Raw genomic sequence first — 46,661 nt, forward strand, 5'->3', positions numbered from 1 at the left:
GGGTTAATGGATTGAAGCTTTATTTTATGGAAGGGGACATCAATATGCTGCAGGAACCGATTCGACAACAACTGCTCGCTATAGTGGGAAGCGATTTTTATAAAGATGATCCGCAGTCGCTTGTGACTCATTCTTATGATGGGACACCAATGCTGCAAGCGCTGCCAGACGGCGTTATCTATCCCGCGAGCACGGAGCAGGTGAGTGCGATTATGAAAGTGCTGAATACGCATCGCATTCCCGTCATCGGCCGAGGCTCAGGCACGAACTTATGCGGTGGTACTGTTCCTGTAGAGGGTGGAGTAGTGATGGTCATGCACCGGATGAATCGCATTTTGGAGGTCGATCTTGAAAATTTGGTTGCAATCGTCCAGCCTGGCCTCATTACAAAATCTTTTATCACCCATGTGGAGTCGCTCGGCTTATTTTACCCGCCCGATCCGAGCAGCATGGCGATTTCAACCATTGGCGGCAACATTGCCGAATGCTCCGGAGGGCTGCGCGGACTCAAGTACGGCACGACCAAGGATTATGTCCTCGGTCTGGAGGCGGTGCTGGCCAGCGGCGAAATTATTCGTACCGGCGGCAAGCTGATGAAGGATGTAGCAGGCTATGATTTGACCAAGCTGCTCGTCGGCTCGGAAGGGACGCTTGCGATTATTACCGAAGCGACACTTAAGCTAGTGCCGCCGCCAAAGTACAAGAAGACGATGCTGGCGATGTATAAGGACTTGTATGGCGCGGCGCGAACCGTGTCCAAAATCATTGAAAACCGCATTATTCCTTCAACGCTCGAATTTCTCGATAATGCGACGGTGCGGGTGGTCGACGACTTTGCCAAGCTTGGCTTGCCGCTCGATATGGAGGCGATTCTGCTCATCGAGCAGGACGGAGAAACCGAAATGGTAGAACGGGACATTGCCCGGATTGAGGAAATTTGCCGAAGCGAGCAGGCGCACAGCGTCAGCGTCGCTGAAAGTCCAGAAGAAGCGCTCAAGCTGCTGACGGCAAGACGCAGTGCTTTTACCGCACTCGCACGCTTGCGGCCAACGACGATTCTTGAGGATGCGACGGTGCCTCGCTCCAAAATTGCCGAAATGGTGCTGGAAATTAATCGAATTGCCCAGAAACATCAAGTGACGATCTGTACCTTCGGCCATGCGGGCGACGGCAATCTGCATCCTACAGCAACGACTGATGCACGGGATAAGGAAGAAATTCACCGCGTTGAGGCGGCGTTTGAGGAAATTTTTGAGGCGGCCATTCGGCTCGGTGGGACGATTACAGGCGAGCATGGCGTTGGCCTTGTGAAATCCCCATATCTCGAATGGAAGGTCGGCTCGGCAGGCATCGAAGTGATGAAGGCCGTTAAACAGGCGTTCGATCCGCACCATTTGCTCAATCCCGGAAAAGTATTTGCCAAACAGTCGCGCAAGAGGGTGGTGCTACAGCATGGTTAAAACGGAAGAAAGGCTAACTGTTGGAATTACATCATCATCAGCAGCAACAGCCGCAAACGTAAATACGCATGGAACGGAACCAGCGTGCAGTTCGCCGCACTCCCCGCAGCTTCAGCTTGCTGGAAAGCTCAAGCTGCGGCTCGATGAGGATCAATTGACGAATTGCATGCGCTGCGGCTTCTGTCTGCCTGCATGCCCAACGTTTCGTGAAACGGGTATTGAGGCGGAATCGCCACGCGGCCGCATCGCATTGATGAAAGCGGTTTCTGATGGTTTGATGATGCCCGACCAGTCCTTTGAGGAGCAGATGAGCCATTGTCTCGGCTGCCGTGCCTGCGAGCCGGCTTGTCCGGCAGATGTGAAATATGGCCAGCTCATTGAGCAGACGAGGGAGGCGATTGAAGAGCATACGGAAAGCCACCGGTGGTGGGTGAAGCCGCTGCGGCAGGTGGTGTTCAAGCAGCTTTTCCCTCACCAGAAGCGGGTGCGGCTGCTCGGCGGAGCTATGCAGCTGTATCAGCAATCCGGGCTTCGGAAGCTGGCGCGAAGCGCTGGCGTTATGAAGCTGCTGCCAGCTCATTTGAGCGAGATGGAGCAGGTGCTACCGAATGCCTCAAGCAAAGGCATTGTCCAGAAAATCGGCAGCCATCATCCGGCCAAAGGGATGAAAATAGCTACAGTGGGCATGTTTCGCGGCTGCCTCATGGATATGCTGTTCACGGAAACGAACATCAAGACGGTGGAGCTGCTGACGGAAGCTGGCTTTGAGGTCGTCATACCTGATACACAGGCTTGCTGTGGTGCGCTTCACGCACATAGCGGGGAGACGGAGGATGCCCGGTCACTTGCGAGGAGGAACATTGCTGCTTTTCAGGCAGTTGGTGTAGATTACATCGTATCCAATGCGGGCGGCTGCGGCGCCATCTTATCGGAATACGATCATTTGCTGCATGAGGATGAGCAATGGAAGGAAGGCGCAGTGTGGTTGGCGAAGCGTGTGGTGGATATTAGTGATTTGCTGATCCGTTCCGGCAAGCTTGCTACTGCCCAGACAAAGGAACAGCCGATTCGGATTACGTATCAGGATTCCTGCCATTTGCGCAATGTGATGCGCTCTGCTGATGCTCCCCGGAAGCTGCTGAGGGAGGTAAGTGGGGCTGAGTTTGTAGAAATGTTTGAGGCTGACCGCTGCTGCGGCTCGGCGGGCACTTACAATATTGTTCAGCCGGAAATGGCGGGCGGGCTGCTGGAGCGCAAAATGGAGCATGCCAATGCGACAAAGGCGCATTATTTGCTCACGAGCAACCCAGGCTGCCTGCTCCAAATGAAGCTTGGAGCAGCCAAGCATGGTGACGGTCAAATGCAGGTGCAGCATATTGTTGATTTTCTGCATGAGCGTTTGGTTCATAACAGCTCCGAGAAGGCCAAGGAGCAAGCATAGGAGAAAGCATACAGACAAACAGAAGAGGCCAGAAGATGAAAACATGTAAAGCGATAAAATTTCAGGAGGCTGAAGTTTAATGGCATTAACCATTGAAGATTGCAAAACGGAGTATATGACGAATCCGCTTGGTATTGAAGCGGCTAAGCCGCGCTTGTTCTGGAAGCTCCGCTCAGAGGAGCGTTCTGTTCGCCAAACGGCGTATCAGGTGCTGGTCGCTTCTTCAATAGAACGGTTGGCCGCAGATGATGGCGATCGCTGGGATAGTGGGAAAACAGAATCGAGCGAGTCGATCCAAGTGGAATATGGCGGCAGCCCGCTAGAGGCGGCAGCCGAATGTTTTTGGAAGGTGCGCGTCTGGGACAATTATGGACGCGTATCGGAATGGAGCGAGCCTGCCTTCTGGACGATAGGACTGCTTCATAGGGCAGCATACCGGGGGAAATGGATTGGCCGCAAGCATGATGAGGGGGCAGCAGGCAGACAGCCTTCGCCCCACTTGCGCAAGCCATTCACCTTGAGTGGCAAGGTGCGCCGCGCCATGGCCTATGCGACAGCGCTCGGCTTGTTCGAGCTGTACGTTAACGGGCAGCGTGTAGGGGATTATTTTGCCCCAGGCTTTACGGACTACAATGTCCGCTCACAGGTGCAGGCTTATGATATTACGCCGCTGCTGCATGAAGGCGACAACGCCTTTGGCGCCATTATTGGAGAAGGCTGGTATGCGGGAACGGTTGGATTTCTTGGCGACAAGGTGTACGGAGAGCGTCCGTTTTTTATGATGCAGGCTTACGTGGAATATGAGGATGGCACGAAGCAAAGTATCGCAACCGATCATACGTGGAAGGTGAGCAAGGGGCCTATTTTATATTCCGATTTTATTATGGGTGAAGCTTATGACGCGCGGCTTGAAATGGCGGGCTGGTCGGAAGCAGGCTTTGATGACAGCCTATGGGAGGAGCCAGATGTGCGGCCTGGCTATAACGGCATGCTGGTGGCGTCTAACGAACCGCCGATTAAGGTAATGAAGACGATTAGGCCGGTCCGAATGGAGCGGACACCGGGCGGCAGCTATATTTTTGATATGGGACAAAATATGGTCGGCTGGACGGAGCTTCGCGTTAGCGGAGAACGCGGCACGACGGTCACGATCAGCCATGCGGAAATGCTGAGTCCTGATGGCTCGCTGTATTTGGAAAATTTGCGCGTTGCTGTTCAGCAGGAGCATTATACGCTTAAAGGCGAAGGGCTGGAGCGCTATGAGCCGCATTTTACATTCCATGGCTTTCGTTATGTGGAGCTGATTGGTTATCCCGGCGAGCCTGATTTGGATACAATTATGGGCAAGGTAGTGTATTCCGACACGCCGGAGACTGGGCATTTGGAAACGTCGAATGCGATGATAAATCAGTTGTTTTCCAACATTACTTGGGGGCAGCGCGGCAACTTCTTGTCGGTACCAACCGATTGCCCTCAGCGGGATGAGCGTCTCGGCTGGACGGGGGATGCGCAGATTTTTGCGCGTACAGCCTCGTACAATATGGATGTGGCAAGGTTTTTCAATAAATTTATGTGGGATATGATTGATTGCCAGCAGCCTTCGGGCGCTTTCACCGATGTGGCGCCGGATGCAGGCTGGATTCGCTATAAAAACTGGAGCACGCGCCTGAACTGGTATGCGCCAGATAATGCAGGCTGGGGCGATGCTGGCGTCATTATCCCTTGGACGCTGTATTTAATGTATGGCGATGTGCGGATTTTGGAAACGCATTACGAGGCGATGAGCAGATGGGTCGATTACTTGCACGCAACGACCGAAGAGCTAGTAAGGCCGAATTATGCCAACTATGGCGACTGGCTGTCCATTGATGCCGATACGCCAAACGAGGTGCTGGCAACCGCTTATTTTGCCTACAGCACGAAGGTGCTTGGATTAATTGCCGGCGTGCTGGGCAAGGAGGAGGATGTTCGTCGGCTGGAGCAGCTGTTTCAGGGCATTGCCGCAGCATTCCGCCTTGCTTTTGTAACGGAGGAGGGCCGCATACATGGGGAGACGCAAACGGTATATGTGCTTGCGCTGCAATTTGGTCTGCTGACAGACGAGCTGCGGTTAAAGGCAGTCGACCATCTCACAGCGGATATTGCCAGCCGCGGCAACCGCTTGACGACAGGCTTCCTTGGCGTTGGTTATTTGCTGCCCGCGCTATCTGATAACGGCCGACTCGACGTAGCTTATCAGCTGCTGACGCAGGAGGCTTTTCCATCGTGGATGTATTCCATCAAGCATGGAGCGACGACCATTTGGGAGCGCTGGGATGGCTGGACGGAGGAAAATGGCTTCCAGACGCCGCAGATGAATTCATTCAATCATTATTCGCTAGGCTCCGTTGGCGAGTGGATGTTCCGCTATATGGCAGGCATTGAAGCAGACAAGGGAGCACCTGCCTTCCGTCATGCCATTATCCGTCCTCAGCCGGGCGGCGGCCTTGCTTATGTGAAATCCCATTTCTCTTCGTTATATGGGAAAATCGAAGTAGACTGGCAAATCGATAAGTCCGGCGAGTTCCAGTTAAACGTGAGCATTCCCGCTAATACGACGGCAACGCTATACATTCCTGGGACGGTCAAGGCAATCGATGGAGCAGCCATTCATACGCTTGAGGATGCAATAACTTCTACAGAGCTGCTTCCAGCTAGTCCATCTGACAGCGAGGATATTAAGGTGATTGAAGCCTTTGGCAGCCAAACGGTGCTGGAAATCGGCTCCGGCTCCTACCGCTTTGCCAGTCAAGTTAAAGACTAGTCAAGCCAAGCCTGCTGTGCGAGCAAGATTTCGGAAGAGAAGCCCCGTTTTTACGATTTATTTTTCAGTTTCATAATGAAAGGAAGCAAGTTCATTCGCCTAGAGCCGTCTCTTATCTTAGAAGCGGCTCTGGGCTTTTTAAGCGTTAGTTTTTAGAACTCCCTCTATAAAGTGGGGGATGACGAGTATGCTTTCAAAAACACCTATTACCTGGCAGATGGGAAACATCGCACATTGACAGCTGCTTTGAAGAAAAGAACGAAGCAGATTAACGTCGAAGAGGCGTTTCAGCTAGTATGGGTGACTAAGCTGGGTAGCCGAATACATCACAATATAAAAAAACAACCAATCGTGCAGATAGAAGCTTTGATTATAAAAAAATTGGAATGCTATACGGATGGTTCTCATCAAAATAAAAAGAACCGGAATTAATTTGGTTTAAAGATGGAAAAAGACTTGGTGACTAAAATGATTTTAAATGATAGTTCAATTAATAAATGAAGAAACAAAGCGGCAGACCAAATTCTGGTCGGCCGCTTCAATCATTGAACTATCGTTCCTCGAGGGAGCGTAATCACCTTAAGTGACAAGATCATCTTACCGTCTGATAAACGAGACCTATGGCTCCAGAATCAAAGGTCTTGTTTTCGATTAGCTTAAGATTGATCTTCTCCTTGAGACCTTGGAATAACGGTAATCCCTTACCGATCAGGACGGGAGAAACCGTGATTTTATACTCATCAATTAAATCAAGCTGCATAAGGTGGTGTGCGAACCTAGGACTGCCGAGGATGACGATATCCTTACCTGGCTGCTGTTTGAGGTTATTAATCTCTTCCTCGACATCTTCTTTCACTAGTTTGGAATTATTCCATTCGACTTTCTCCAGTGTCGTGGAAAAAACGAGTTTTGTTGTCTTTTCGATCCACTCGGCATGATTCCGTTCATGCTGCGAAGCTGATGGGTCCGAAAGCACAGATGGCCAGTAACTGTGCATCATCTGATAAGTCCCACGTCCCCAAATGACAGTGTCGGCAGTGCTCAGAATTTCTCTCGCGTGTTTCTCCAAATCAGCATCGTAGGAAACCCAGCCAATGTCCATTTCACCATTCGGTCCTTCTACAAAACTGTCAAGCGAAGCGTGCAGAAATAGAACCAGTTTTCTCATTTCAGTTCTCCTTTGTCCATGAGGGGTATCTACATGATACTTTAACTACATTTTAGCATAATTCAACTTGGGTTGTTTCTTCTGGATTTATTGGTGTAACCCTCATAGTGTCCCTTTACATGGTCTGGATTATGAAAGCAAAATGTCGTTCGCGGCGGTAGCTTCATTGAGCAAGAAGCCACCAACTTTTAAGTGGTTGGAAGTTCACGATAAACGCTTTTTGTTATAGGTTCGCATCGCCCGATTCGTTATAATGAAAATAAAACAGGTTTGGCCTGAGGGGGAATTATTATCCGGCTGCGCAATGAGCTGTTGCTGAGCTACTTTATTATTATTTTGGTGTGCATTACACTGGTCGGTTCGGTCTCCTTCTATATTTCCTACAAAACGATGGCAACTCAAGCGGAGGCTGCCAGCCTGCTGCTTGTCCAGCAAATTGAAAAAAATATGGACAATGATTTTCATAGCAAGCGCAATCTGCTGCTGGCCTCCTACAATGAGCAGAGCTATATTGACGGCGTTAATCGTTACCCCGAGCTTAGCGATCGCGAACGGTTCCTGTTTCGGCAGAAAATCGGCGATTTGTATTTGAAAAGCTTCAATGTAACGCCAATTCGTGATTTTTTGCGTTTTCAAATTTATTATAGCAACGGCGAGCTGCTTAGCTCCTCTGACGAAAGCGGACAGCATAACCCGGCGAAGGTGCGGGGCTCCGAATGGTTCCGCCAAACGGTAGCGAAGGATGGCGAGGTGTTTTACAGCGGCTTCATCCCAGCGGCAGACCGGACAGTGGATGGGGAAACGGCCTATTTTTCTTCCATTATGATCCGCGATTTTTCCAATCCCGAGCAGTTTATTTTAGTGCGTGCCGAATACCGCGCCGAGCTGTTCAACAGCATTGGCCGCAACGACGGGCTTTCGGCAAACAGCAGCATTGTTATTCTTGACGAAGGCAACAGGCTTGTTTATGCGCCTGGTGATGCGCAGCGTTATGCAGGCGGGAAGGAGCTGACAAGCCGTATAAACGGCAGTCAAGGCAAGTTTTGGCTCAATCTGGATGGAGAGGATCGACTAGTGTCGTATACGAATTCCGCTTATTCGAACTGGAAGGCTGTGCTAATCGTGCCGAAGCATGATATTTTTGGCGCATTAGATATTATTAAGACGACGGTTATTGTGACCGCTTTCATTGCTTTTGCGATTACGCTGATTATTTCGGTCCTGTTCGGGCAGCGGATTACGAAGCCGATTCTAGACTTGTACAAGACGGTTAACCGCATTAAACGCGGCGATTTTTCGGTGCGCGTTGAGGTGCGGCGCAATGATGAAATCGGCAGAATCGGCATGAACTTCAATGCGATGCAGGATGAGCTGCAAAATTTGATTGAGACGCGGTATGTGAATCAGATTAAGCTGCAGGAGGCGCAGCTCGCCATGCTTTATTCGCAGATCAATCCGCATTTTCTGTACAATACGCTCGACAGCATCCGGGCGATGTCCGACTATTATCAAGTTCAGGAAATTAGTGAAATGGCGCAGTCGCTCGCTGATATTTTTCGCTACAATACGAAAAACAAGGATGAAATCGTCACGCTGCAGGAGGAGCTTGTGCAAATAGAAGCTTATATGAACATTCAGCGTATTCGCTTCGAAGACAAAATTTCCTTTGAGCAGCAAATTGATGACGACCTCTACAGCTTTCCTATGCTTAAAATGACGCTTCAACCGCTCGTTGAAAATGCGGTATTCCATGGCATTGAGCGCAAGCGCGGCAAAGGAACGATCGCTGTAATCGTCAGCAGAGAGGGCGGCAGCATAACGCTTACCGTCAAAGACGACGGCGTGGGCATATCCGACAAGCATTTGGCCGATATCAGAAGCAGCTTGAAGCCTCCGCTTCAACAGGGCGAAGGGTTGAGCTCGGACACGCGCAGCGGCATCGGGGTGCAAAATGTGTATTCGCGTTATCGGATTCGTTATGGCGACCGCTTCGAGTTTCATATTAACAGCCGCAAAGGTGCTGGGACCGAAATTAAGCTCCTTATTCCTGAATATTTGGAAACGTATTCATAAAAGTCGGAATATTCAACATTAGAAGTCAAAATCATAGACAGAATTAAGGAAGCGCTTTCAATACAATAAAGAGGCAGATCATTATGAATGAGAGGGTGTCTTATCATGAGAAAGATGAAAGCGGTTCACCTCACAATGGCGCTAATGCTGGGAGCATTTTCACTAACGGCTTGCGGCAGCAACAATGGCAGCACGCAAGGGACGAATGCCCCGGAGGGAACAGCAGCAGCTGAAGCGTCCGCACAGCCGTCAACAAAGCCCGTTACGCTGACCTTTCTAATTCCGAATACGGAGGATGTCACGCCTTACAATCTTATTTTCAAAGAATTTGAAGCGAAGACGGGCAATAAAGTCGAGGTACAGGCGCTGCCAGGCGGCGACTATGACAATATGCTGAAAACTCGCTTCTCAACAGGTGATTTCCCTGACGTATTCCTCATGCAGCCGGGCACGAAGCAATATGTAAAGCTCAGAGCGGATGAGACGCTGTACGAATGGTCCGGCGAGGCTGGCGTTTGGGACAATGTTATCGATACAATTGTGGATTTCCAGAAGGACGCGGCTGGCAAAGCTTATGGCGTGCCTTTTGGCAAAACGGGCATGATGGGCGTCTTTTACAATAAGGATGTATTTGAAAAAGCCGGCGTTGCCGCTCCAACAAATTATGCGAATTTAATTGAAATTGCTAAAAAGCTGAAGGGCGACGGCGTAACGCCGTTTTACGAGGGGGTAAAAGATGGTTGGCCGACGCAAGTCTTTTATTTGACCGGCTGGGTTAGCCAGGTAGATCAGGAGATCGGCGACGAAGGCGTGCAGAAGCTGAACGTCAATCAGTTGAAGCTGTCGGACATCGCGGCGCTGAAGGATCTTTTTGTAAAATCGAAGGAAATCAAGGATCTCGGCTTGTTCCAAAAAAATACGCTGTCCGGCACATTCGACGAGCTGCAAAACGAGCTGGGCGAAGGCAAGGTAGCAATGGCCTTTATGCTGGACGGCATTTTGCCACAGCTTGAGAAGAAATTTGGCAAAGATTTTGTAACGAATAAAATCGGCTTCTTCCCATTCCCAACTGCAACAGACACAGGCACGGCTATGATTACGCCTCCGAACCAGCTGATGGTGCCATCGAAGGCGAAAAATCTGGATGCTGCCAAAGAATTGGTTAAATTTATGATTTCGAAAGAAAGCGTCAATACCTTCTACCAAAGCCAGCCGGGCATTCCGGTGTTCAAGGATGCGACCAGCGAGCTGTATCCGATGCAGCAGACGGTTAAAGACTATATTGATGAAGGCAAATCGAAGGTCAATGTGCAAAATCGCCTGACGGCATCGTTCCTGGACTTGGGCAAAATTCTGCAAAACTTCCATATCACAGGCGACGTGGACACCGCGATCAAAGAAATGGATGCGAACTATGTGAAGGACGGCAACTCTAAGCGTCTTGAAGGCTTTGAATAAATGAACGGGGCAAAAATAAAACACAGAGACGGCAGCAGAGCAAGCCGAAGCTGTTAATTACCGGACGGGATAGGTACTGCGGGCGATGCGATCAAGGTGATCGAGACGATTAAGGTCATCGAGGCTTCGCCCCTCGCCATCCCAGCCAAACAAGGCAGGAGCAGGAGGGCAGGCCCTATGGAGAGAAGCAAATATCCGCTATATTTTTCATTTCCGGCAGTTTTCGTATTTTTATTGTTTTTCATTACGCCAACCATTATCGGAATCTATTACAGCTTTACCGACTGGAATATTAACGCCGATGCGATTAAATTTATTGGACTTGAAAATTACAAGGAGCTGTTTAACGAGCCTCGACTGAAGCAGGCTTTTATAAACACCCTTATTTTCGCCGCCGCCGTTACGCTGCTGCAAAATGCAGTCGGCCTTGCCTTGGCGCTATTGTTGAATGAAAAGCTGAAGCTGCGCAATCTGCTTCGGATGATCTTTTTTATGCCGTATGTCATTGCTCCGCTTGTTATCGGTTACATCTTCCGGGCGATCTATCATCCGGAGCATGGCATCGTCAATCAGTTTTTCGGGATACTTGGCATCGATTTTATGGTCCAGGATTGGCTGAATGATCCGCGCTTTGCGCTGTTCACCGTCATTATGACCGACATTTGGCGGGTGGCTGGCTTTTCGATGGTCGTGTATTTGGCTGGCTTGCAGTTCATCCCGAAGGATTTGACGGAGAGCGCATCTATTGATGGGGCGAACTATTGGACGCGGTTCAAGCATGTTGTTTTTCCGCTGCTCGCACCGGCGTTCACGGTTAACGTGCTGCTGGCGATGATTGGCTCGATGAAGGTGTTCGAAATCGTAATGGTGCTGACCGAAGGCGGCCCAGGCTACACGACGGAAGTATTTTATACGTACATCCGCAATACATTCAGCTCCGGTGAAATGGGCTATGCGACGGCGATTAACATGCTGCTGTTCGTACTGGTAACGCTTGTGGGCATTCCGGTATTGCTGGCAATGAAGAAGAGGGAGGTGGAAATGTGAGAAGCCGAAAATATTCTCCTCTGCTGCTGGAGCTGCTCGCGATCTGCCTGGCTATGCTCATTCTCATTCCGTTTTTTATGATATTCATTAACTCCTTTAAGGATATCCGGGAGTCGGCGCTGTTCGGGCTGTCGCTGCCAAGCAATTGGGTGTTCAGCAATTATAAAGAGGTATTTAATCAGGATAATCTGCTGCGTGGTTTCAAAAATAGCTTCCTGCTGTCGGCGCTCGTCGTCGTCAGCGTCAATTTTTTCGCTTCGATGGCTGCATTCGTCATCCAGCGGCGCGGCGGGAAGTTTTTGCAAGGCGTCTATCTTGCCTTCATTATGGGGCTGATTGTCCCCGTGTCGATCATTCCGACGATTCGGCTGATGGATTTGCTGCATATTAAAGGAAGCTACTTAAGCATCATTATGTATTATACGGCGGTGCTGCTGCCGTTTGCGGTGTTTCTGCTCGTTGGATTTATTAAATCGGTGCCGCGCGAGCTGGATGAGGCTGCGATTTTGGAAGGCTGCGGCTACTTCCGGCTATATTTTAAAATCATTTTGCCGCTCATCAGCACGGTGCTGGTGACCGTCTCCATCGTCGTCATTGTATCGGTATGGAATGACTTTTTCGGCCCGTTTTATTTGGTCACAGACAGCACCAAATGGACGATTGTGCTTCAAGTATTTAACTTTGTTACGCTGTACAGCACGAATTGGGGCGTTGTATTTGCCTTTATGATTGTTGTCATTACACCGGTGCTAATCATTTATTTGTTCCTGCAGCGCTACATTATTGACGGCTTGACCGCGGGCTCTGTGAAAGGCTAAGCGAATAAAAAGAAGGCAGCAGGAAGGGGGCGTGGGCCATGCGCAAGGTCATGGTTGTAGACGATGAACGCTGGATACGGCGAGGACTTATTCAAATGATTCCATGGGAGGAGCTAGGGCTTGAGCTTGCATGTGAAGCGGTTGATGGCGAAGAAGGCTACGAGCTTGCGCTGCTGCATAAACCCGATCTGCTCTTTCTCGATATGCGTATGCCGGGCTTCGACGGCAAGGAACTGCTCGGCCTGCTGGCGGAATCTTTGCCAGACGTTGTGACGATTGTCGTCAGCGGCTACTCGGATTTTGAATATACGAAGGAAGCCATCCGCCATAAGGCGTTTGATTATTTGCTCAAGCCGCTTAAGCGGGAGGAACTGATTACGGTGCTCGGCAAGGCGCTCGCGCTGCTGGAGGAACGCGACCTACGGCAAGAGCAGCAGCAGCGGGACAGCCGGAGAAAATGGCTGCTCGATGTTTTGCAGCGAGGCATGCGCTCTACACAGGATCAGACCCAAGCTTCTGCTCAGTCGTCAGCGATATCAGAGATAAAGACAGCGTCATTGACGCAGAGCTTAACTGAGCTTCCGGGCGGAGACTCAGACCAAAAAGCGCTGCTGCTGCTCGCACATCCGGACTATTATACGGAGCAGGCCAGCATTCAAGAGGCAGTTGGGAAAATAGAGCGGAGGCTGCAGCAGTGCCAGTCCTTTTATTTTGAAGGCTGCTGGACGTTTATCGCAGTCGCCTCCCCGCTTAACCTCGGCGAAATAGCCATCTGCTTGTTTGGCAGCCGCTTCGAGCATATGGAAATACAGCGGCTTGCCACTTTGCTTCAAGGCACGCTGCACGAGGAGACGGGCACAAGCTACAGCATTACCGCTGGGAGCAAGCCTTGTCTTGCTAATCAGCTTCCAGCTGTATACAGCAAGCTTCAGCGGCGTCTGGACGAGAGGCAGCTCGGAGAAATAGCGATCATGGAATTCGTGGAGTGTGAGTTGGAGCCGGTGGAGAAGCCGGGTAAGCCGAGTAAGCAACAACCGCATTTGCCTACAGGTGCTGGAAATGGCGATTTTTACCCGGCGGAGCTGGAACAAGCGTTTCTCGTGCAGCTTCAGCTTGGCAATGTGGAGCAGTTGCACGCGGAATTCAATCGTTTTTTCACGGCGCTTGCGGCTCCTTCACAGACGGTGGATGGATTACGGCGCAGCGCCACCATGCTGGTGCATGCGCTGGAGCGGCAGCTTCAAGCGGCGCACACAAGTCTAGAGCAGCTGAGCGGGAAAAGCGCACTCGCCTATATGGAGCTGATCCGGCTGCGCAAAGATCATGTTTCGGTTAAGCGGCTGTTTGAGGAGCAAATATTGCCGGCCCTTGCTGCCCAGCGCGGCAATAGCCAAGGACGGCATGGCGAGCAGCTAATCCGCGAAATCCAAAAGCTGATTGAGCTGCATTATGACCAGCCGCTTAGCCTGCCGCAAATCGCAGAAAGCCGCTTTTTGAATGCCGATTATGTGGGCCGTTTATTTAAGAAAACGACGGGCAGCAATTTTGTCGATTATTTAACCGAATACCGGATTGCCAAGGCGACCGAGCTAATGCGTTATCCGCAGTATAAAAACTATGAAATAGCCGAGCTTGTCGGCTATGAGGACTACCGTTACTTCAGCCAAATTTTCAAAAAGAAAACCGGGCAAACGATTGGCGAATACCGCGGCGCAGTCGGAAAAACGCCGCAATAAACGTTAGGGAGAGACTTGCGATGCAAACGAGACAAATACCAGCTACGCTGACGCTTGCGGATAGAGCAGGACATGCAATGAATGCGATTGTGGGAATGGCAGACCGCGACTATAACGATATCCCTTTTTTTGCTGCAAACCTGATGAAGGAACCAGCCAATTTGACACATGGGGACTGGGATTATGGCTCGTCTCATGGCCGGATGGTGGACGGGATGATTTTGGCCCGCCATATGTCGGGGGAAACGTTCGGCAAGGAGACGGAGGAGAAATACCGGGCGAATCTGCTCTCTTTTTTCAAGGAAGATGGCCTTAGCTATCGCCAGACGAACCCGAATCACAACTGGGAGCCGAATGCCAATCTGATCGACCAGCGTGCGGTCATTTTATCGCTGACGAGCTGGTATATGGAGACGGGTGATCCGAAGGTGAAGGAGGCGGCGGATAACCATGTTGCGGCCCTTAAACGGATTGCAATCAAGGAGCGCGATGTGTGGTATTATCCGGCGTCAGAATATAAGGAAGGCGGCTGGCCTTCGTCCAATGCCATACTGCTGCGGCTTGCGCCAGATCCCGCTGCCTTCTGTGGACGGCTCGTTATGCCGCTGCTGAAATACCATGAGCTGACCGGCAATGCGGATGCGTTCGAGCTGTGCCAGTTTTTCACGGCCCTCATCGTGCAGCGAAGCGGCGTGTTCAACGCCGATGGCAGCTTTAACGATGCGCTCGCTTACCGCAGCGGACATTTTCATACGAGGCTTGGAACACTCGACGCATTGGCGCGGTTTGGCGTATTCACAGGGGATGCGGCGCTGCTCAGCTTTGTGGAAAAAAGCTACGCTTGGGCAGTAACCCAGTGTACCGCCTTCGGCTGGACGCCCGGCGACATGAAGGAGCAGGCCTATGAGCATGAAACCTGCTCGCTCGTCGATCTCATCGCTACGGGCATTACGCTTGCACAAAGCGGCTATACCCGTTACTGGGGCGTGACCGAGCGTTATATTCGCAACCACCTTGCCGAGTCGCAGCTGCTCGATATGGACTGGGTTAAGGAAACGGAAGACCGATCCGGCAACGTTCCTGGACTAATTACGCATGAAAATATTGCCAAGCGTACGCGAGGGGCTTTTGCTGGCTACTCGGCACCGAATGATTTCTGCTGCAACGTCAACCACGGGCGGGGACATACGAATGATTTGCAAATTTGCTGCCTCGGCTCGGGCACGCGCGGGCTGTTCATGGGCTGGAGCAACACGGTTACCGAGAAAAAAGGTACCGTTAGCGTTAATTACCTGCTCAACCGCAGCTCGGCTTGGCTCGATGTCGACAGCTATTTGCCGCATGAAGGCAAGCTGGTGCTGCATATCCACCGCGATATTCCGCGGCTTCAGGTCCGTATACCCGAGTGGGCGGGCTTTGCGAAAGTGGCCTTTACCCGTGAGCTGAACGGCAGCACAGAGCAAGGCAAAGGCAGCGAGCCGAGCCGCTGGGTGAATGAATGCTTCCTGCTGCTTGGCGCAGCATCCGCTGGTGAAACGATTACGATTACGTTCCCGCTCTCGCGTCGCCAGACGGTTGAAACCGCAATCGGGCAAACGTTCATAACCCAGTGGCAGGGCGATGATGTCATTGGCATTTCGCCGGAAGGGGAGCATCATCCATTCTACAGCGGCAGACAGGTATATGAGAAAGCACCCATGCGCGAAGGCAGCATAAGGCGGGTTGAGAACGAGCTGATCTGGTAGTTCTGTAGAGCAGATTAAAGAACAGCTTAATGAACAGGTTCAATAATCGATCCAAATGGAGGCTGGGAATATGACAACGGTAGTTGCGGTTTATACCGGACAAGGGCTTGCTGATCCGCTGAAGGCTGTGTTTCAGGAGGTACTGCCAGGCGTGCGGCTGGTCAACATTATTGATGACAGCCTGATCGGCGATGTCGTCAAGGCGGGGCATATTCCGGCGGGAGTGAGCAAGCGGCTGAAGCAATATTTTCAGCATGGGGAGGAGCTGGGGGCGGATATCATTCTGAATACCTGCTCCTCTGTCGGGGAAGTGGCTGATGCTGCGCGGGGACAGCTTGGCATTCCACTCGTGAAAATTGACGAGGCGATGACTGCCAAGGCAGTAGCCGAATACGACGCGATTGCAGTGCTGGCCACACTGCCTTCAACGCTTGAGCCGACGATGCGGTTTTTGGCGAAGCAGGCGGAAGCCATTGGCAAAGAGGTCACCGTTTTGAACGGGCTCGCAGTCGGAGCCTTCGACGCTTTGATAGGAGGGAATCCAGCGGAGCATGACCGCATTTTGCTGGAAACGGCGCTTGCGGTCAGCGATAAAGCGGATGTTATCGTACTGGCCCAAGGATCAATGGCTCGGATGGAGGGAGCCGTACGAGAGGCGACAGGCAAGCCGGTGTTATCGAGTCCGCGGCTTGCTGCCGAGCAAATTAAGGAGATGCTGGCAGAGCGAGGCCTGCTGTAGCGGCAATGATTTTAGCAAGAGCAGCTGCAGCATGGGATAAAGGCAGATTTTGCGGGAGGGAAATAGCATGGAACAAGAAAGAGTAACGGCCGTCTATCTGATAGAGACACCCTATACGCTGGAACGTGCTGCCGAGGTCATTGCTGGCGAGCAGTCGACGGGCACCTTTACAGCGGTGCCAGGCGAGACGGACCAGCTGAAAGAGCGGCACGGGGCACGGATTGAACAAATTGTCGAGCTTCCGTCTGTGTCTTCTCCGACGCTGCCTGGCTCCAAAACGCCGTCGGGTCATGATGGTTTTTATAGACGCGGAGAGGTAACGGTATCCTTTCCGCTGCACAATTTTGGTCCGTCCATTCCGAATTTAATGTCTGCCATTGCGGGCAATTTGTTCGAGCTGCAGGAATTGTCCGGGCTGCGGCTGGTTGATTTGGAGCTGCCCGAAGCCTTCGCAGCAAGGTACCCCGGTCCGAAGTTTGGCATCGCGGGTACTCGGGAGCTAACCGGCGTGTATGATCGTCCGATTATGGGGACGATTGTCAAGCCGAGCATTGGACTTCCAATGGCTGACTTGCAGCAGATGATTATGGACGTGTCGGCTGCCGGGCTTGATTTTATAAAGGATGATGAATTGAATGCAAATGGGACCTACGCCCCTCTAGCACAGCGGGTGAGTGCGGTTATGGATGCCGTCAACCGAGCGGCTGATGCCACGGGTAAAAAAATCATGTACGCCTTCAATATTACGGGGGACATCGATGAAATGGAGCGTGGGCATGAGCTCGTCGTCAAGGCAGGCGGCAACTGTGTCATGGTCAGCATAATGAGCGTCGGACTGACGGGGCTTGCCCATTTGAGCAAATATAGCGAGGTTCCGATTCATGGTCATCGCAATCAGTGGGGCATGATGACGCGCTGTCCGCTGCTGGGCTTCGCTTTTCCAGCCTATCAGAAGCTCTGCCGTTTGGCAGGAGCAGACCATCTGCATGTGAACGGTTTAGACAGCAAATTTTATGAAAGCAACAGCTCAGTCGTCAGCTCTATTCGTGCTTGTTTGAAGCCCATGTACAATGGCTATGGGACAATGCCTGTCGTATCCTCGGCACAATGGGCGGGAACTGCTCCGGCTACTTATGAAGCAACAAAAACGGTAGATGTGATGCATTTGGCAGGCGGCGGCATTTTGGCCCATCCGGGCGGGGCAGCGGCTGGCTTTGCAAGCATGAAGCAGGGCTGGGAAGCAGCCGTTCAAGGCATTCCGCTCGCTGAGTATGCAAGTCGGCATCCTGAGCTGCAGCAGGCTATAGCAAAATACGGAAAGGGCTGAGCGGTGATGGACAGAGGGGAATTAACGCATAAGCCAGACGATTGTGAAACAAGCGGTATCGGCAGGGAGCTGGCATTCAGCAAAGGCAATAGGGGGGATGCCACGAGGCAGCAAGAGCGGGCGCAATTCGCCGATCGTCTCCCGTCTGCGCAGCGCCTGCTCAGCTACTATGGCGACGATTTCACAGGCTCAACCGATGTGCTGGAAGCGTTGTTCCGAGCTGGCCTTCGGGCAGCATTGTTTCTGGAGCCGCCTAGCGAGCAGCTGCTTGCCAGCAAATTTGCAGATTTAGAGGCCATAGGAGTAGCGGGCATCGGGCGTTCGCTGACGCCAGCTGAGGCGGAGCGCGAGCTGCGTCCGGTACTGGAGCAGCTGCGGAAAATAGGGGCTGCTGTTACGCATTACAAAATATGCTCTACATTCGATTCCTCCGCTGAGGTTGGCAGCATCGGCAAGGCGGCGGAAATAGGCCGTGCGGTGTTTGGAGCTGGTTATGTTCCGGTACTGGCAGGGGTTCCTTATTTAGGCCGCTATACGTTGTTTGGCAACCATTTTGCAGCGGCGGGCGATGAGACGTACCGGCTTGATCGCCATCCGACGATGTCGCGCCATCCGATTACACCGATGGCGGAAGCGGATTTGCGCCAGCACTTGGCGCAGCAGACGGATTTAAAGACGGCGCTGATGGATATTTTGGCGCTGGAGGGAGCCCAGTCCGAAGTGGGCGAACGGCTGGCTAAGCTTGTAGAGCGCGAGCAGCCTGATCTCGTGCTGTTTGATGTGCTTGACGAAGCTAGACTGGCAGCGGCTGGACAGCTGATTTGGGCGGAAGCCCAGCAGCGCGACGGCTTATTTGCCATTGGCTCCTCTGGCGTGGAGTATGCGCTTGGAGCCTGTTGGAGGCAGCTTGGCTTGCTGCCGCAGCAGCCAGAGATTAGCGCTGCTCCAGCAGCAGAGGTTGAACGTCTGCTCGTTGTGTCGGGTAGCTGCTCGCCGGTTACGGAGCAGCAAATCAAAGCAGCGCGGGCATCGGGTTTTGCGGGCATTCGGGTACCGGCAGAGGAGCTGCTGGACGGAAAGAAAGGTGCGGCTGCCCGGCAGCGGCTGCTGAAAGAGGCTCGAGAAAAGCTTGCCGAAGGGCGCAGCCTGCTGCTTTATTCAGCGGAAGGTGTAGACGATCCAAGCATTCCGCTTTTCCGTGAAACGCTTGCTGCGCAGGGCTATGGGCCTGAGCAAAGCAGTCGCCTATTGGGCGCTTTGCTTGGAGCGCTGGCGCGGGAGCTAATCATTGATGAGCAGCTTACACGCATCGTCATCGCTGGTGGGGATACGTCCGGTTATGTGACGCGCGGCCTGGGCATTTATGCGCTGGAATGCGTGGCTGCGCTGACGCCAGGGGCGCCGCTATGCCGAGCCTTCTCGGAGGAGTCCGCGCTGGATGGGCTGGAGCTAGTGCTGAAGGGTGGACAAATCGGAGAGCGGGATTTTTTCACCCGTATGAAGCAAGGGAGGGCGGCTCATGCCAATTGAACGCGAGCAACTGCCAGATTATTGCAACTTAAACGTGCTGGAGCGCAGTACAATGCCGCCACGCAGTGAACTCATTCCATTTGACAATACCGCAGCCGCGCTGCGTGGTGACCGGAACGAATCGCCCTATTACAAGCTGCTCAGCGGGAATTGGCGTTTCCGCTACTTCGATTCGCCTATGCACTGTGCGGTCGATAGCCATTTGGAGGCTTGCGATGATACGCTGTGGGATCAGATTCCCGTGCCCTCCAATTGGCAAATGCACGGTTACGGACAGCCACATTACAGCAGCTGTCCTTATCCATTCCCGCTTGACCCTCCACATATTCCACTGCTCAACGCTACTGGCTGCTACCGTACCAGCTTTACGGTTCCTGAGCATTGGGAAAAGCGCCAAATTCGCCTCGTATTCGGCGGAGTCGATTCCTCCTTCCATGTATGGCTCAATGGCGAGCTGGTCGGATACAGTCAGGGAAGCCATCATATGGCAGAGTTTGATATTTCCCAGCTGCTTCGTCCCGGCTCTAATTTGCTTGCGGTTCGCGTCTATCAATGGTGCGATGGCAGCTATTTGGAGTCGCAGGACAAATGGCGGCTGAGCGGAATATTTCGCGATGTTTATTTAACGGCACAGGCTGCTGTCACAATTGAGGACATACGGGTGCGAACCACATTTGTACCCGACTCCGCGTACCAGGAGGCGAGCCTCAGCTTGCAGCTTACGCTTGCTCAACGCAGCATTTGGAAAAACGCGGTAGAAACCGCGAGCCAAACCATAAACGAAACGGATTACAGCTCGGGAGAAGGCTTCCATTTAAGCGTCGCCTTGCTAGATGCTGGTGGAGAGAGCGTCGCTATTCAATCGTTCAACCTTCCAACGTCACATTCGCTTAAAGAGCTCCGAACGTTAGCAGTGCAGTTTCCTATTTCAGAGCCTCAGCTATGGACAGCGGAAACGCCTTATTTGTATAAGCTTTTGTTGACGCTCCATAGCCAAGACGGAGCGATAGCGGAGGTAAAGCAGCTTTCAGTTGGCTTCAGGGATATTCAAATTGAAAAAGGGAAGCTGCTTATTAATGGGCAGCCTATCGTCATTCAAGGCGTCAACCGCAATGAGTTCCACCCGCAATTGGGTTATGTAACAACCCCCGAAGCGATGCTGGAAGATATAAGGCTGATGAAGCAGCATAATATCAACACGGTTCGGCTGTCCCATTATCCAAACGATTCACGTTGGCTTGATTTATGCGACCAATTTGGCTTATACGTTATAGACGAAGCAGATTTGGAGACGCACGGCTTTCATTTTATGGGCGATGAGTCTTATTTGAGCAAACATCCAGATTGGCGTGAAGCCTATATGCATCGTGCGCAAAAGATGTTTGGACGGGATAAAAATCATCCGTCTGTCATCGTATGGTCGCTAGGGAATGAGTCAGGCTATGGTGAAAATCATGATGCTATGGCCGAGTGGATCCGTAGCGCCGATCCGACTCGCCTGGTTCACTACGAGCGGGCTTATGAAGCCGCAGTCGTTGACATCGTGAGTTCCATGTACCCTTCAGTCGACATGCTCATAGAAGAAGGACGCAAGCCGGATGACCGCCCTTATCTCATGGTCGAGTTCGGTCATGCCATGGGCAATTCCACGGGCAATTTGCAGGAATACTGGGATGCGGTTTACGAATATCCCAGGTTGCTGGGCGGCCTTATTTGGGAGTGGTCAGATATGGGTATTTTGCGGCAAAAGGACGGCGAAGCTGCGTTTTACGCATATGGCGGCGATTTTGGCGATGCCCCGCACAGCGGACCATTTTGCATGGACGGGCTGCTGTTTCCAGATAGAAGCATTAAAGCGTCTCTGCTGGAATACAAGAAGATCATTCAGCCGGTGAAAATAAAGCCGGACCCCGCGCAGCTTGGCCGAGTTCATGTTGTGAATCGATACAGCTTTTTGTCGCTGGGACATTTAAAAGGATATTGGCAGCTGCTGCGCAGCGGCGCTGCGATTGCGCAAGGCGAGCTTGCCCGCTTGCAGACGCCGCCCGGCGGGGAAGAGACGTTAGACATTCCGCTCCCTTTGGAGCAATTAATGGAAAAAGGCGAGTATGCGCTGCATATCCGTTTTACAGAGCGCAATAGTAGCTTGTGGTGTGACGCTGGTCATGAGACAGCTTGGGCCGATTTACTGTTTGAGGAGGCGGGTTGGCACCCGCAAGAGAAGGTTACTGCTTATTCTGCTAATGATGCGTTTTCTAGTATCGTTCACCCATTTGCAGGCGATGCCTCTGGAGAGATTCCCGTTCTAAAGCCCCCTAAGCATCAAAATTTGCAGCGGGAAGACGGCAAGCTTGTATGCCGCGTAAGCGGGAACGGGTTTCAGGTAGACATCGATCAAATGACAGGCACAATCAGCAATTGGCTGCATTACGGCGATGAGCTGCTGCTCACAGGTCCACAGCTGCAGCTATGGCGTGCCCCGCTGGACAACGATGTTCATTTGGCAAAAGAATGGGTGAAAGCCGGTTATGATCGGCTTGAGTGGCAGCTGCGCCAGTTTTCGGTGACGGTTGACTATCAGGGAAGCGTCATAACTACGGCTGAAGCGATCATTGGCGCAAAAGGCGAACCAGCTGCTTTCCTCTGCAAAATGCTTCACCAAATCAACGCTGACGGTTCCATAGGCGTGGAAACGACGATTGAACCGCTTGGAAACGAGCTGCCGCCACTACCGCGATTTGGTTTGGAGCTGCGTCTCCGTGACAGCTATGACCAGTTCAGCTGGTATGGCAGAGGTCCTCATGAATGTTATGCCGACCGTAAAGAAAGCGGTAAGCTTGGTATTTACGGCGGCACGGTAGCGGAGCAGTTTGTTCCCTATGTTAAGCCGCAGGAAAATGGTAATAAGGCTGATGTCCGCTGGGCGAAGCTTGGGAATGGGGAAGGTGCTGGAATCGGTATAACAGGCAGCGAGCGGTTCAACATTAGTGTCCATCATTATTCCACGGAAAATCTGTCGCGCACCAGCCATGTCCATAAGCTGACCAGACTGCCAGAAACGATTGTCAAAATCGATGCCATACAAAGCGGCATTGGCAACCACAGCTGCGGATACGCGCCGACGCTGGACACTTATTTAGTAAAGCCACAGCCGATGAAGCTGTCTATTATGCTTTTTCCGCTGACGAGCGCTTAGTAGGATGGATACTTATCAACGAATATTGAAGTGGGGAAAAATAGCAGGAAAAGGCCGATCCGGTTGCTGGATCGGTTTTTTTCGTTATTTTCACAGCATGCCGTTTGGTTCACATTCAGTTCACAAACGAGGATTAATATCCATCTATAAACCGCTTTAGGGAGGCATTACAATGACAGTAAATGATCGATATAAAGAAGAGATAGGGAAGAAGGGCGGCGATTGGGCAATTGAAGCAAATGGACTTGTGAAGATGTTTGGCAGCAATCGCGCGGTAGATGGCGTAGATTTGAACGTACGCGCCGGAACGATTTATGGTGTGCTTGGCCCTAATGGAGCAGGCAAAACAACGACCATTAGAATGCTCGCCACGCTATTGCGCCCCGATGCCGGCTCGGCACGCATCTTCGGGTACGACGTGGCGAAGGACCCGCAAATCGTAAGGCAATTAATCGGGGTGACAGGCCAATACGCATCAGTCGACGAAGCGCTCAGCGCTACGGAAAACTTGGTTATATTTTCACGGCTGTTAGGGCTTGGGCGATCAGAGGCTAAGCACAGGACGGCGGAGCTGTTGGAGGAATTCGGACTAACGGAAGCGGCGAAGCGTCCTTTGAAGCACTTTTCCGGTGGCATGCGGCGTCGGTTGGATTTGGCTGCCAGCCTTATTGCACAGCCGCCACTTATTTTTTTAGATGAACCGACGACAGGACTTGATCCTCGTACACGTACACAAATGTGGGATACGATCCGCCGGCTAGTGAAGACCGGCTCAACGGTGCTTTTAACGACGCAATACCTGGATGAGGCTGATCAGCTGGCTGATCGAATTGCGGTTATTGATCGCGGCCAGGTCGTTGCAGAAGGGACGGTCGATGAGCTGAAAACATCCATCGGCACTTCCTCGCTGCAATTAAAAATTCAAAATCCTCAGGACATTGCGGCCACCCGCGAAATCATGGAACAAGTGCTTATGGTCGAATCTATGGTGTCTGGGGACCATGCAAAAATTACAGCGCCGCTAGCGGATATTGACAAGGTTACCGACCTGCTGGTTGCGCTTCGGGAGGCGGGCATTTATTTGGCGGAGATGAGTGTACAGAAGCCTACACTTGACGAGGTGTTTTTAACGATTACAGGCCATGGTGTGAAAGACCATGCATCATTGTCGTCCGAACCATCCAATAAGAAAGAGGAGGCAGTCGTATGAAAAGCGCGACCATCCATCCACGTAGCATCCGCCAGTTGAAAAAGCACACAAGCTTGGGACAGTCGATTCGCAACTCGCTCACGATGGCCTACAGAGGATTATTAAAAATTCGCCGCACACCGGAGCAATTATTTGACGTGACGCTTCAGCCGATCATTTTCACATTAATGTTTGCTTATATTTTTGGTGGCGCCATCTCAGGAAATGTCGTTGATTATTTGCCAGTTATTATTCCTGGTATTTTGGTGCAAACGGTAATTACGACGTCTATTGTCACGGGCGTTCAGCTGCGGGAGGACATGGATAAAGGCGTATTTGACCGCTTCAAGTCACTCCCAATAGCACGAATTGCTCCACTTGCGGGAGCTCTGCTGGCAGATACGGTGCGCTATACAATTGCGACTGCACTCACTTTTTCCATGGGTTATATTTTGGGGTATCGACCTGATGGAGGATTAGGATACGTCATTATTGCGGCCCTTATTGTCATCGTATGTGCTTGGGCGATTAGTTGGATTTTTGCTTTTTTTGGCGTCATTTCGCGTACGGCATCCAGCGTTCAAGGTATCTCGATGATTGTGTTGTTCCCGCTCACCTTCGTGTCCAATGCTTTTGTCCCGGTTGACACGATGCCAAGCTGGCTCCAGTGGTTTTCAAGCATTAATCCGGTTTCCCATTTGGTTAGTGCCGTAAGGGAGCTAGCCAATAATGGTGTAATTGGCGCAGATTTTGTATTTTCACTGGTCGGCGCAGCCGTTATTGTCGCGATTTTTGCTCCACTAACGGTAAGGGCCTATATGCGCCGGACGTAGATATTCGACCAGTCAGGTTTACGAAATTCGAGAATAGTTGATAAAATAGGATAAAGGCGGTGAACGGGATGACCCGAATATTAGTCGTTGATGATGATCCGCATATCCGAGAATTAATTGGTCATTTTTTGCGGCAGGAAGGCTTTGAAATCGTTGAGGCGATAGACGGTCTTGATGCGCTGCGGATGCTTGCCGATGTTAAGGCGGATATGGTGATTTTGGATATTATGATGCCGGGAATGGATGGGTGGGAGCTGTGCCGCAAGCTGCGGGAGCAGACCGACCTGCCGCTGCTGATGCTGACTGCCAAAGGAGAAGCGTCCCAGATCGTAAAGGGCTTTACGCTTGGAACGGACGACTATTTGGTTAAGCCATTTGATCCAACCGTGTTGGTCGCCCGTGTGAAATCTTTATTCAGGCGCTATCGCATTCAATCCTCGCAAGCGGTCAAAGTTGGCGATGTGACGCTGCGCCGAGATACGTTCGAGTGCCGCGTAGGTGAACAAGATTTGACCTTGCCGCTTAAAGAATTTGAGCTGCTGTTTAAACTAGCCAGCTATCCACGCAAGACGTTCACACGCGATCAACTGATTGAGCAGATTTGGGGCTACGATTATGAGGGCGACGAAAGAACGGTCGATGTGCATATTAAACGGCTACGGGAGCGGTTTCCGGAGGAGGAGCATGGCTTTCGCATCAGCACGATCCGGGGGCTGGGCTACCGGCTGGAGGTGCTGTCGTGAATCAGAAACCGGGCTTCCTCCATGTGGCGACGAATTTTGTGCTTGTCCTGTCGGCCCTGCTCGCCAGCTGGATCGTTTCGTTTTATATAACAAAAGCCGTTTATTCGGCAATCGCATGGACCCCCCATGACTTGCTCAGTTTGCTCATAAATGCGGTGCTCGGTTTTTGTTTCTTTGGAATTGGAATTGCCATTGTGAGCAAGTATTTTCACCGGAGGGAGCATTACTTTCTGAACGACATGCTTGAAGCGCTAAAACGTATTTCACATGGCGACTTTCGGGTCAATCTGGAGTGGGATTTCGGCAGAAACAACGAACAGCAGCGGCATCCCTATGTGCAGCTCGTTGACAGCATCAATAGCATGGCGGCAAATTTGAAGGAGATGGAAGAGCTTCGGCAGGAGTTCATCTCGAATGTATCGCATGAAATCGGCTCGCCGCTTACCTCGATCAGCGGGTTTGCCAAGGCGCTAAAGGATGACAAGCTGAATGTGGAGCAGCGGCATCGATATTTGACCATTATCGAAACGGAATGCTTCCGTTTATCGAAGCTTAGCGATAATCTGCTGAAGCTGGCCGTTCTGGATTCGGATAGACAGCCGTTCCATCCGATCACTTATCGGCTCGATAAGCAGCTCGTATCACTTATTCTCGCTTGTGAGCCGCAGTGGGAGGAGAAAAATATCGATATGAGCGTGGAAGCCGATGAGCTAGAGATCAGCGCGGACGAGGATCTGATGAGCCAGGTGTGGCTGAACCTGATTCATAATGGCATTAAATTTACTCCTGAAGGCGGGAAAATATCGATTTCCCTCACACGCACCGAAGACTATGCGCTCGTGCGCATCGCGGATACAGGTTCAGGAATTGATGAGCAGGATCATGCACGTATTTTCGAGCGCTTTTATAAAGCAGACAAATCACGTGGTAGAACGATAGGAGGCAGCGGCCTTGGGCTGTCCATCGTCCATAAAATTATGGAGCTGCATCGCGGCTCAATAGCCGTACGCAGCAAGCTGGGAGAAGGGACCGAATTTACGGTTTCTTTGCCACTGCAATTAGCTGCTGCTAAAGCTTAGAAATATTTGGGGAAAAGACCCGAATCTCATAAAAATGAGTAGAATCGGCAGCTCACTTAACCTATAATATGGATATCACGAGACTTTGTTAAAAGACAATGGAATCTCAGGACGTCTTGATCGGCAGATCATGGCGTTCCAACAATAACCGGATTGCCCCTGCAGATCAGCGGGCGATTCGGTCATTTATGTTGGGATGGTTTCGTGCATATTTTATACTACTACGAAATGGGAGAGTGAGAGATGTTTATCAATCTTTCGCAACAAATGAAAAGGATCGTCGCGGTTAGCGTAACTTCCTCCATTCTCGCCTGCGGCTTGTTGGGAGCATCGGTTGTGTTTGCTGAGAAGCCTATTATTAGCAGCACCACCCCAATGTATGGAGTTGGCTCTGCTCCAGCAGTCAAACCAATGTGGAGCTTGTCGCTTGCGAAATTTGATCAGGATGGCCGATCCATAACAGCAGCGCTTGCAGAGGAAGGGCGGCTGTTCGCACTTGTGGATGGAGGGCAGCTTGCTGCTTATGACGGCATAAGTGGAAGAAAGCTGTGGAAATATGGTTCTGGCCTGAGGCCTGTGCTCGCCTATGATCAAGGCAGCCTGTATGGTCTTACAACAGATGGCTCAGTCATTGCTGTTACCAAAAATGGCAGCAAGCAGTGGACGACAGCGATTGGTGCGAATAAAGCCGATAGCATCGTTCCGATTGGGGATACAATTTATGTGACGCAAAATTTCACTCTTTTTGCACTAGACCGGGCAACGGGTAAGCTGCGCTGGAAAGTAACGGAGAAGGATAACTTCTACTCATCAGGATCAAGTGACATAATCGTAAGCAAAGGTGTCGTGCTGCGTAATTATTTGGTTCAAGGCGCTCTTACCTCTAATCAGATTAATGCCTATGACCAGGCAACAGGCAAAAAGCTTTGGACGTCCTTTGCTCAATTTTCCCCTCTCTTGGTCAAGGACGGGCTGGTCTACTCGGTCATGGACACATTCATGAGGGGAGATGACGATTCCAGCAATAGAAGTTTGCAAATCGCCGTCCTTGACTTAGTGTCTGGGAAGAAGAAGGGCGAGCGAGTGTACAACTGGACAGTAGTGCCTGAGGTCCCTGGACAAATTCAATTCGGAGGCGCTTATGGCTCCGCATTTCTGGATGGTAATGACCTATATATTTATCAGGGAAAAGCGGTTGCCAAATACAATTTTTTCTCATATGCCCCAAACGGTAAAGCTGTTCAGCGTTGGAATGCGCCAGATCCTAAACAATATCAACCGCTCTATAGCATTTATGGCGGCAAGCTGCTCTATCAGAGCTTCCGCGATAATTCCATTCTCGCTCTAAAGACGACGAGCGGGCAAGAAGTCCCGTTCCCGTTCGGTATTCAGCCCGTGCAGACGGATATTTTCGCCAACGGCTTGTTTGTTGCCCGTGCAGATGGAACGCTGGATGCATATAATTTCGCAACCACAAAGCCCGTTTTCAGCGTGAAAACGGGCTCGCGCGAATTTGATCCGACGCTGAAGTCTGGCGATATGATCTATGTTCGCTCTGGCGGCACGCTGCTTGCTGTAAAGCTGCCTGCAAGCTTAACAAAGAGTTAGATAGATGAGATGGGTAAATAGACGCCTCGTTGAGAGTGCGTCTATTTAGGATGTGTATACAAATCGGAGCCGGCTTTCTGCTCTTGGCTTAGCGCTTATTCGAGGCCAATCTCATCTGACGATTCAAGACTTAAGGAACCGCAGCACGCGATTACGGGTACGAGCAAGGTTGCTGATACCCCTGTGGCTGAGGCATTGAGGCTTGGACGCGCACTACTTTTTTTGCAGGACTGAGTTTCCTCTATTCTGGATTTTTATCCTATTTTCGGATGAGTTCGGACAGGGGATCCGCTATTGTCCTCATTTTCCGGTCAAAATGGCGATTGTCAGTCCATTAGCGGCTCCTGAGTCCGAAGGCTGCTCCATACCCTTGATTTTGTTGAAATAGCGGTTGCTGTGTCCGCCAAGTTTAATTTCGTGTTTTGTGCAAGGTAGGGTGTGACCCTCTGCAACGAAGAGCATGGAGCTGCCTGTTCTCTGCAAAATCAGACATTTTTCTACAAAATCTCCGCTTGCAATCGGAAATCAGTCAGCAGTACGATAAAGGTATTCTCATACCCAAAATGAAACGAACAGGAGCGCTGTCCATGTACAACATTTTGCTTGTGGATGATGAACCGGGGCATTTGGCGGGACTATCCAAAATGCTGCAAAAGCTCCGTCCTCAATATGCGATTTCTACAGCGCGCAACGGAAAGGAAGCGCTGTCAAAATGCCAGGAGCAGCCATTTCAGCTGATCATTTCGGACATTCAAATGCCTTTGATGAACGGGCTTGATTTTCTGGAACAGCTTCCATCATCGAATCAGCCGCAGAAATTTATTTATTTGAGCGGTTATGATTATTTCGATTATGCCCAAAAAGCGATAGGGCTCGGCACCTTTGATTATTTGCTAAAGCCTGTGGATCAGGAGAAATTCGCGCTTGTGCTGGAGAAGGCGGAGCGAAGCCTTAAAATCGAGCAGGAAGTACAACTGGCGAATAGTAAGCTTGAAGTTAAGCTGAATACGATTGCGCCATTGTATCGCAGCCGTGTGATGAAGGAATGGCTGCTTAATCAGTCGTTATCCAAAGACGAGAGCATAGAGATGGAACAATGGCTTGGCTTTGGTGGCTCCGGCATACTGCTGTTAACCGAAATTCGGCAAAGCAGCAAGGAGGCGGGGCAGCCGGTAGACATGCTTTTTCCCCATGTGCAGCAGCAATTGGAAGCTTGCCTTCAAGCAACAGGTGGCGCAGCCTTCAGCATTCCGCTGTATGATGGGGAGGGCCGCAGGAATGGCAGGCTGATCACCGTAACGAATGCGTTAGTTAGTGCGGAGCAGCTGCAAGCGCTGCAGCAGAACCTGCAGCAGGCGGTTCCCAGCTCCTATCAAATCACACTTGGCGTGAGCAGGCTGGAGGAGGATGTGCTTGCTTCCGCTTCGCAAATGTATGCTGAGGCAGGGCTAGCTTTATCTGAAAGCTTTTATGTGGTGGATCGGACCGTATTTTATGCCGCACAAAGGAATGTGAGGGCAGAGCTTGCGCTTAAGCTTGATGCCCGCCATGAGGCCATGCTGCATGACGCTGTTGTCCATGGACTGGAGCAAGGGCAGCTTAAGCTTATCGCAGGCGAGCTGCTGCACAAGCTGCTAGGGGAAGCAGGCAGCGGGCTGCCACGCCCAGAGCTGCTGCATCGCTGCGTCCAGAAGCTGCTTGCCCGGCTGTCGGAAAGCTTGACTATGCCGGAGCATCAAACGCTGGAGGCATGGAGGCCTCGCATGGAACAGGCATTAGGGGAAGCGGCCAGTCTATCCGCTCTGCAAACCGTTATCGCGGAGCAGCTGGGCATACTGGCAACCGCTCATGCTGATGCCAAGCGGGAGCATAAGGAGCAGTTGATCTACAAATGCATCGCTTATATTGACGAGCATTATATGGATGATTTGTCACTGGAGTCGATTGCGGCCGTCTTTCATTTTAATGCCAGCTATTTCTCCCAATATTTCAAAAGCAAGCTGAATATCAATTTTAGCCAATATGTCACGCAGGTTCGGCTTGCAAAGGCGAAACAGCTTTTGGAAGAAGGCAACGATAAAATCTATCAGGTAGCGGGAAGCCTCGGCTATCATGATGTGAAATATTTTAATCGCGTGTTCAAAAAGGAATTTGGACTGACGCCAGAGGAATACCGGTCCATAGCCCGTCATATGAAGCGCTCCTGACCCTAAGTCAGAAGCCGGAGGAAGCAGGGAGCATTTTGCGGAAAATTCGCGAGCGTGTACGGGATATGAAATTCAGAACGAGGCTTATTTTATTTTTTGTGCTGTTGATTACGCTTCCATCCGTACTAAACGGCATTTTACATTACAATGCCAGCTCGGACATTATTGTAACGAATGCACGAGACAGCATGCTGGAAATTGTGAAAAAAAACAATGAAATCGGCGATATCGTGTTCAGTAATATTGAAGAGCGCACGGTATCGCTCATTTCTGACCCAGACTTATACCGCCTGTTCAACCGCCCTAAGCCGCAAAACGATTACGAGCTGGTCCAGATGGACCGGCAGGCAACCGTTATTTTGAACAAATATTTTGGACATGATCAGGATTTATATACGGCCCAGCTCGTTACGAGCTATTTCAGCTTTGGATCGGGCAGCGGCATGTATACGTCTTCCTCCCCGTTCGTCTCGGCAGATCCGCAGGGCTTCCGCCAGTCGACTATTTATAAGGAAGTGCTGGCCAGCAGGGGCAGCCTAATTTGGGTGCCTACCTATGATTTAACCCGCGCTTTCCAACAGGAGGCGCTATATGACATGGATGCCAAGTTTCGGATGGTGTTTTCCTGCGCCCGCCTGCTTAACAGCTCACCGATTATTGACGGTGCTATCTACAATTGGCCAGCGCATGTCGAGCGTCCGGTGCTGCTGCTTAATTTCAATGAATCCTTTTATCAGCGCAGTGTGCAGCAGAGCTTGTCCGCCATTCAAGGCTCCTATTTTTATATCGTCTCCAAGGATGGAAAGATTGTAACGCACCCCGAGCTAAGCAAGCTTGGTACAACTGACCACAATCAATGGTATAAGACGGAGTTTCAGCAGTCCTCGGGCACCTCGCTAGTTAAAGAAAATGGGGAGGATGTACTGATCAGCTACGATACGTCTCAGCTAACCGGCTGGGTGACGGTTAATGTGACGCCGTACAAGCAGCTGCTTGGCAACTTGCCAGCCATTCGCTATATGGATGTATTTTCAGGCCTCTCGCTGCTCATTATTTCAATCATCCTTGCCTCCTTCATCGCAGGCCGTCTGACCCAGCCGATCAAAAAAATGCTGGTTGCCATCCAAATGACCGGAGCGGGCGATTTCACGGCAAAAATTCCTGACCAGCCGCAGCTGGAATTCCGCATTTTAACGAAGAAATTTAATGTGATGAATGATAAAATTCGCGAGCTGATTCAAGAAAACTATGAAAGCCAGCTGCGGGAGAAGGAGGCGGAAATTATGGCGCTTAACCTCCAGCTAAATCCACATTTTTTGTACAATACGCTTAACATTATGAACTGGATGGCAATTGACCGGGACCAGCCCGCCATTAGCCGAATGATCGTCAGTCTGTCTTCCATGCTGCAATACACAGTAAAAAACAAGCAGGAAATGGTGCGGCTGCGCGACGATTTAAATTGGCTGCAAAGCTACACGCATATTATGGAAAATCGCTTTGATGGCATTTTTAAAGTGGCCTATGATATGGAGGGGGTGCCGGAGGATTGCCTCGTTCCGAAGCTTTTTCTCCAGCCACTAGTGGAAAATGCGATCATACATGGCTTTGAATCTGGTGAACCGGGTGAACAGGGCGGTCTTGTGAAAATTAGCGGCCGGCTGGCGGAGGATCGGCTGGTGTTCGAGGTAAGCGACAATGGAAAAGGCATGAGCCCGCAGCAGGCGGCAGACGCAAGGAGCACGGAAAGCGGAGGAATCGGAATGAGCAACGTCATTTCGCGTCTGGCTTTGCTGTACGGAGAGCGAGCTGAGCTCCGTGTGAACTCTACAGCTGGCGAAGGCACGACGATTACCGTTGTCATTCCCTTTAGGGAGGAATAGGCACAATGAAATTTGAACACATCACCTTATGGACAAGCAGGCTGGATGCGCTGTATTCCTTTTATAACGAGCAGCTTGGTTTCCCGGTGCTGGATAGAAATGAGCAGTCCTTCACTACGGCCATTGGCAGCACGAAGCTTACATTTCTGGCGACAACGGACCAGACCGAGCCCTTCTATCATTTTGCCATTAATATACCGGAAAATAAGCTAGCAGAAGCGAAACGCTGGCTGAAGGGAAAAGTGGCGCTTATTGAGGAGGAGGGCAGAGACGAGGTATTTTTCGCATCATGGGATGCAGGGGCCGTTTATTTTGCTGATCCTGCTGGAAATATCGTCGAGTTCATTGCCAGGCATCAGTTGAAAAATGGTACAGAGCACCCGTTCAGCTTCTCCGACTGCCTCGAAATTAGTGAGCTGGGCATCGTTGCTGCAGAGGTAATCCCTATCGTTCGAGAGCTAAATGCGCTGGGCATTCCCAACTGGCGGGAGGATAGCGAGGGATTAACCCCGGTCGGCGATGAGCATGGGCTATTTATTGTGGTGAAGCAATTTCGCAAATGGTATTTCTCAGGTGGCAGACAGGCGCAATTTTATCCGGCGGAAGTAGTAATCGTTTCATTAGGACGATTGGAGTTTCCGCGGATTTCGCAAATTCACTTGCACCATACTTAAGCGACTGTTTATAAACGAATAAAGAGATTTATTTTCCGTTTTATGCCTATTAGAGAAATAATTCAAAGTATTAGCTTTTCTATGACATAGATAGGACAACGGAGGCGTATTTTCTGAATAGTCTGAAATCACTCTGTTGGATACATAAATATAATTATGTAAACAAAATAAGGGCAGAATGGGGAGAGGGAACTGAAAGCATTTATTTTCGACATGGATGGTGTCATTATAGATGCCATTAAGGATATTCCGTTATCACAATTACAAGGAGGTTTTACTTGTTGAATACTCGTATGACTACCCTCGAGCTTGTGGAGCGCGTTGAGAACTCCGAGCTTGTATACATGCTGGATCGAATGAAGGCCATTCAGGAACGGGAGCATAATCCGATGGGGATAGCGCTTCAGCGCTTCGGCCCAGCAGTGGCTATTGCCAGCCGAGCAATGCCATGGCCGCAATTTAATACGGTTAAAGGCTTTGGCCGTGCAGGCGCAGCACAGCTGGATGAAGTGCTAAAATGGTATAAAGAGCGGGGCGGGAGTCCGCAATTCGAGATCGTGCCTTCGCGTATAGATGGGGACACGCTGCTGGCGCTGGCCAAGCAGGGGTATTATCAGTCGGGCTTTCATGCGAGTATGGCAGGAAACATCGCTGAACAAGCAGGCATGAGGTCGGAGGAAGGTCAGACAGGCCTTGTCGTGCGCAGGCTTGGTGAGCACGAGGTTGATCTTTACGCAGAGCTGCATGCGCTGGGCAGCGGGCTGCCGATTGCTGGGAAAAATCACATTGCGGATAATAACCGTATGCTGTTCAAACGGGATGGCTGGCAGTTTTATGCTGCTGAGATTGATCATATCGCTGTTGGGGTTGGCGTCATGCATATACATGAACGTATCGCCTCCCTTACATTTGCCGCAACATTGCCAGAATATCGCAAGCGAGGTGTTCAAGCGGCGTTAATTACAGCGCGCTTGCGTGCTGCTGCCCAAGCGGGCTGCAGCCTCATGGTCGGACAAGCCGCCTATTGCTCTAGCAGTCATCGGAATATGGAGCGCGCCGGCATGAGCCTTTGTTATACGCGCAGTACATGGAGCAGACTTCCCTCTATGTAAAGCTGTCTCTTGTTTACCTACAGGCGAGAAGACAGGGAGCCAAATCCTAAAAAATAAGGCAGCAAACCGTTTATTGACGGTCTGCTGCCTTATCCTTTTTCCTTAGCTTCAAAGTTCAGGCAAGGCTTCCCGGAGGAAGCCAGTACAACTTGGCTTGGCATCGCCTGCGATTTAAAACCGAACGCCCTGCAGCCTCTTGGCGCGCCGGGGTCCCAAGTTACATAATAATGGCGGCATTTCATGCAATTCTTGCGCTCCTGCTCTGTCATTACAATGAATCATCCTTCTATGAATAAGATGCTAACGTTTATTATAGCATTTCTCGGAATGAAACGCGCCGCGCCGCCAGAGGATGGCGACAGCCGTTTCACCTTGAAATATAGGAAAGGATATCCCAAAGCAATCCTTTCTCTATATTTCTCGGACTGAAACGCGCCGCGCCGCCAGAGGATGACGACAGCCGTTTCACCTTGAAATATAGGAAAGGATATCCCAAAGCAATCCTTTCTCTATATTTCTCGTACTGAAACGCGCCGTGCCGCCAGAGGATGGCGACAGCCGTTTCACCTTGAAATATAGGAAAGGATATCCCAAAGCAATCCTTTCTCTATATTTCTCGGAATGAAACGCGCCGCGCCGCCAGAGGATGGCGACAGCCGTTTCACCTTGTTTTATGCTATAATGGCAAAAGATTTATGGATTTAGCTAATGGAGGGATTACTTTGTCTGGTATGATGAACAACAAAAAAATCGTAGTAATGGGCGTCGCGAATGAACGCAGCATTGCTTGGGGAATCGCCAAGTCGCTGCATCGGGAAGGGGCTCAGCTTATTTTTACATACAGAAAGGAACGTTCTTTCGAGAAGCTGAAGGGCTTGCTTGCGCAGACAGGCATTACTCCACTGCTGACAGTATCCTGCGACGTATTGGATGATGAAAGCATAAGCGCAGCTTTTGCCCATATTAAAGAGCAGGCCGGAAGCATTGACGGAATCGTGCATTCGCTTGCTTTTTCGGATAAGGATGAGCTTAAGGGCGAATACCTGGAAACCTCGCGTGAAGGCTATCTGCTGGCGCAAAATTCCAGCGCTTTTTCGCTTGTGGCGATCGCTAAGCAGGCGAAAGGCGTAATGTCCGAAGGCGGTAGCATCGTTACCCAATCCTATATCGGCGCAGAGCGCGTAGTGAAAAATTATAATGTCATGGGCGTTGCCAAGGCAGCACTTGAAGCAAGCGTACGATATTTGGCCGAGGATCTTGGCAAATATAATATTCGGGTCAATGCCGTTTCTGCAGGGCCGATCAAAACATTATCTGCAAAAGGCGTGTCCGGCTTTAACGAAATCATGCAAACGATTGAGGAGCGGGCGCCGCTACGCCGCAACATTGATCAGGAAGAAGTGGGCGATGCGACGCTATTCCTTCTTAGTCATCTGTCACGCGGCATTACTGGCGAAGTGCTGCATGTCGATGCAGGCTATCACATATTGGGCTTGTAACTTTAATACAGTAGGCAGAGAGCGGAGGGAAACGTTTGAACGTCAAGCAATTGGCAGCAGAGAAAGCCGTTCAGCTTGTGCAGGATGGCATGCTTATTGGGCTAGGAACAGGAACGACGGCATATTGGGCGATTTTAAAGCTGGCGCAAAGAATGAAGCTCGAAGGACTGGACATTAAAGCCGTTGCCAGCTCCAAGCAGTCTGAGGATTTAGCGGCTGAGTACGGCATTCCGTTAGTTCCGCTCGCTGAAATTACGGCGATAGATTTAACGATTGACGGTGCGGATGAAGTAGACGGTGAGCTTCATTTGATAAAGGGCGGCGGCGGTGCGCTTTTGCGGGAAAAAATTCTTGCTGCGCATAGCAGAGCATTTATTGTAATCGTGGACGAGTCCAAAAAAGTTAGCCAGCTTGGACATTTTCCCCTTCCGGTGGAAGTGGTGCCCTTCGCCTCTAATTTGACGCTGCAAAAGCTGAGGGAGCTTGGCTGCACTGCTGAGCTGAGGGCATCGGCTGACGGCATTTTTGTAACGGATAACGGCAACTATATTGCCGATTGCCGCTTCGGTACGATTGCTTCTCCTGCTGAGCTGCATGATCAGCTGAATGCGATTCCCGGCGTGGTGGAAAATGGCTTGTTCATCTCTATGGCTAGCCAAGTGATCGTTGGCTTCAATACGGGTGAGACAGAAATTTTAACAAGAGACATACCTTAATTGATTTGCGAAAATTTTGCATGATTTTAAAAAATGGGATTCAGCGAGCGTTGCCTTAAAGGCAGCGTTCTTTTTATTTTTTTGAGGCCTACAAATCGATCTTTACAGCCCATAATCTAAGGAAGGAACTGCTGTATAAATGTACATTTGGGGTGTTGCGCCAAAAATCGCGTGTATTACTAAAAAGTCCATTGAATAATTAAGTTCTACTATTTATGATAAGCAAGGCATACAAATGAGAATAAATATCAGTAGAGGGAGCGGAAAAGTTATGGCTTTTGGTAAAAAAGGCTTGTCCTTATTGAGTGGTATATTGGTGCTTGTCATGGTGCTTGCAGCATGCGGAGGCGGAGTAGTGAAGGAAGAGGCGAGTGCGGTACAGACCGAGCAAGCATCGCCAGAAAAATCTCCTGAAAATCAAACCACGAATATGCGCACCTTTGAGCATGTGCTCGGTAAAATTGAAGTCCCTGCGCAGCCACAGCGCATTATTGGATTATTCGTTGAAGACGAAATGAGTACGCTTGGCGTTAAGCCGATCATGCAATACTCGAGCGGAGCTTATTATCAGACCTATCTGGAGGAATATTTGAAGGATGTTCCGAAGCTCGACACGAGTACGATTAACTTTGAAGCCGTAATGGCTGCACAGCCGGATCTCATTATTCTTGGCTTCCAGGGTTGGGCAGAGGAAGGCGCCTATGAAAAATTATCACAAATTGCGCCGACCTATGTATTTACAGGCAGTGAAATTCAATATCCGGAAAACTGGAAAAAAAATCTTCTTATTGTAGCTGATCTGCTCGGAAAGACAGATCAAGCGGAAGCTGTAATTAAAAAGCGTGAAGCGGAAACGAAGCTGGCTAAAGAGCAATTGCAGACTGCTGCTAAAGGGACAACAGCAGCTATGGTTCGCATCCATGCCAGTAAGGAGCTAAGATTGTATGGAGGACCTGGAGGTCAGGTGGGGACAGCATTGTATGGTGATTTTGGGCTGGAGCCTGCTCCAATTGTGCGCAAGCTGGCTTGGGGAGAAGACATGGATATCCAGACGATTTCCATGGAAATTATTCCACAGCTCGATGCCGACTATATTTTCCTAGCTGTAGATGAAGGAAGAGAGGGACAGGCTGAAGAGCTTAAAGAAAGCAGATTGTGGAAGAGCATTCCTGCCGTCCAGCAAGGCCATGTCTATGAAGTGCGCGGTGATGTATGGATCACAAACGGTCCACTTGCCTATGAGAAAAAGCTGGAGGATGTCATGAAGGCGATCATTCCAAGCAAATAACAAATAACAAAGAAGAAGCTAGTTAGCCTAATGGTTGACTAGCTTCTTCTTTGTCTATTAGAATGATGATAATAATTCTCAATAAATGCAGGAGGCATCCGTGAATTCAACGAATAGAAGTACTCCAAATAGGGGCTACCAAGCGACTCCTTTTCATTCGTACTTTTTTAGACTGGTTGATGTTGTATCCCTTGAACACAGTAAGGACAGCGCGATCTTCCCTAGTGTCAGTCTGAGCTACAGGCTGATTATTGTATCAAGCGGCTCAGCCAGCTTTCTTATAGACGACAGCTGTTATGCAGCCACCCTTGGCAGTTGTTATGGAATAGCGCCTGGTGCAAAGCTTGACATCGCCGCTGATGGAGGAGAGGAGAAGGAGCTGCACTATATGTGCATGACCTTTGACATCGTTTGCTCTCAGCTCAACAGCAGCCTTCCTCTTCCTTTCGCTCATGGCGAAATGATAATCAAGCCTTTCGATCGTATGCTGGTGGGAATACGCAAGCTGATCGCCATGAAAAATTCTAAAAGTGAGAAAGATCGGCTCAGCTATTATTTTCGTTTCCAGAAGCTTATGTATGCGATCCTAGAGCAAAATACGGCCGTCTCAGAAACGACCACTTCCATGCAGGCCGTAGAACGGACCGTTTCTTTTTTAAAAGACCATTATAACGAGGAGATAAGTACGCAGCAGTTAGCAGACCAGGCTGGCCTTGGCACAAAGCAATACATCGTTTTATTCAAAAAAATAACAGGCTCAACGCCTCATGAATATGTAACAGAGCTGCGAATACGCAAGGCCAAGGAACTGCTGCTTATTTCTAGGCAGCCGCTTTCTGACATTGCAGAGCAGGTTGGATTCCGCGACAGCTATTATTTTAACCGTCGCTTTAAGCAGGTAACAGGTGTACCTCCGCGAGTATATGTCAACACGCGCCAGTATAACCTTTTGTCCATCGATTATGCTTGTGCGCTTCTGGCGCTTGGCATAAAGCCGGTTGGCGCACCTGCGTATCATTTGGGCTATTATGCTAGGCGTTCAGGAGAAGCCATTTCTAGCATTGGAGATAAGTCAACATTCTATTACGACAAAATGACTGCACTAAAGCCTGATCTTATCATAAGTAGTGACACGCTAGACATTGAAATACAACAAAAGCTTGAGCGTATAGCTCCGATTGTAAACATTCCATGGATGGGGCTGCAAGCAACGGGGCATTTACAGGAGATCGGTGATTTGCTTGGGATGAGCAAACAGGCACAGAGCTGGATCGACGGCTACGAAATGAAGCGAGCGGAGGCTCACCGGCGGATCAAGCCCTATTTAAATGTGAATGAAACGGTTGGCCTTCTCGTCATAGAAGGAGAGGAGCTATTTGTACTTGGGGATCGTAATGCGGGCGAGGTCATGTATCGTTCCTTTGGATTGCAGCCACCCCCGCTTGTTCAAAGCGAGCTTGCTAAACATCCTAACCAATACGGCAGGAAGGTAGCGATTGAGCAGCTCTGGCAATATGAAGCCGATCGGTTGTTTATCATCGTATATGGGGCGGAGGCTGCCCAAACCTATAAGCAATTGCAGCACAATCCTATCTGGAGGGAATTGTCGGCTGTCCGTCAAGGCAAGGTGCAAACGATAGATCCGCAAAAGTGGATTTATTATGATGTGCTTTCGCTCTCAGGGCAATTGGAGGATGGGATCAGCATGCTTGCTAAACCATGAGGCGTATAAAATTGGATCAATAAGGAAACCTATAAGTGCTATTATCATTTAAAATAAACGCTTGGGGTGGAATTCGAGATGGTTAAGGCACTGCATCAAGTAAGCTTTCTACAAATTTGCATGATTCTCATGATGACGGTCGGCTTAACGAATCATGTCATTGTGAATCCTTTAATTTTGGAAGCTTCGGGCAGAGATGCATGGATTTCCGTCTTATTGACAGGTGTATTATTTCTTCCTTGGTGCATATTGCTTGTTCTATTTATGAAGAAATCCGGTCAACAGAAATTGCACCCTTGGCTGGCATCCAAGACGAATCCGTTCATAGCTTGGCTGATGATCATTCCGATTTGTCTACAATTGCTTTTCATCGGGGGATTTACATTAATTGATACGGTCAGATGGACCACAACCAATTATATGCCCAGTACGCCAAGATCGGCTTTAATTATCACCCTGTGTCTCGTATGCTGTTATTTTGCAATGTCTGGCATTCGCATGATTGCGATCGCTGCAGGTATTATGCTTCCCATAGTCATTTTGCTGGGTTACTTTGTGGCGATAGCCAATACGCCAGAGAAGGATTATCGTCTTTTGCAGCCTGTCCTTGAAAATGGCTGGCAGCCCGCCGTTCATGGCATGATTTATGTTGGTGGTGGATTTGTAGAAATGATTATGCTTCTAGCTGTTCAGCATCGAATCAAATCCCGGGTTAAAGCATGGCAGCTTCTCATTTTGGCCGTTCTCTTAATTTATATTACGCTCGGGCCTATCATCGGGGGCATTGTGGAGTTTGGACATGTAGAAGCGGCGAAGCAGATGGAATCCCCCTTTGAGCAGTGGAGGCTTGTAAAATTCGGTAATATTGAGCATGTAGATTTTTTATCAGAATTTCAGTGGCTGTCCGGAGCCGTTATTCGTACAAGCTTTGCGATGTTTTTATTGGGAGAACTGATCCCCTTACCAAACAAGAAGGCGACGCGGCGACTCATTCTCCTGTTGACACTCGGCTATATTTTCTTGGGATTCATACCCATCAATGGTTACTCCTCTTATCTTTGGCTCTATCACTATTATTTCCCCGTTACGCTGTTCACGGTTTTGGTTCTTTCGGCCATATTCATTGCAATCGCTTTGCTGAAGCGGCAGGGGAAGGGGAGCCCCGCATGAACAAAACAAAACTTGAGCCTGCCAAGCCGTGGAGCCTGCAGTCGATTTCCGCCTTATTTCCGCATTCTGCAGATGTGTTAATCCAGCGATTCCAATTTGATGAAGATGTGCGTTCAGAGGTCATCCTTATTTATAGCGAAGGATTATGCGATACCTCTCAAATTGGAAAATATATTCTTCCGGATCTGGAGCAGCTATACCGTAAAAATGGGTTTGCTCATTTGCAATCGGGCAAATTATACGGGACGCTGCCGCTTATTCCAGCAACTAGGGACGCGCTGCCAGAGCAGCTTTGCGAGTGGATTTTTCAAGGTGATTTGCTGCTCCTATTTAATGAGTCAAATACATTATTTCGAATGACGCTCGGCCATCACCCACATCGTACACCGGAGGAATCGACTACAGAAGTATCGATTAAAGGGCCTAGAGATGGGTTTGTAGAGGATGTTAGCATTAATGTGGCTCTCATTCGCAAACGGATTCGCAGCCAATCTTTATGCTACGAGACGGTAACGCTTGGCAGACGAACGAGAACGAAGGTTGGTTTATTGTACATCGACGACATTATTTCGCCAAATGTGCTGCAAGAGGTGAGGAATCGTTTAAATAGCATTGATGTGGATGGGCTTTACAGCATTAACCAATTAGAAGAGATGCTTGTGGAAGAAAAATATAGCTTGTTCCCTTTGCTTGACTTTACGGGGCGTCCGGATTATGCCGTAAGCTGCCTGCTGGCAGGCAGGTTTATCGTTATTGTGGATGGCAATCCAATGGTCTTAATTGGGCCGAGCACCTTCTTGCTCATGCTGAAATCTCCAGAAGACTTGTATTTTAATTTTCAATACGTTTCCTTTGCGCGCTTGCTGCGCATTTTCAGCTTTTTTATTTCCATTTTGCTGCCGGGGCTGTGGATTGCGCTTTCTGCGTTTCATCAAGATCAAATACCGTATAGGCTGATGGCAACGATGGCTGCTACCCGAGTTGGACTGCCATTTTCAGGCGCATTGGAATTTTTAATTTTGCTCCTGCTGCTGGAAATATTCAGAGAGGCCGGTGTCCGTCTGCCAAGCTCCATCGGTCAAAGCTTAACAGTCATTGGCGGATTAATTATTGGAGACTCTGCTATTCGGGCAGGCTTTGTTTCGCCGAGTGTCGTCGTTGTGGGTGCAATTACGGCAGTAGCTGGAGCGACACTCGTTAATCAGTCGTTAAGTACGACGGTGAGCGTCATCCGTTTTCTGCTGTTTATAGCGGCTTCATTACTGGGAATGTTCGGATTTATTTTAGGGATTGTCGTGCTGATTGGATATATGGGACGGCTCAGCTCCTTCGGTGTCCCTTATTTGTCGCCATATTCTCCTCCTATTATGAAGGAGCTTTTTGCGGCTACGCTTAGGCTGCCCTGGGTAAAGCAGAAACAAAGGCCAGAAACATTGCATACGGTTGATTCGGACAAGCAAGGGGAAGATTAGCATGAATTTGTGGATAAAATGGGGCCTTATCACTGGTTTGCTTCTGCTAAGTCCAGGCTGCTTTGATTCAAAGCCGATACAAAACATGGCTTATGTTACAGCTATCGGACTGGATTATAAGGATGGACATTTTATTACTTACGCTCAGGTGCTGAACTTCTTAAATGTGGCAAAATCCGATAAAAACGAAATAGGAAAAAACATACCGGTATGGATCGGCCGTGGTATAGGAAAGACGGTGACAGAATCACTGTCCTCGCTGTCCGAAACATCGCAGATCAGAATGTTCTGGGGGCATGTCAAAGTTGTTGTGGTGGATGAGGAGCTTCTAAAATCGCAAGCGATTGTTCGACAGAGCTACGAGGCCATCAATCGCTATCGCGAGGTTCGATATAATATTTTGCTCTATTCAACGAAGACGCCGATGGTAGACATATTCAAACAAAAGTCAATTTTTAATCTTCCGGCATTGGATTCCATTTTGGATACCCCCGAAGATACCCATGCACAGCGCTCCAACCTTGATCCCCAATATGGCTTCAAATTAATTGCTGAATTTAATGAGCCGGGCAATACGGCCATGATTCCTACGATTGGCATAACGAAGGAGGTATGGAGGGAGGATGCCCGGAAAATGCCGATGTTTAAAATTACGGGGGCTTTTTTTATGCGGCAAAATGAGAAAACAAGCTGGTTTTCAGAAACAGAATTGCTTGGAAGAAGATGGGTGCAAAAAGAAAATAAACGCTCCGTTCTTCTAATTGGAAATAGAGAAGCTCCGACTGCTAACCTCATTATTGTAAAACCGCATTACCGAATACAGCATGTTAGCAACAACAAGCAATTGCAGTTTAAGGTTGAACTGAAGGCGAAAGCCTTTGTGGAGGAAATGATTAAAGAGGCAACAGTAAAAGAAATGGAGGCTCTTGCGGCAAAAGCCATTCGTGATGAAATAATGGCTACCTATGAGAAGGGTCTTGCGACTCAAACGGATCTGCTAAATTTATTTGGCGAGCTTTATCGGAGTGACGCCAAGCTTTGGCATCAGCTGAATAACAGCAAACAACTTCTATTAAACCAAAATACGCTGGGCCAAATCGACGTGAAAGTAACGATTTCCAATACTGGAAAATACAAAGGTAGACTGTAACATTTTTTGGTTAGATCAGGGAGGCAGGCGGGGGTGAGAGTCTTGACTTAAGCGTCCATGAAGTGATATATTATGTCAGATTGCCTGAACGTGTAAATGAAAGGGATGTAAAATATATTGGCTACGAGCGAAGACATTACGAAACCGAAATTATTACCTACCAAAATTTTGAAATGTAAAAACCCCGAATGCAAAGCGTGGGTAAGAGATGAATTCGCCTCGGCAGAGCAAACCTGCCCGTTATGCAAAGGACCGATGCTAAGAAGCATGAAGCATTTGCCAGCCGTGCAGAACAAGCCAAAGCCGCAGCCTAGAAAACCGAAATCCGACTTTTAATTTCAATTTGAAAAAAAACCGCCCGAACGGCTGCGTGATTTTAGCGCAGCCGTTCGGGCGTCTATTTGGAGGCGCTGCAAAGTATGACACAACATCATTATCCGTTTGATTTTGACCCGTCACAGCCTTACATGCAGCAGGCAAGCGACTGGATCGCGGATGTTTTTTACGAGAAGCTTCCCGAAGCTGGGCTTGAGCTGCGCGATGAGCAAATTTATATGGCGTTTCAGCTGGAACGGGCTTATGCGGACAAGCAGACGATTTTCGCCGAAGCGGGCGTCGGCACTGGCAAAACCTTTGTTTATTTGCTTTATGCCATTAGCTATGCACGTTATACTCAGAGGCCAGCTATTATTGCCTGTGCTGATGAATCGCTCATCGAGCAGCTGGTAAAGCCGGAAGGCGATATTGCCAAGCTTTCCCGTCATTTGGGGCTGACAATCGACAGCAGATTGGGAAGATCGCCTGACCAGTATGTCTGCTTGAACAAGCTTGATGATGCACGCGGCGACGCTCAATTAGAGGGCGCTGAGCATTTTGACGACATTTACCGCAGCTTGCCGGATTTTGTTCATAAACCGGAAACGATGCAAAGCTTTCACCCTTACGGCAATCGCCGGGATTACCCGGAGCTCAGCGATGAAGTATGGGACCATGTCGGCTGGGACGTCTTTCAGGACTGTATGGTATGCAGCCGCAGACATCGCTGCGGACAGACGCTGTCGCGTGATCATTACCGTAAATCGACGGATCTAATTATTTGCTCGCATGATTTTTATATGGAGCATGTATGGACTTATGAAGCGCGCAAACGAGAGGGACAACTGCCCTTGCTGCCGGAGCATAGCTCAGTCGTATTCGACGAAGGGCATTTACTGGAAACAGCGGCGCAGCAGGCATTAACGTATAAGCTCAACCATGCGGTATTTGAGAGCATTATTACGCGTTTGCTGGAAGGGGAAATCCGCGAATCGCTGGCGCTGGCTATCGAGGATGCAATTGTGCAAAGCGAGCAGCTATTTGACCGTATCCAGCAAAGCAGCCGCGCTGTAACAGCATCAGATCGTCGTGAGCTGCTATGGGACAATACGCTTATACAGGAAGTCAACCGACTGCATCAACTGCTTGATCTCATTGAGGAGGAGCTTGTATTCGAAAGCGGTTTGTTCACGCTTGATGAATATCAGCTCAAAATCGTCGAGGAGCATCTGGAGATGATCCAATATGCTCTCTCGTTGTTCCGCAAACCCGAAAAGCCGATTAGCTGGGTGATGGAGGACAAGTCGGGCATTTCACTTGTTATTATGCCTAAGATGGTGAAAGAAGTGCTGGAGGAGCAGGTGTTCTCTCGCAAAATGCCGATTGTGTTTTCATCGGCTACGCTGTCGGTTGACGGCTCCTTCGAATATACGATGGACAGCCTTGGCATTAAGCAGGCCGAGTCGTTCTCGGTTGCTTCGCCATATGATTATGAGAATAAAATGCGGGTGCTTGCATCCGATTCTGAGGCACTGGATGAATTTGCGAATCAGATGCAGGCAACGGTGAAGCTGCTTGGGGAAGCGGAGGGCGGCACACTTATTTTGTTCCCTTCTCGTGAAGAGCTCGCTCGCTTCAAGCAGGCGATGAATGACGAGCCGCTTGCGCAGCAAAGACGGTTTCTTTATGAAGGAACGTCGGAAATCAGCCATTTGATTGAGACATTTCAAGCCGATGAGTCCAGCATACTATGTGCGGTAACGCTTTGGGAGGGGCTGGATATACCGGGGCCGTCTTTATCTCAAGTCATTGTATGGTCTCTGCCATTCCCTCCGAACGATCCAGTGTTTGCTGCAAGGCGTGAGGATGCCAAGCTGCCTTTCGAAGAAGTGGATATGCCTTATATGCTGCTGCGCTTAAGACAGGGCATGGGGCGTTTGATTCGTACAAGCAGCGACCAAGGTACGGTTGTCATTTTTGGCGAGGAAATGCGCCAGCCGGCTGTTAAAGAGCGGATTCGCGCGATTATGCCGAAAGGTGTTAAGCTGCTGGCTCTATAATTGTATAAATTCATAATATGCTTATTTTCATAGGACACCAGAGAGGAAATTAGCTTCAAATGAAAATAAATAAGAATCATAAAAGGCTCAGGCTTGCTTTGCTGCTAGGTTCTTTCTCAGCGCTGGGTCCACTGACGATTGATATGTATTTGCCGTCATTTCCGCAAATAGCCGAGGATTTTGGTACGAAGGCTTCACTCGTGCAATTGAGCTTGACTGCCTGTTTAATCGGCCTTGGTCTCGGACAGCTGGTCATGGGACCGATGAGTGACGTTCATGGCAGGCGCAAGCCGCTGCTGCTGTCCTTGGTCGTTTATTTGATTGCTTCGCTGGCCTGTGCGTTGGCACCGAATATTACTTTGTTTATCATCGCCCGTTTTATACAAGGCTTTGCTGCTTCATCGGGCATCGTTATTTCAAGAGCCATTGTCCGTGATTTATATAGTGGACATGAGCTCACCAAATATTTTGCACTTATCATGCTTGTGAACAACGTTATGCCTTTGCTGGCACCTGTTGCCGGAAGCGGAATTATTTCCTTCACCACTTGGATCGGTGTGTTCATCATACTTGGGGCGATAGGCCTTACACTAGCGCTCATTGCAACGTGGCAGCTGGAGGAAACGCTCCCGCGTGAAAAACGAATTTCTAGTAATTTCGGAGAGCTGCTGCACAATTTCGGGCAGCTGCTCAAGGATCGCGAGTTTACAGGTTATGCGTTGACGCAAGGACTGATGATCGGCGGCATTTTCGCATATGTCTCAGGCACACCGTTTATTTATCAGCATATCTACGGTACCTCTCCGCAAGTATTTGCCTTTTTGTTCGGTACCAACGGCCTCAGCCTTATTTTGGGCTCGCAGATCGTCGGGCGGCTTAGCCACAAATGGTCGGAGCAGCAGTTCTTGCTGCTCGGGCTGCTGCTCTCCGGGGCATCGAGCGTTTCATTGCTGATTGCGGTGCTTGTGGAGGGGCCGCTGTGGTCGCTCGTCGTTCCTTTATTTTTCTTTGTATGCTCGATCGGTATTACAGCTACTGCTTCGTTTTCGCTGGCTATGGAAAATCAGGCTCATATTGCCGGCAGTGCATCGGCCTTGCTTGGCTTGCTGCCTTTTATGCTTGGCGCTGTAGCCGCGCCACTCGTCGGTATTGCCGGAGAGGAAACAGCTGTGCCGATGGGCGTTATTATTTTCACCGCCAGCATGCTTGGAATGGTTGCTTATTTCGGCCTTGTCCGCTCTAAGCAGCGTGCTTCAGGAAAATAGATTAGCAAGCAAGAATTAAATAAAGCACGCCTTATTTAACGGGTACCTATAGTCTGGACACTTTGAACAAAGTGATCGGACTGTGGGTACTTTTTTTAAATTATAAGCATGTAACGGCGACAGCCGTTTCACCT

The 46,661-nt window shown here is 49.9% G+C and carries 34 protein-coding genes; 32 read left to right on the top strand and 2 right to left on the bottom strand.

Annotated elements, in window-relative coordinates; genetic code table 11:
• The first annotated feature begins 44 nt into the window (after positions 1-44).
• The 3 genes from ACSR9A_RS17370 to ACSR9A_RS17380 all read left to right on the top strand — a co-directional run bounded on the left by ACSR9A_RS17370 (position 45) and on the right by ACSR9A_RS17380 (position 5,704).
• Positions 45-1,460: an FAD-linked oxidase C-terminal domain-containing protein gene (locus tag ACSR9A_RS17370; protein WP_473758559.1), complete on the top strand. Its 1,416-nt coding sequence runs from the start codon at positions 45-47 to the stop codon at positions 1,458-1,460.
• On the top strand, positions 1,453-2,901 hold the full coding sequence (locus ACSR9A_RS17375; RefSeq protein ID WP_473758560.1) for a (Fe-S)-binding protein: 1,449 nt from the start codon (positions 1,453-1,455) through the stop codon (positions 2,899-2,901). Before ACSR9A_RS17370 ends, ACSR9A_RS17375 begins: the two co-directional genes overlap by 8 nt.
• Positions 2,902-2,980: 79 nt before the next feature.
• The gene (locus ACSR9A_RS17380; protein ID WP_473758561.1) at positions 2,981-5,704 is read left to right on the top strand and encodes a glycoside hydrolase family 78 protein; all 2,724 of its coding nucleotides are present in this window, start codon (positions 2,981-2,983) and stop codon (positions 5,702-5,704) included.
• Positions 5,705-6,296: 592 nt separating this feature from the next.
• On the opposite strand, the gene ACSR9A_RS17385 is transcribed toward ACSR9A_RS17380, so the two are convergent.
• On the bottom strand, positions 6,297-6,872 hold the full coding sequence (locus ACSR9A_RS17385) for a dihydrofolate reductase family protein (protein ID WP_473758562.1): 576 nt from the start codon (positions 6,870-6,872) through the stop codon (positions 6,297-6,299).
• A gap of 312 nt (positions 6,873-7,184) precedes the next feature.
• On the opposite strand from ACSR9A_RS17385, the gene ACSR9A_RS17390 reads away from it, so the two are divergent.
• The 19 genes from ACSR9A_RS17390 to ACSR9A_RS17480 all read left to right on the top strand — a co-directional run bounded on the left by ACSR9A_RS17390 (position 7,185) and on the right by ACSR9A_RS17480 (position 33,869).
• Positions 7,185-8,945: a sensor histidine kinase gene (locus ACSR9A_RS17390; protein ID WP_473758563.1), complete on the top strand. Its 1,761-nt coding sequence runs from the start codon at positions 7,185-7,187 to the stop codon at positions 8,943-8,945.
• A 105-nt stretch (positions 8,946-9,050) separates the two neighbouring features.
• Positions 9,051-10,403, top strand: a complete 1,353-nt coding sequence (locus ACSR9A_RS17395; protein WP_473758564.1) for an ABC transporter substrate-binding protein — start codon at positions 9,051-9,053, stop codon at positions 10,401-10,403.
• A gap of 177 nt (positions 10,404-10,580) precedes the next feature.
• On the top strand, positions 10,581-11,450 hold the full coding sequence (locus ACSR9A_RS17400; protein ID WP_473758565.1) for a carbohydrate ABC transporter permease: 870 nt from the start codon (positions 10,581-10,583) through the stop codon (positions 11,448-11,450).
• A complete protein-coding gene (locus tag ACSR9A_RS17405) occupies positions 11,447-12,268 on the top strand; it encodes a carbohydrate ABC transporter permease (protein ID WP_473758566.1) in 822 nt (273 codons plus the stop codon). The genes ACSR9A_RS17400 and ACSR9A_RS17405 overlap by 4 nt, the downstream gene beginning before the upstream one ends.
• 38 nt (positions 12,269-12,306) lie before the next feature.
• On the top strand, positions 12,307-14,004 hold the full coding sequence (locus ACSR9A_RS17410) for a response regulator transcription factor (RefSeq protein WP_473758567.1): 1,698 nt from the start codon (positions 12,307-12,309) through the stop codon (positions 14,002-14,004).
• A gap of 20 nt (positions 14,005-14,024) precedes the next feature.
• Positions 14,025-15,749, top strand: coding sequence for a glycoside hydrolase family 88 protein (locus ACSR9A_RS17415; RefSeq protein ID WP_473758568.1), 1,725 nt, complete (start codon positions 14,025-14,027; stop codon positions 15,747-15,749).
• A 70-nt stretch (positions 15,750-15,819) separates the two neighbouring features.
• Entirely contained in the window at positions 15,820-16,488 is a 669-nt protein-coding gene (locus ACSR9A_RS17420) for an aspartate/glutamate racemase family protein (protein ID WP_473758569.1), read from the top strand.
• Between the two features lie 67 nt (positions 16,489-16,555).
• A complete protein-coding gene (locus ACSR9A_RS17425; protein WP_473758570.1) occupies positions 16,556-17,815 on the top strand; it encodes a ribulose-bisphosphate carboxylase large subunit family protein in 1,260 nt (419 codons plus the stop codon).
• A gap of 6 nt (positions 17,816-17,821) precedes the next feature.
• Positions 17,822-19,345, top strand: coding sequence for a four-carbon acid sugar kinase family protein (locus ACSR9A_RS17430; protein WP_473758598.1), 1,524 nt, complete (start codon positions 17,822-17,824; stop codon positions 19,343-19,345).
• Positions 19,335-22,541 (top strand): glycoside hydrolase family 2 TIM barrel-domain containing protein, encoded by a 3,207-nt coding sequence (locus ACSR9A_RS17435; protein ID WP_473758571.1) that lies wholly within the window; start codon positions 19,335-19,337, stop codon positions 22,539-22,541. Before ACSR9A_RS17430 ends, ACSR9A_RS17435 begins: the two co-directional genes overlap by 11 nt.
• 172 nt (positions 22,542-22,713) lie before the next feature.
• Complete coding sequence (locus ACSR9A_RS17440; protein ID WP_473758572.1) at positions 22,714-23,751, top strand: ATP-binding cassette domain-containing protein; 1,038 nt, start codon at positions 22,714-22,716, stop codon at positions 23,749-23,751.
• Complete coding sequence (locus ACSR9A_RS17445; protein ID WP_473758573.1) at positions 23,748-24,563, top strand: ABC transporter permease; 816 nt, start codon at positions 23,748-23,750, stop codon at positions 24,561-24,563. Before ACSR9A_RS17440 ends, ACSR9A_RS17445 begins: the two co-directional genes overlap by 4 nt.
• 68 nt (positions 24,564-24,631) lie before the next feature.
• Positions 24,632-25,306 carry a response regulator transcription factor gene (locus tag ACSR9A_RS17450; protein ID WP_473758574.1) on the top strand — a complete coding sequence of 225 codons (675 nt, stop codon included), beginning with the start codon at positions 24,632-24,634 and terminating at the stop codon, positions 25,304-25,306.
• Entirely contained in the window at positions 25,303-26,385 is a 1,083-nt protein-coding gene (locus tag ACSR9A_RS17455) for a sensor histidine kinase (RefSeq protein WP_473758575.1), read from the top strand. Before ACSR9A_RS17450 ends, ACSR9A_RS17455 begins: the two co-directional genes overlap by 4 nt.
• Positions 26,386-26,628: 243 nt before the next feature.
• The gene (locus tag ACSR9A_RS17460) at positions 26,629-27,993 is read left to right on the top strand and encodes an outer membrane protein assembly factor BamB family protein (protein WP_473758576.1); all 1,365 of its coding nucleotides are present in this window, start codon (positions 26,629-26,631) and stop codon (positions 27,991-27,993) included.
• Positions 27,994-28,580: 587 nt separating this feature from the next.
• The gene (locus ACSR9A_RS17465; RefSeq protein WP_473758577.1) at positions 28,581-30,200 is read left to right on the top strand and encodes a response regulator; all 1,620 of its coding nucleotides are present in this window, start codon (positions 28,581-28,583) and stop codon (positions 30,198-30,200) included.
• A 35-nt stretch (positions 30,201-30,235) separates the two neighbouring features.
• Positions 30,236-32,083, top strand: coding sequence for a cache domain-containing sensor histidine kinase (locus tag ACSR9A_RS17470; protein WP_473758578.1), 1,848 nt, complete (start codon positions 30,236-30,238; stop codon positions 32,081-32,083).
• Between the two features lie 5 nt (positions 32,084-32,088).
• The gene (locus ACSR9A_RS17475; RefSeq protein WP_473758579.1) at positions 32,089-32,757 is read left to right on the top strand and encodes a VOC family protein; all 669 of its coding nucleotides are present in this window, start codon (positions 32,089-32,091) and stop codon (positions 32,755-32,757) included.
• A 281-nt stretch (positions 32,758-33,038) separates the two neighbouring features.
• The gene (locus ACSR9A_RS17480) at positions 33,039-33,869 is read left to right on the top strand and encodes a GNAT family N-acetyltransferase (RefSeq protein ID WP_473758580.1); all 831 of its coding nucleotides are present in this window, start codon (positions 33,039-33,041) and stop codon (positions 33,867-33,869) included.
• 89 nt (positions 33,870-33,958) lie between these two features.
• Here ACSR9A_RS17480 and ACSR9A_RS17485 read toward each other — a convergent pair whose 3' ends face one another.
• Positions 33,959-34,138, bottom strand: a complete 180-nt coding sequence (locus ACSR9A_RS17485; RefSeq protein WP_473758581.1) for a uracil-DNA glycosylase — start codon at positions 34,136-34,138, stop codon at positions 33,959-33,961.
• 453 nt (positions 34,139-34,591) lie between these two features.
• Between ACSR9A_RS17485 and fabI the strand changes: the two genes are divergently transcribed.
• From fabI to ACSR9A_RS17535, 10 genes are all read left to right on the top strand, one after another.
• Positions 34,592-35,368 carry an enoyl-ACP reductase FabI gene (fabI, locus tag ACSR9A_RS17490; RefSeq protein WP_473758582.1) on the top strand — a complete coding sequence of 259 codons (777 nt, stop codon included), beginning with the start codon at positions 34,592-34,594 and terminating at the stop codon, positions 35,366-35,368.
• Between the two features lie 35 nt (positions 35,369-35,403).
• Positions 35,404-36,084, top strand: a complete 681-nt coding sequence (rpiA, locus tag ACSR9A_RS17495) for a ribose-5-phosphate isomerase RpiA (protein WP_473758583.1) — start codon at positions 35,404-35,406, stop codon at positions 36,082-36,084.
• Positions 36,085-36,355: 271 nt separating this feature from the next.
• On the top strand, positions 36,356-37,372 hold the full coding sequence (locus ACSR9A_RS17500) for an ABC transporter substrate-binding protein (protein WP_473758584.1): 1,017 nt from the start codon (positions 36,356-36,358) through the stop codon (positions 37,370-37,372).
• A gap of 100 nt (positions 37,373-37,472) precedes the next feature.
• Complete coding sequence (locus ACSR9A_RS17505; protein ID WP_473758585.1) at positions 37,473-39,095, top strand: helix-turn-helix domain-containing protein; 1,623 nt, start codon at positions 37,473-37,475, stop codon at positions 39,093-39,095.
• A 78-nt stretch (positions 39,096-39,173) separates the two neighbouring features.
• Entirely contained in the window at positions 39,174-40,265 is a 1,092-nt protein-coding gene (locus ACSR9A_RS17510; protein WP_473758586.1) for an endospore germination permease, read from the top strand.
• Complete coding sequence (locus ACSR9A_RS17515) at positions 40,262-41,737, top strand: spore germination protein (RefSeq protein WP_473758587.1); 1,476 nt, start codon at positions 40,262-40,264, stop codon at positions 41,735-41,737. The genes ACSR9A_RS17510 and ACSR9A_RS17515 overlap by 4 nt, the downstream gene beginning before the upstream one ends.
• Position 41,738: 1 nt before the next feature.
• The gene (locus tag ACSR9A_RS17520; protein ID WP_473758588.1) at positions 41,739-42,887 is read left to right on the top strand and encodes a Ger(x)C family spore germination protein; all 1,149 of its coding nucleotides are present in this window, start codon (positions 41,739-41,741) and stop codon (positions 42,885-42,887) included.
• 168 nt (positions 42,888-43,055) lie between these two features.
• The gene (locus ACSR9A_RS17525) at positions 43,056-43,223 is read left to right on the top strand and encodes a cold-inducible protein YdjO-related protein (protein ID WP_473758599.1); all 168 of its coding nucleotides are present in this window, start codon (positions 43,056-43,058) and stop codon (positions 43,221-43,223) included.
• Positions 43,224-43,306: 83 nt separating this feature from the next.
• Entirely contained in the window at positions 43,307-45,262 is a 1,956-nt protein-coding gene (locus ACSR9A_RS17530) for an ATP-dependent DNA helicase (protein WP_473758589.1), read from the top strand.
• Positions 45,263-45,321: 59 nt separating this feature from the next.
• Positions 45,322-46,527, top strand: a complete 1,206-nt coding sequence (locus ACSR9A_RS17535; RefSeq protein ID WP_473758590.1) for a multidrug effflux MFS transporter — start codon at positions 45,322-45,324, stop codon at positions 46,525-46,527.
• Positions 46,528-46,661 lie beyond the last annotated feature (134 nt).

The organism is Paenibacillus sp. R-74696 (genome assembly GCF_055814915.1).

Coding starts and splice junctions, on each gene's coding strand:
- ACSR9A_RS17370 (WP_473758559.1), top strand. CDS start 45: ATGCTGCAGGAACCGATTCGACAACAACTGCTCGCTATAGTGGGAAGC.
- ACSR9A_RS17375 (WP_473758560.1), top strand. CDS start 1,453: ATGGTTAAAACGGAAGAAAGGCTAACTGTTGGAATTACATCATCATCA.
- ACSR9A_RS17380 (WP_473758561.1), top strand. CDS start 2,981: ATGGCATTAACCATTGAAGATTGCAAAACGGAGTATATGACGAATCCG.
- ACSR9A_RS17385 (WP_473758562.1), bottom strand. CDS start 6,872: ATGAGAAAACTGGTTCTATTTCTGCACGCTTCGCTTGACAGTTTTGTA.
- ACSR9A_RS17395 (WP_473758564.1), top strand. CDS start 9,051: ATGAGAAAGATGAAAGCGGTTCACCTCACAATGGCGCTAATGCTGGGA.
- ACSR9A_RS17400 (WP_473758565.1), top strand. CDS start 10,581: ATGGAGAGAAGCAAATATCCGCTATATTTTTCATTTCCGGCAGTTTTC.
- ACSR9A_RS17410 (WP_473758567.1), top strand. CDS start 12,307: ATGCGCAAGGTCATGGTTGTAGACGATGAACGCTGGATACGGCGAGGA.
- ACSR9A_RS17415 (WP_473758568.1), top strand. CDS start 14,025: ATGCAAACGAGACAAATACCAGCTACGCTGACGCTTGCGGATAGAGCA.
- ACSR9A_RS17420 (WP_473758569.1), top strand. CDS start 15,820: ATGACAACGGTAGTTGCGGTTTATACCGGACAAGGGCTTGCTGATCCG.
- ACSR9A_RS17425 (WP_473758570.1), top strand. CDS start 16,556: ATGGAACAAGAAAGAGTAACGGCCGTCTATCTGATAGAGACACCCTAT.
- ACSR9A_RS17430 (WP_473758598.1), top strand. CDS start 17,822: ATGGACAGAGGGGAATTAACGCATAAGCCAGACGATTGTGAAACAAGC.
- ACSR9A_RS17435 (WP_473758571.1), top strand. CDS start 19,335: ATGCCAATTGAACGCGAGCAACTGCCAGATTATTGCAACTTAAACGTG.
- ACSR9A_RS17440 (WP_473758572.1), top strand. CDS start 22,714: ATGACAGTAAATGATCGATATAAAGAAGAGATAGGGAAGAAGGGCGGC.
- ACSR9A_RS17445 (WP_473758573.1), top strand. CDS start 23,748: ATGAAAAGCGCGACCATCCATCCACGTAGCATCCGCCAGTTGAAAAAG.
- ACSR9A_RS17450 (WP_473758574.1), top strand. CDS start 24,632: ATGACCCGAATATTAGTCGTTGATGATGATCCGCATATCCGAGAATTA.
- ACSR9A_RS17460 (WP_473758576.1), top strand. CDS start 26,629: ATGTTTATCAATCTTTCGCAACAAATGAAAAGGATCGTCGCGGTTAGC.
- ACSR9A_RS17465 (WP_473758577.1), top strand. CDS start 28,581: ATGTACAACATTTTGCTTGTGGATGATGAACCGGGGCATTTGGCGGGA.
- ACSR9A_RS17475 (WP_473758579.1), top strand. CDS start 32,089: ATGAAATTTGAACACATCACCTTATGGACAAGCAGGCTGGATGCGCTG.
- ACSR9A_RS17485 (WP_473758581.1), bottom strand. CDS start 34,138: ATGACAGAGCAGGAGCGCAAGAATTGCATGAAATGCCGCCATTATTAT.
- ACSR9A_RS17500 (WP_473758584.1), top strand. CDS start 36,356: ATGGCTTTTGGTAAAAAAGGCTTGTCCTTATTGAGTGGTATATTGGTG.
- ACSR9A_RS17510 (WP_473758586.1), top strand. CDS start 39,174: ATGGTTAAGGCACTGCATCAAGTAAGCTTTCTACAAATTTGCATGATT.
- ACSR9A_RS17515 (WP_473758587.1), top strand. CDS start 40,262: ATGAACAAAACAAAACTTGAGCCTGCCAAGCCGTGGAGCCTGCAGTCG.
- ACSR9A_RS17520 (WP_473758588.1), top strand. CDS start 41,739: ATGAATTTGTGGATAAAATGGGGCCTTATCACTGGTTTGCTTCTGCTA.
- ACSR9A_RS17530 (WP_473758589.1), top strand. CDS start 43,307: ATGACACAACATCATTATCCGTTTGATTTTGACCCGTCACAGCCTTAC.
- ACSR9A_RS17535 (WP_473758590.1), top strand. CDS start 45,322: ATGAAAATAAATAAGAATCATAAAAGGCTCAGGCTTGCTTTGCTGCTA.